The following is a 57671-nucleotide window of genomic DNA, read 5'->3' on the forward strand; positions in this document are numbered from 1 at the left end:
CCAGGTCCTCACCCAGGCCGCCGGCAGCGCCACCCCCGGCACGCCGGGCACGCCGGGCACGCCCGGCACGGCTGGGACACCGGAGGCGGCCGGCGCCCGTAGCATGGTGCCGGCTGGCGCTGCCTCCCGCGCCGATGACACGCCGATCCACCACAACGCCACCGCCAACGCCAACGCCAGCGGCCGTGACAGTGACAGTGACATGTCTGTCGCCAGCGATGACGTGTTCAGCAACCTCGACACCAGCGACACAATGTCGATCAGTGACGTGTCCTCGCCGGACGAGTCGCTTGGTGGGGTGCCGGGTAAGCACGGTCTCAGCGACGCGGATTCGTCGCGGGATGAACCGGTCAGTGGCGGCCCCGGCAGACACGGCGAGCCTGCTGTCGCGGCAACCGGGCAGGCCGTTGCGGCAACTGGGCAGGCCGTTGCGGCAACTGGGCAGGCCGTCGGGATGTTCGAGTCCGGGCAGCGGGTCGCTAACTGGGCCGCTGCGGAGCAGGCGCGTGCCGGCAGCGGTGACCTGTGGTGGTGCGTGGCGGCCACTCTCGATGTGTTCCACACCGTGTACAAGCGGTTGGGTAACCGGGCGGTGTTCGACGACCGGATCATCGGACCGGACGGCCGGCTCGCGCCCACCATGGGCTGGCCGCAACTGATGGAGATCCTCGACACGGTGCCCGAGCGTGTCGCCCACCCGGACGGGGTCGCGGGAGGGGACGTGCTGGCCGCGTTGCGGGCGGTGCCGGGGTCGATGGTGGTGGTCAGGGCCGCGCCACCGAACGAACCGCAGCACGTGTTCGCCCTCCACAGCCAGCCACAAAGATCCGGGCCGCCGAGGATCCGGGTGCGGGACCCTCTGCTGCCCGACGCCGCCGACCGGCCCGAGCCGGACGACCCGATACGTGATCCGTGGCTGCGACACCTGTTCGCATCCAGCACCCGGGTGGCCGCGTTCGACGGGAACGGTCGGCCCGCCACCATCACCGACCTGCTCGGCCAGATCACCGGCCATCCGCAACCGACAACCACGACCGGCACCGGCACCGGCACCGACACCAGCGCGTTCCTGCTGGCCTCCACCAGCCCGCCGCGCGGCCCGTCCCACGCGATGTTCACCACCTCCACCGACCCGGCCGACTCTTCAAGCGGCGGACTGCCATCCGGTCCAGCGGGCAACGGCGATCCGCCTGGTCCTGGCCTGGCGTCTGGTGATCAGGAATTCCTGAACGTGTGGGACCCGGATCTGGATGGGATGGATCTGGACACACCAAAGCTCGTCGAGTGGGGGCCGCTGCAGGACACCGAGCAGGTCCAGTCCCCGCTGTCCGGAATGCCAGGGGTGGATGTCGCGTGGGTGCCGTTGGGGGTGGGGGACAACGCGACCGTGGCGGTCCCGCAACAGCGGGATGCGGGAGACCACGACCCGTTTCATCTTGACCCGAGACTTCTTGACCCGGCATTCGTGGAGGATCTGTGGATGCCGTACCTGGACCTGGACCTGGACCTGGGTGTGGGTCTAGGTCCGGGAGGGGTGGAACTGTCGGCGCTGCCGCCCGGCTGGGGGTGGACGCCACCGGACGGCACCGAACAGGTCGATTCTTTGTACCCGCCGTCTGGGGTTGTGCCGGAGGTGGATGTCGCGTGGGCGTCGTCGGTGGTGGGGGACGACGTGACCGCGCCGGACGATCGGGATACGGAAGATCACAACCTGTCTTCTCTTGACCCGGCGCTTCTTAACCCGGCATTCACCCAGGATCTATCGATGCCGGACCCGGATCTGGTTCTGGACCCGGATCTGGACCTGGACCTGGACCCGAATCTTGTTCTGGACCCGGATCTGGTTCTGGATCTAAATGGTGTGGATGGGGTTGGCCGGCCGGTGTTGGAGTTCGCGGTGCCGGCTGATGGGTATTGCGTGTTGTCGGCGTTCGTTGTCGCTGATCCGGTGTGGGTGCGGGACGTGTTGGCGCAGGCAGGGGTGCTGCCGGCGGATCTGTATGAGTGGCTGTCCGGTCCTGAGCGGGTGCGCGTCAGTGTGGGGCGGATGGCTGGTGCGGTGCCGGCCGGGTCTGAGCTGGCGCGGGTGAACGAGTTGTTGCAGGCCCATGTCGTGTCGTACCTGGACACCCGTTTCGGGGGGTTGCCGGCCGATGTGGTGGTGCAGCGGCGGCATCTGCCGCAGGGGGAGCCGTTGCGGCAGGTGCGGGAGCTCAGCGATGAGCAGGTGTTGGCGCGGCTGATGGAACGTGTCGGCGACCAGGGCGTTTCGGGGGGCGGTGTTGTCACCGAGGCGGCTTTCCTGGATGCGGCGCGGATCAGGCAGCGGTATGACGAGGCGCGTGCAGAGTTGATCGGGTTAAAGCAAAATCCAGGCGCGGTGACGGATGTGCCGCAGGAGCAGTTGGACTTCGTCAACGGGCGTGGCCGGGGTTTCCCGGTGGCGTTGTTGGCGCCGGAGCAGGCCCGTGACTATCTGGTCCACGTGTTGAGCACGTCTGACGGGCCGCTCGAGGCGGACGAGTTTGCCGAGGTCGTCGACACGGTGGCCGATTGGGGCGGCCGGTGGGCGGGGCCGGGTGGGGAGTTCCTGCTGCCGTTGCTGGCCCACGCCACCGGTAGCCGGATCACCGTTTGGCAGCGCACGGGGCGGGGGGTGAGCCCGGTGGCGGTGTTCGGGCCGCTGGTCGGCCGGGGGGTCGACCTGTACTACGTTGCGGCCGACCCGGCGAACCCCACCCACTACAACCACTACAACGCCGCTGTTCCCGCTGCTGTCCCGTTACCGTCCGCGCCGGCCGAGCTGCCGCGGTCAGACGAGTGGGACCAGTTGTTCACGCGATTCTCCAGCGTGATGGGGCTGCCAGGAGCTGAGGATGTGCGCCGTAGTCTGCAGGCGCAGTTCGACCTCATCATCGACAGAACCGACTTCGCTGAAGCGAACGGCCTGTCCCCGGAGGACGTTCACCGGCTGCGGCAGGCCCTGGACACGCGCGGGACGTCCGTTCCCCACCTCAAGGGGGCGCTGCTACGCCTGATGTCCGAGGTGTACGAGGTCAACATCACCCTGGCCTCGGCCGCGTCGGGGTTCCACGACAACTATGGTTTCGCACCCGGGTATCCCAGGATGGTCGCACTGGGCCACCCCGACACTCAGATCACGTCCGGCCCGGCATCTCCGCACACGCAATCCATACCGATCCGTACCGGCCAATCGGCAACCCCGCACCCCACACCACAGCCGCCCCCAGCGGCCTCCACCACCAAGGCGCCACTACCAGAACCGCCAGATCACGTGGTCACTTGGCGGCCCGGCAAGGACGGGCCTCAAACCTTCCGCGCATACCTGAAGAGGCTGGAAGAAAAGGGTGAACTCCCCGACGGGGTATCCCTGCCTGAAAAGAAAAAGTTGGGGCGGGGGATGGCCGCATGGGTGAAAGCCTGGGCACAGGGACTACAGGGTAAGACCGCCCCCGACGGCCACCGCTACACTCAGGATGAGGTAGCCGAACTATCCGGCAAACTGATCACCCAAGAATCGGTCAGGAGTTATTGGCGGGAGGCGGCGCCGTCGCTGCCCCCACCGCCAGATCACGTGGTCACTTGGCGGCCCGGCACGGATGGGCCCGCCACCCTCCGCGAATACCTGAAGAGGCTGGGAGAAAAGGGTGAACTCCCCGACGGGGTATCCCTGACCCCCGACAGACAGGGGAGGCTGGGGCCGGGGATGGGCGCATGGGTGAAAGCCTGGGCACAGGGCTGTAAGCCCGCCCCCGACGGCCACCGCTACACCCAGGATGAGGTAGCCACACTATCCGGCAAACTGATCGACAAGACATCGGTCGGGAATTATTGGCGGGAGGCGGCGCCGTCGCTGCCCCCACCGCCAGATCACGTGGTCACATGGGGGCCCGGCGAGGACGGGCCCGCCACCCTCCGCGCATACCTGAAGACGCTGGAAGAAAAGGGTGAACTCCCCGACGGGGTATCCCTGACCCCCGACAGACAGGGGAGGCTGGGGCCGGGGATGGCCGCATGGGTGAAAGCCTGGGCACAGGGACTACAGGGTAAGCCCGCCCCCGACGGCCACCCCTACACCGAGGATGAGGTAGCCGAACTATCCGGCAAACTGATCACCCAAAAATCGGTCAGGAGTTATTGGCGGGAGGCGGCGCCGTCGCTGCCCCCACCGCCAGATCACGTGGTCACATGGGAGCCCGGCAAGGACGGGCCCGCCACCCTCCGCGCATACCTGAAGACGCTGGAAGAAAAGGGTGAACTCCCCGACGGGGCATCCCTGCCCAAAAAGAAAAACTTGGGGCGGGGGATGGCCGCATGGGTGAAAGCCTGGGCACAGGGACTACAGGGTAAGACCGCCCCCGACGGCCACCCCTACACCCAGGATGAGGTAGCCGAACTATCCGGCAAACTGATCACCCAAAAATCGGTCGGGAAATATTGGCGGGAGGCGGCGCCGCCGCTGCCCCCACCACCAGATCACGTGGTCACATGGCGGCCCGGCAAGGACGGGCCCGCCACCCTCCGCGCATACCTGAAGACGCTGGAAGAAAAGGGTGAACTCCCCGACCGGGTATCCCTGACCCCCGACAGACAGGGGAGGCTGGGGCCGGGGATGGCCGCATGGGTGAAAGCCTGGGCACAGGGCTGTAAGCCCGCCCCCGACGGCCACCGCTACACCCAGGATGAGGTAGCCACACTATCCGGCAAACTGATCACCCGGCAATCGGTCGGGAGTTATTGGTGGGAGGCGGCGCCGTCGCTGCCCCCACCACCAGATCACGTGGTCACTTGGCGGCCCGGCAAGGACGGGCCCGCCACCCTCCGCGCATACCTGAAGACGCTGGAAGAAAAGGGTGAACTCCCCGACCGGGTATCCCTGACCCCCGACGAACAGGGGAGGCTGGGGCCGGGGATGGCCGCATGGGTGAAAGCCTGGGCACAGGGCTGTAAGCCCGCCCCCGACGGCCACCGCTACACCCAGAAGGAGGTAGCCACACTATCCGGCAAACTGATCGACCAGGAATCGGTCGGGAGATATTGGCGGGAGGCGGCGCCGCCGCTCCCTCCACCGCCACCCGGAACGGGTCAAGGTCTTGAGTTGCCATTTGATTTACACCTTCTGCTTTAGTTTTAGTTCTTGAGTTTCACGGGCCTTAGGGGTTTCCTAACGCTCATGTCGCCGGGGATCATTTACTGTAGTTGATCTTTAGGGCGCGGGGTTGAGTGTCTGGCCGGGCATGCGGCATTCGTCCCGGGTGTCTCTGTCGGCAGAGGACCATTTGGCGACAGGGTGCGGAACGGGGTCAATGGATCACTCCCGACCACGGGAATCCGACCCGCCGATCCAATGCGGGCCGATCCGAGTTGACGACAGCGTTTGATGACAGTTGGATCAGCGGTGTCGGCGACGATCGGATGGACAGGACAGGCAATGGCGGAGTTGGTCTACACGCGGGTGTCCACCGACGAGCAGAGCACCCAGCGGCAGAGCCACCTGCTTGACGAGGCCGGGCTCACCGCCGAGGCCGGGGCGCGGATGTTCAGCGACCCGGCCACCTCGTCCAAGATCCCGGCGCTGGAGCGTGCCGGGTTCCGGGAGCTGGCCCGCTTCGCCCGGCTCGGCGACCGGCTCACGGTCTCCGAGCTGTACCGGCTGTGCCGCGACCTGGCCGACATCCTCGCCGTGCGCGACTGGTGCCAGCGCCATCAGGTGAAGCTGCGTGTACTGTCCGGCGCGCTGTCGAGCATCACCGACCTGGCCGCCACCGACGCGACTACCACCATGCTCGTCAACATCGTCGTATCGGTCGGGCAGTTCCAGCGCGACCTACAGAACGAACTCACCCGTGACGGGCTGGCCGCAGCCCGGGCCGCCGGCAGCGTCTCCGGACGGCGCGCCCGGCACGTCGAGCTCGGCGTCACCGAGCAGAGCCGTCAGACATACCGCGACGGGTCGAGCATCGCCGCCCTCGCCCGCGACCACCGCGTCAGCCGCGGCGCGATCCGCACCGCTTTAGTAGTGCTTTGTTAGGTTCACGGCGTGTCGCGTAGCTGCCGATTGTGGTTGGTGTTTGGCTTGGTGGTGTGACTCCGGAGCAGGTCGAGAAGGTGCGTCCGCGGCTGGTCGAGTTCACCGCGGCGATGTTGGATGGTGCGGTTCGGCGTTCGGATCAGCGGGTCAAGGGCGAGTTGTACATGCGTGGCCTGCTCACCGATGGGGCGCGGAAGTCGATGCAGCCGATGGCGGAACGCCTCGGCGTCGATCATCAGCAGTTGCAGCAGTTCATCACGTCCTCGACGTGGGACTACACGGCGGTGCGGGCGAACGTGGCACGGTGGGCGGTCGACGCGATCGACCCGGCCGCGTACGTGATCGACGACTCGGGCTTCCCGAAGGACGGCACCGCCTCGCCGTGTGTGGCCCGCCAGTACTCGGGCACCCTGGGCAAGACCGGCAACTGTCAGATCGGGGTAAGCGTCCAGGCGGTCACCGACACCGCGTCGGTGGCCGCGAACTGGCGGTTGTTCTGTCCGCGATCGTGGGACGACACCATGGTCGCCGATCCCGACCGGGCCGCGGCGGTGCGGGCTCGGCGGGGCCGGGCCCGCCTGCCCGACGATGTGCGGCACCGGGAGAAATGGCGCCTCGCGCTGGACATGCTCGACCAGATGATCGACCAGTGGGGGCTACCGAGACTGCCGGTGGCCGCGGACTCCGGCTACGGCGACTGCACCCTGTTCCGGCTCGGCCTGGCCGAACGTGGCCTGCGCTACGTGGTCCAGGTCGACCCGACCGCCACCGCCCACCCCGCCGACGCGGTCCCGGTCACCGCGGCCTACTCCGGACGGGGCCGCCCACCCCGCCCGGCCTACCCCGACCCGCCGGTCACCCTCAAGGACCTGGTCCTGGCCGCGGGCCGCGGCACCGCACGGCAGGTCACCTGGCGGCGCGGCAGCCGGCGCAGCACAACGAACCCGACCGCGGCGATGCGTTCGCACTTCCTACGGCTACGCATCCGCCCCGCGAACCGGGACATCCCCCGCGGCGGCGACGGCAGCCTGCCCGAATGCTGGTTGATCGCCGAATGGCCACCCGGCGCCGACGAGCCAGTCAAGTACTGGCTGTCCAACATGCAGCCACGCACATCACTCAAGACACTGGTCCGACTCGGAAAGATCCGCTGGCGGGTCGAACACGACTACCGCGAACTCAAGACAGGCCTGGGCATCGACCACTTCGAAGGCCGCAGCTTCACCGGCTGGCATCGCCACGTCACCCTCACCGTGCTCGCCCAAGCCTTCTGCACCCTGCTACGCCTGGACCCAGAAGCGGATGCGCCGGCCTGACCCTCTACGCCGTAGTACGCGAGCTGCAACAACTGCTCGTCGTCATGGCCGGCGCTTGCCACACCTGCAACCGCCCATTCGACGACACAACCTAACAAAGCACTACTAGGCAGCTGGTGTTGAACGGCGGTTGAACGGGTCCCCGGTCGGCCGCCGTTATCTCATGTGGTGTCGGTTCGGTGTGAGCCGCTGGAGGACCTCGCCGGCGCCGTAGACGGCGGCGGTGTCGTCGTCTACGGCGGTGGTGGCGGTCGGGCCGGCGATCAGCCCGGCGACCGGTTCGGCTGGAGCTCCACCATCTCAGCACGCTGTCGACTGCCCTACGGAAGGGGCGCCCGTGTCTCCTCGGCGAAAAGTGCAGGTCGCATGGCTCACCTCGGTCGTCGCAGCGCTGTCGCTGGCCGCGGTCGGTGTCGCGGTAATCCCGGACGCGGTCCCCGTGCCGGCCCCGTGCCACCCCGACGTCGACGGGTGGCCGGCCTGCGCGGCCACGGAGAAGCAGCTCTCCGGGGCCGGCGGAAGTCCACCCCGAGGGTCCGCGCCAGCGGCAGACACCGAGCGCGACCTTGCGTTGAGCAACCTGGACATCCGCCTGATGCCGCTCGGCGACTCGATCACCTACGGCGTGAAGAGTTCCGACCGCAACGGCTACCGCGACGAGTTGTACGACTACCTCAAGGGCAACGCGCGGAACGTCGACTTCGTCGGATCGGCGAAGACCGGGTCGATGGGCGACAACGACCACGAGGGCCACCGCGGCGACCGGATCGACGAGATCACGGCAATCGCCGACTGCAGCGTGCCGCGCTATCAGCCGAACCTCATCACGCTGCACGCCGGCACCAACGACATCGGCCAGAACTTCGCGCTGTCGTCCGCGCCCACCCGGCTCAAGGATCTGATCAACCAGACGCTGGCCGATTCACCACGGGCCACGGTGCTGGTCGCCCAGCTCATCCCGGCCGGCAAGACCGGGTTGCAGTCGCGCATCGACGCGTACAACGCGGCGCTGCCCGCCGTGGTGCGGGACCTGCAGGACAAGGGCAAGCGCGTGCTCCTGGTGGACATGAGCAGGGTGCTGATCACCGATGGTCTGCAGAACGACGTCCACCCGAACGACGAGGGCTACGCCAAGATGGCCGCCGCCTGGTACGAAAGCGTGCTCGATGCGAACCATCGGGGCTGGATCCAGGCGCCGCTGCCGGAGAACGCCCCCACCGCCTGCTCCCCGGGAGACTCCGACGACACGGCACTCGGTACGGGGTGGCGCAAGCTGGGCGAGATCGCCTCCGGATACGGCGGCACCCCCGGCCGTCCGATCATCGCCGAGCTGAACGGCGACAAGCGGGCCGACTACCTGCAGGTCTATTCGGACGGCCGCTTCCGGGCCTCGGTGAACACGGTCGGCACGCCCGGGCAGCCCCACTGGGTCAACGTGGGCAGGTACGCCCCCGCAGGGCAGACGGCGGTCCACGGCGACGAGGTGCGGTTCGCCGACCTCAACGGGGACGGGCGCGACGACTACCTCGTGGTCAGTTCCAATAGCGAGGTGCGGGCGTACCTCAACGTCAAGGGTTCGGGTGACACGCTCGCGTTCGTCCCCTGGGGGATCGTCTTCCGCGTCGATTCATTCAACCGGAGCAACCTGCGCTTCGCGGACGTCACCGGAGACGGGCGTGACGACCTGCTGCGGGCCGACTACCTCCAGGTCAGCGTCGAGGCGGCGACGGCAGGGCCGACTACCTGGTGGTCTACCAGGGCGGCGCGGTCCGCGCCTGGCTGAACCGCGGCGGGAACTAGCTGTGTCCACTGCCGATCCGCCATCGGCACCACAATGATCCCCTGCGTACGGATTCCCGCAGGCTACGGGTCCGGGTCAGACGCCCGACGGGTACGTCTCCGGCTCGGCGAGGCTCGCGGGGCGCACGCGCAACGGCCGCACGGCCTGGGACTCGTCGATCCAGCAGAAGGCGTCGTACCGCTCGCCGAGCACGGTGGGCACGTAGTTGCCCCAGCTCTCCCGCTCCGGGTGGTAGACCACGCCGATCGCCCGGTGGTCGAGCTCGTCGGTGAGCAGGTCGGGCCGGCCGTCGCGGGGGAAGACGAACAGGGCCTGCGCCGGTGCGGCGCCGTGCAGCACCTCCTCCAGGGAGTGCCGCCGGCCCGGCGGCACCGGCATCACCTCCATCGGCGCGCCCCAGGCATCGCCGGCGACCACGGTGCCGTGGTGGGTGCCGAAGCCGACCAGCACGACCTGCTCCGCGCCGTACCGTTCCCGGGCGAGCTGGCCGATGTTGACCTCGCCCGCGTCGGCCATGTCGGTGGCCCGCGCGTCGCCGACGTGGGTGTTGTGCGCCCAGACGATCCCCTTCGCGCCGGGCCCGTAGTGCGCCAGGAGCCGGTCGAGGGTGTCGTCCATGTGCCGGTCGCGGACGTTCCAGGACTCCCGGCCGCCGCGCACCATCGTCCGGTAGTAGCGCTCGGCCCCGGCGACGACCTCCGCGTTCTGCCACGCGCCGAATGACCCCGCACCGTCGGTCGCCGCCCGCCCGCGCAGCGCCACGAGCAGGTCGACCACCTCGTTCTCGCAGTTCGTCGGCACCAGGCGGGTCGCCAGCGCGTACCCCTGCGCGTCCTCCTCGTAGGGCTGGAAGCAGCGGTAGGCGGCGAGCGCCGCCGGCACCTGCTCCGGGTCGTGCTCGCGCAGGTGGACGAGGATCTCCCGCAGCGACTCCCACAGCGAGTACACGTCCAGCCCGTGGAAGCCCGCGCGGGCGGGCTCGTCCACCCGGCTGTTGCGTACGCGCAGCCAGCGGGTGAGGTCGACGACCTCCTCGTTGGCCCACATCCACGTCGGCCACCGCTCGAACGTGGCCAGGGCCTCGCGCGGGTCCTCCGGCGCGCCGGGCAGGCAGCGTACGCTGCGGTCGACCCGGTCGCAGTCCGGCCAGTCGCCCTCGACGGCGACGAACGAGAACCCCTTCTCCTCGATCAGCCGCCGGCTGATCGCCGCCCGCCAGGTGTAGAACTCGTGCGTGCCGTGGCTCGCCTCGCCCAGCATGACCACGCGGGCGTCGCCCACCCGGTCCAGCAGCACGTCCAGGTCGCCCGGGTCGAGCAGCGGCGCCGCGAGCCCGGTCACCTCGTCGTCGTAGCGTCCCATCGCGCACCCCCGGTACGTCGGCTGCCGGTCCGTGTCGCCGCGGCCGGTCACTGAGGATGCCGACCGCGACCACCCCGAAGGTGGCCCGCGCGCACGTCCACGGTGGGCCCGGTCGGGCCGGCACGGGGCGTGGCTTACCCGGCAGCGCTGCCGGCATGCGAGGCGATGCGCCGCGAACGACCGGCCGTGCCGGCCGTTTGGATCGCTTTCGGCCGGGTAGCCGCGGCGTCCAGCGGGCGGATGGAAGGCGGCGCGGCATGAACACGAGCCGGATCGGCGACATGGTGGTGAGCGCGGCCGGCAACGTGGCCGGGACTGTGGTCGATCCGCGGCAGGGGCTCACGAAGCTGCGCTCGATGGTCACCGTGCGCGGCGTCGTCGCGGTCGCCGCGGGGGCGGTCATCGGCTTCCTGGCGCTGCGGGCGGCCCGTCGTGGCTGAGGGCCGGCGAGCCCTCCTGCGGCCCCCGGCGAGCCGCCGGAGCCGCGTCGCCACGATCGTGGGGGCAGCGGTCAGAAACCGGCGAGTCGGACTTTAGCCGCGAATAGGATCTGGCCTGTCGCCCTCCGGGCCGCGCCCGGCCGCGAGGCCGGCCGGGACCGGTCCGGGCCGAGGCGGGCGGAACCCGGGATCAGGAGGCTGACGTGCAGGAGATCGTGGGGGAGAGCCTGGCCCGGCGCCTGGTGGACTGGGGCGTCGACACCGTCTTCGGGCTGCCCGGGGACGGCATCAACGGCCTGATGGAGGGCTTCCGCCGGCAGCGGGAGAAGCTGACCTTCGTGCTGGTGCACCACGAGGAGGCGGCCGCCTTCATGGCCACCGGCTACGCCAAGGCCACCGGCCGGCTCGGCGTCTGCGCCGCGACGTCCGGCCCCGGCGCCATCCACCTGCTCAACGGCCTGTACGACGCCAAGCTCGACCACACGCCCGTGCTGGCGATCACCGGCATGCAGGAGACCTCGGTGCTCGGGTCGCACTACCAGCAGGAGGTGCACACCCCGCTGCTCTACCACGACGTCGCCGACTACAACCTGATGGTGACCAACCCGCAGCAGGTGCCCGGGGTGGTCGACATCGCCGTCCGCAACGCCCTGGCCAAGCGGACCGTGTCGCACCTCAGCTTCCCCAACGACGTCCAGGTCGCCGCTGCCGGCGCGGATCCGTACCGGCACGTCAGCCCGGGGGAGCCGCCGATGAGCAGCCCCGTGCTGTCGCAGCCCACCGTGCCGGCGGCCCAGGACGACCTGGCCCGCGCGGCCGAGGTGCTCAACGCCGGCAGGAAGGTGGCCATGCTGGTCGGCATCGGCGCGCGTGGCGCCCGCGACGAGGTGCTCGCCGTGGCCGAGAAGCTGGCCAGCCCCGTCGTCAAGACGCTGCCCGGCAAGATGGTCGTGCCCGACGACCACCCCCTCACCACCGGCGGCCTCGGCCTGCTCGGCACGCGGCCGAGCGAGGAGCTGATGGAGGAGTGCGACACCCTCCTGATGGTCGGCACCTCCTTCCCGTACGGGAAGTACCTGCCCTCTCCCGGCCAGGCGCGGGTGGTGCAGATCGACGTCGATGCCAGCCTGGTCGGCCTGCGGCTGCCCGTGGACGCGGCGGTGACCGCCGACGCCCGGCTGGCGTTGCGGCAGCTCCTGCCGATGCTCCAGGCCCATTCGGACCGGTCGTTCCTGGAGAAGTACCAGCGGGCGCGGGACACCTGGCGCGCGGAGATGGTCTCGTTGCAGGACCCGAGCCGGCACCCGGTCGCCCCGCAGTACCTGATGAGCTGCGTGGACGCGGCGGCCAGCTCCGATGCCATCCTGACCTGCGACTCCGGCACCATCGCCACCTGGGCGGCCCGGCACTGGACCATTCGCGGCGACCGCGAGTTCTACCTCTCCGGCAACCTGGCGACCATGGCCCCCGGCCTGCCGTACGCGATCGCCATGCAGCGGGCGTACCCCGGCCGGCAGGTCATCGCCTTCGTCGGCGACGGCGGGTTCGCCATGCTGATGGCCGAGTTCCTCACCGCCGTGCGGCACGAACTGCCGATCAAGGTGGTCATCAACAACAACAACTCGTACGGGCAGATCCTCTGGGAGCAGATCGTCCTCGGCTACCCGGAGTACGCCGTGCGGCACCGCCAGCCCGAGGCCGACTTCGCCGCGTGGGCGCGGGCGTGCGGCGGCTACGGCGTCAAGGTCACCGATCCGAAGGCGCTGCCGGGGGCGGTCCGCGAGGCGCTGGCGCACCCGGGCCCGGCGCTGGTGGACTGCGACGTCAACCCGGACGAGCCCCCCATGCCCGGCAAGGTCCGGTACGAGCAGGCGCAGCACTTCACCGAGGCGTTCCTGCGCGGCCAGCCGCACAAGGTCGCCACCCTGGCGTCCGTCGCCCGGGACAAGATCAACGAGCTGCGGTCATGAGCCGCCGCGACGGCGGCGCGGCGCGCGGGGCGGTCTCGACCGCGAGCCGGGTGTCGCTGCCCGATCCGGTCCTGCGGCCACCCGAGCCGGCGCGCGATGTCGACCTGGCGGCGCTGGCCGCCGACCTGCGCGCCGCCGTCGACGGGGAGGTCCGCTTCGACGCCGGCTCCCGGGCGGCGTACGCCAGCGGCGGCTCCAACTACCGCCAGGTGCCGCTCGGCCTGGTGGTGCCCCGGACGCCCGACGCGGGCGCGGCCGCCGTGGCCGTCTGCCGGCGGCACGGGGCGCCCGTGCTGTCCCGCGGCGGCGGCACCAGCCTCGGCGGGCAGGTCACCAACGTCGCGGTGGTGATCGACTGGTCGAAGTACTGCCACCGGCTGCTGGAGGTCGACCAGCGGGCGCGCACCTGCCTCGTCGAGCCGGGGATCGTGCTCGACACGCTCAACGAGCTGCTGGCCCCCCACGGGCTGGAGTTCGGCCCCCGCCCGTCCACCCACGAGAACTGCACGATCGGCGGGATGATCGGCAACAACTCGTGCGGGTCGACCGCGCAGCGCACCGGCAAGGTGGTCGACAACGTCGTGGAGCTGGAGGTGCTGCTCTACGACGGCACCCGCATGTGGGTCGGCGAGACCACCGACGAACGGTACGCGGAGATCCAGCGGCGCGGCGGCCGCGAGGCCGAGATCCACCGCCGGCTGCGGGCGCTGCGCGACGAGTACGCCGACCAGATCCGCGGCCGCTACCCCGACATCCCGCGCCGGGTCTCCGGCTACAACCTCGACAGCCTCCTGCCGGAGAAGAACTTCCACCTCGCGCAGGCGCTCGTCGGCTCCGAGGGCACGCTGGTCACCGTGCTGCGGGCGCGGCTGCGGCTGGTGCCCGTGGTGCCGGCCAGGTCGCTGGTGTTCCTGTCGTACCCGGACATCGCCGCGGCCGGCGACGACGTCTCCCGGATCCTGCCGCACGGTCCGATCGCCCTGGAGGGGCTCGACGACAAACTGATCAACTTCGAGAAGCGCAAGCAGCTGCACCCGGAGGCCCTGCACAAGCTGCCCCCCGGCGGCGGCTGGCTGATGGTGCAGTTCGGCGGCGACACCGCCGCCGAGGCGGACGCCGCCGCCGACCGGATGCTCGCCGCCCTGCGCGGCGACGGCGGGCCGATCGTGCACCGGTTCGACGGCGGGGTGGACGAGGAGCAGATGTGGGCGGTCCGCGAGTCCGGGCTCGGGGCCACCGCCCGGGTGCCCGGCGAGCCCGACACCTGGGAGGGCTGGGAGGACTCCGCGGTCGCCCCGGAGCGGCTCGGCGACTACCTGCGCGACCTCGACCGCCTCCTGCACGAGTACGGCTTCGAACAGGCGTCGCTGTACGGGCACTTCGGGCAGGGCTGCGTGCACACCCGCATCCCGTTCCGGCTGACGTCGGCCGACGGCGTACGCCAGTTCCGCTCGTTCGTCGAGCGCGCCGCGGACCTGGTGGTCTCCTACGGCGGCTCCTTCTCCGGCGAGCACGGCGACGGGCAGGCCCGCGGCGAACTGTTGGTGAAGATGTACGGCGACCCGCTGATCCGCGCGTTCGGGCAGTTCAAGGCGATCTTCGACCCCGACGACCGGATGAACCCGGGCAAGCTGGTCGCCCCGTATCCGCTGGACAGCCACCTGCGGCTCGGCGTCGACTACAACCACGGTGACGTGGACACGCACTTCCGCTACCCCGACGACTCCGGCAGCTTCGGCCGGGCCGTGCTGCGCTGCGTCGGCGTCGGCAGGTGCCGGCGGGAGCACGGCGGGGTGATGTGCCCGTCCTACATGGTCACCCGGGAAGAGGAGCACTCCACCCGCGGGCGTGCGCGGCTGCTGTTCGAGATGCTCGACGGCACCGCCCGGGGCGGCGTCATCGGCGACGGCTGGCGCTCCGCGGCCGTGCACGACGCCCTGGACCTCTGCCTGGCGTGCAAGGGCTGCAAGGCCGACTGCCCCGTCAACGTCGACATGGCCACCTACAAGGCGGAGTTCCTGTCCCACCACTACCGCGGCCGGCTGCGCCCCCGCGCGCACTACTCCATGGGCTGGCTGCCGGCGGCGGCCGCGGCCGCCGCGTACGCGCCGCGGGCGGTCAACGCCCTGGCGCACGCCCCCGGGCTCAGCCGGATCGCCAAGGCGGCCGGCGGGATCGACCGGCGCCGGGACATCCCCGTCTTCGCCAGCGAGTCATTCCAGCGCTGGTTCGCCCGTCGGGCGCCGGGCGGGACCGGGGCGCGCGGCGAGGTGCTGCTGTGGCCGGACACGTTCACCAACCACTTCCACCCCGGCGTCGCCCGGGCGACGGTCGAGGTACTGGAGGCCGCCGGCTGGCGGGTACGCGTCCCGGCGCAGCCGGTCTGCTGCGGGCTGACCTGGATCTCCACCGGACAGCTCGGCACAGCCAAGCGGGTGCTGCGGCGCACCCTGACGGTGCTGCGTCCCTTCCTGCGCGCCGGCACGCCGGTGGTGGGGCTGGAGCCGAGCTGCACGGCCGTCTTCCGCAGCGACGCCCACGAGCTGTTCCCCGACGACCGGGACGTCGACAAGCTGCGGGAGCAGACCGTCACCCTGGCCGAGATGCTGCGCGACCACACCCCTGACTGGCGGCCGCCCACCCTGCCGGCGCGCGCGCTGATCCAGACCCACTGCCACCAGCACGCGATCCTCGGCACCGCCGCCGACCAGGAGGTGCTGCGGGCCGCCGGGGCGCGCGCCGAGTTCCTCGACTCCGGCTGCTGCGGCCTGGCGGGAAACTTCGGCTTCGAGCAGGGGCACTACGAGGTCTCCGAGGCCTGTGCCGAACGCGTGCTGCTGCCGGCCGTACGCGACGCCGCCGACACCGACGTCATCCTCGCCGACGGGTTCAGCTGCCGGACCCAGGTCGAGCAGGGCGCCGCCGGTGGTCGTACCGCGATCCACCTCGCCGAACTGCTCCGCGCCGGCCTGCGCGGCGAGCCGGTGACCGCCCGACCCGAACGGCGGTGGGCCGAGCGCCCCGAGCCGCCGTCCCGGGCCGCCCGGCTGCTCGCCGCCGGCCTCGTCGGCGCGACCGCGCTCGCGCCCGTCGCCGCGCTGGCCGCCCGCCGCCTCGCCAGTCGGGGGCGTGCGGGGCCGAGCCGGTGACGCCGTGCGGCTGAGCGCCACCGCGTACCGGGTGCCGACCGACGCGCCCGAGGGCGACGGCACCCTCGCCTGGACCGACACCACCATGGTGCTGGTCCGCGCCGACGCCGACGGGCACACCGGCATCGGCTGGACCTACGGGCCGGCGGCGGTGGTCCCCGTGGTGGCGGACCTGCTCGCCCCCGTGGTGACCGACCTCGACCCGGACGACGTGCCCGCCGCCTGGTCCAGCATGCGGCGGCGGCTGCGCAACGCCGGCCGGCCGGGGATCGCCGGCCTCGCGCTGTCGGCCGCCGACTGCGCCGTCTGGGACCTCAAGGCACGCCGGCACGCGCTGCCGCTGGCCCGGCTGCTCGGCACGGCCCGCCGGCGGGTCCCGGTGTACGGCAGCGGCGGCTTCACCACGTACGACGCCGAGCGGCAGCACCGGCAGCTGTCCGCCTGGGTGCACGAGCAGGGCATCCCCCGCATCAAGATCAAAATTGGCGGGTCGTGCGGGACGGAGGTGCCGCGCGACCTGGCCCGGATGTCGGCGGCGCGGCGCACCATTGGCGGGGCCGCCGAGCTGTACGTCGACGCCAACGGCGCCTACCAGCGCAAACAGGCGATCCGGGTGGCCCGGGCCGCGGCGGACCTCGACGTGCGCTGGTACGAGGAGCCCGTCAGCTCCGACGACCTCGCCGGCCTCGGACTCGTCCGCGACCAGGTGCTGCCCGACGTGGCGGCCGGCGAGTACGGCTTCGACCTGGCGTACTTCCACCGGATGGCCCCGTACGTCGACTGCCTCCAGATCGACGTCACCCGCTGCGGCGGGATCACCGAGTTCCTCCGGGCGGCGGCGGTGGCCGCGGCGGCCGGGCTGGAGGTATCCGCGCACTGCGCCCCGCACCAGCACCTGGCCGTCGCCGCCGCGACGCCGAACCTGCGGCACCTGGAGTGGTTCCACGACCACGTCCGCATCGAGTCGATGCTGTTCGAGGGGGCGGGGCCGGCGACGGGGGCGCCGCGCCCGTGCCGCTGGACCGGCCGGGCAACGGGCTGGAGCTGCGCACGACCGAGGCCGAGGCGTACCGGGTGCGGTGAGCCGGGAGCCGGGTCGGCGACGCTCAGCCCGTCGGCCGGCACGGCGCGGCCTGCCCGACGGTCAACGCGGTCTCCAGCATCAGCGCGTGCACGAACGCCTGGGGCAGGTTGCCCCGCAGTTGCCGCTGCTGCACGTCGTACTCCTCGGTGAACAGCCCCGGCGGGCCGCAGGCGGCGCGGTTGCGCTCGAACCAGCGGGTCGCCGCGACGGCGTCGCCGGCCTGCCAGGCGGCCAGCGCCGCGGCGAACCCGCAGAGCAGGAAGGCGCCCTCCGCGTCGCCCAGCGGGCGCGGGTCCGGGCGGAACCGGTAGAGGTAGCCGTCGCACTCCAGGTCGGCCAGGACCGCCCGCCGGGTCGCCTCGGTACGCGGGTCGCCGTCCGGCAGCGCGCCCCGGACGCCCGGCAGCAGCAGCGCCGCGTCGACCCGGCCGTCGTCGTACGCCCGCTGCCAGCGCCCGGACGGGTGCTGGCCGTGCGCGGCCGCGTCGGCGAGGACGACGTCCGCGAGTGCGCTCCACCGCCCGGCGAGCGCGGCCGGCGCGACGCGGGCCGCCGCCCGCAGCCCGGCCACGCAGAGCAGCTTGGAGTGGGTCCACTGCCGAGGCGGCAGCTCCCAGACGCCCGAGTCGGGCTGGCGCCAGCGGTCACCGACGACCCGCACGGCCAGCTCCAGGGCCCGCCACGAGGCGTCGTCGAGCCGGTCGTGCCGGCCGGCGACGGCCAACAGCAGCAGGGCCTCGCCGAACGCGTCGAGCTGGAACTGGTCGCGCACCCAGTTGCCGACCCGCGCCGGCGCCCCCGGGTATCCCGGCAGCCACGGCAGCTCCTGCTGTCGTGGCACCGGCGCGCCGTCCACCGTGTAGGCGGGGGAGAGGTGGTCCCCGTCGGCCAGCAACCGGTCGGTGAGGAACGCCACCGCGTCGTCCAGCAGGTCGTACCGGCCGACCAGCGCGGCGGCCCGACCGGCGAAGGACTGGTCCCGGATCCAGGCGTACCGGTAGTCGTAGTTGCGCCCGGCGAGGGCCCGCTCCGGCAGCGCCGTGGTCGCCGCCGCCACCATCCCGCCGCCCGGCCGGGTCAGCCCGCGCAGCACGGCGTACGCGAAGACGACGTCGCGCTGCGCGCCCCCGCCGGCCAGCGCGGGCACCGACTCCCGCCAGGAGCGCTCGGTGGTCCGCCACAGCTCCCCGGGCTCGGGTGGCGCGCCGTCGGGCGGGTGGGTCGCGATCTCCAGCACCATGTCGTGCCGGCCCCCGGCCGGCACCCGCAGTTGGCCCCGCAGCGCGCCGTCGGCGGTCAGGTCCAGGCGCTCCCCGCCGCTGTGGCGCAGGTGCAGGCCGCCGCAGCGGGCCGTCCAGACCCGGCCGTCCCGGTGCGCCTCGCGCAGCGGCTCGCGGCCGAAGTCGGCGCGCGGGTCCAGCCGGACCCGGACCACCGCGTCCCGGTCCAGCGCGTGGATCTGGCGCAGCAGGACGATCCGGCGCGGCTCGCCGGGAAACACCAGCGCCTCCCGGCACTCGACGATGCCGTCGGTGGTCACCCACCGGCTCACCCAGACCAGCGACCCGGGCTCGTAGTGCCCGCCCCAGACGAACCGCGGGTTCGCCGGCGTCACCAGGTACTCGCCGCGACCGCCGAGCAGACTGCTGAAGACGGCGGGGTCGGCCCACCCGGGGGCGCACAGCCAGCCCACGTTCCCGTCCGGCCCGACCAGTGCGCCCCGGTGGCCGTCGGCGAGCAGCGCGTACTCGCGCAGCACGTGCGGCCCGTGGTCCTCGCCGGCCGTCGGCTGGCTCGGCTCCTCGTCTCGGCGCACCGGCCGCACCCCCGCCACCGTCCCACCGCCCTACCCGCCCCGGGCCCGCCTACACCTGCCGGTCGCCGGACCCGCCGCGGCACGGGCGCCCGTGGCGGGCCCCGGCCGTCTCCGGCGGCCGGGAATCAGTCCGCGAGGATCAGGTCGGCGGCCCGCCAGGCGAGCGCCATCACCGGGCCGTTCAGGTAGCCCGACACCAGGACCGGCAGCACGGAGGCGTCGACGATGCGCAGCCCGTCCACGCCCCGCACCCGCAGCCGCGGGTCGACGACCGACTCGTCGTCCGGGCCCATCGCGCAGGTGCCGACGGCGTGGTAGCCGCAGTAGCCGAGGGTCAGGGCCGCCTCGACGATCTGGTCGTCGTCCTGTACCGCCGGGCCGGGCAGGGTCTCCGCCGAGATCCGCTTCGCGATCGGCGCGGTGGCGAACAGCTCCCGCAACCGGCGGAGGGCGGCCGTCATGACCCGCCGGTCGTGTGCGGTGTCGAAGTAGTTGGCGACGATGCGCGGCGTCGCCTCCGGGTCGGCCGAGGTGATCGCGAGGCTCCCCGCGCTGTCCGGCCGGGTCACCGTGGCCAGGCCCATCAGCCCCGGCTCGGTCTCCAGCTCCAGCGCGCGCCCGGGACGTCGTGGCGCCGCCGAGAACGGCGCGATCAGCAGCGTCGTGTCGGGGCGGTCGGCCTGCGGATCGGACCGGACGTACGCCCCGAGGTCGTACACCGGCAGGGCGAGCGGCCCCCGGCGGGTCAGCAGGTAGCGCAGCGCGGCCCGGGCCTGGCCGAGCGGGCTGCCCAGCGCCCGGTTGTAGCCGCCCTCGGCGGCCAGCCGGAACTGCACCGGTACCGCCCGGTGCTCCCGCATCCCGGCGCCCACCCGGGGCCGGTCGAGCAGCACGTCCACCCCGGCGCTGCGCAGCGTGTCGGCCGGACCGATCCCGGAGACCTGCAACAGCTGGGGCGTGGCCAGCGCGCCGGCCGCGAGGACCACCTCGGCGGCGGCCCGGTAGTCGACCGTCCGCCCGTGCCGGCGGGCGCGCACCCCGACCGCCCGGCCGCCCTCGACGAGGACCCGCAGCACGAGCGTGCCGACCGAGACGATCAGGTTGGGCCGGTCCCGGACCGGGTGCAGGAAGGCGTCGGCGGCGCTGCTGCGGCGACCGTCGTGGACGGTGGCCATGACGTAGCCGATCCGCTCGTCGTCGCCGTCGTTCAGGTCGTCCGCGCGGCGCCAGCCCAACTGCTCCCCGGCGGCGATCGTCTCCTCGCACAGCTCGTCGGTGCCGGTCGCGGTGGACAGCCGCAACGGCCCGCCGGCGCCGCGGACGGCGGAGGCGCCGAGGGGGTTGTCCTCCAGCCGTTTGAAGATCGGCAGCATGGTGTCCCACCCCCAGCCGGGGTTGCCGAGGCGTTCCAGCTCGTCCCAGTCGGGCCGGTCGCCGCGGCCGTACACCATTCCGTTGATCGAGCTCGACCCGCCGACGAGGCGGCCCCGCTGCCAGAGCTCCTCGTGGCCCGGCCCCGCCTGGGCCGGGTAGTGCCAGGCGGTGCGCCGGTCGTCCATCAGCCGGCTGAAGCCCTTGGGGACGCGGACGAAGGGACTGCGGTCCCAGCCACCGGCCTCGATCAGCAGCACGCGGGTGCGGCCGTCCGCGGTCAACCGGTTGGCCAGCACGCATCCGGCCGAGCCCGCACCGACCACGATGTAGTCGAACTCCTCCACAGGGCACTCCCGTCCGCCACACCAAATGTCGCACCCACCGTAGTTCGTTGATCACCGATCGGAAAGGCCGGTCGGCCCCGTACGGCGCCCCGTACGGCGCCGTCCCGCCGCGCGGGCGGCGCGACGGGGTGGGCGACAATCGGGGCCATGCGGTTCGGCATCCTCGGCGCGACGGAAGTGCACCGGGCCGACGGTGACCGGCTCACCGTCGGCGGGGCCCGGCTGCGGCGCCCTGCTGGTGCTGCTGCTCGACGCCGGCCGGGTGGTCCCGGCGGGCCGCCTGATTGACGGCCTGTACGGCGACCACCCGCCCGCCGGGGCGGCGAACGCGCTCCAGTCCCAGGTGTCGCGGCTGCGCCAGGTGCTGGCGGGGCCGGCCGGGTCCGCGGCGGCGGTGGAGTTCCACCCGGCCGGGTACCGGCTCGCCGTCGACCCGCAGGACGTCGACGCGCACCGGTTCACCACGCTGGCCGGAGCCGGCCACGCCGCGCTGGCCGCCGGCGACCGGCACCGCGCCGCCGGGCTGCTGCGCGAGGCGCTCGGGCTGTGGCGGGGCTCCCGCGCTGCCCGGGCCGCTGACCAGCTTCGTCGGGCGGGAGGAGGAGCTGCACCGGGTCGGCCAGCTGCTCGGCGCGGCCCGCCTGGTAACGCTGCACGGGCCCCGGGCGTCGGCGGCGAGTCGTGGGCGGCCCAGCACCCGCTGCCGCTGGCCGGCTACTTGACCTTGCGGGTCGACCTGGCGACGATGTCGTCGTACTCGGGGTGCCGGGTCAGCCAGTCGGCGAGGAACGGGCAGAGCGGGACGACGGTCCGGCGCCGGGCGCGGGCGTCGTCCAGCACCGCGCGGGCCAGGGCCGAGCCGACCCCCCTGCCCTCGTACGCCGGGTCGACCTCGGTGTGGGTGTAGGCGATGATGGCGCCGGTCAGCTGGTAGGGGACCACGCCGGCCACGGCGCCGCTCTCGTCGCGCGCCTCGAACCGGTCTCGCTCCGGCGCGTCTGTCACGGTCAACTGCACGTCGCCATCCAACCACGCCGGAAACCGTCCCACGCTCCGGGTGCGGTCCTGCCCGTGACCGCCCCGCGGATGCCGGCCGGGCGGACGGCTCGCTCCTCGCGACTCACCGCCGGGTCGTCCGTCTTCTCACTGTCCGGGTGGCTGGTCGCTATTCCCCGACGGTGAGGATCCGTCGGGCGATGCGTACGAATCCCTCTGCGGTTGATCGTTTCGGAGTAGTCATCGATCCGAAACCTTTGCCCCTGGCGGCCGATGGAGACTGCGGTGGGGATCGATGGAACTGGCCAGCATACGGGAATCTGATCGAGAATCATATATCTCTACAATCGACCGACGTCGGCCTAGGATCGCCTCACCGTTGCAGCACTCATCGATTGATGCGCCATGCGCGCAGAACCAGGTAACAGAGGGAGACAGGCTACATCAACAGCTGGACCCTCAACCTCTGATCCGCCGACCGCGGACAGTTCAGCCGGGGCCCCGACCACCCGTCGGGGCCCGGCCCCTGCCCGGCGCGCCCGGGGCCCCGGACCCCGGTCGGGCGCCGGCGGGAGCGCCGGTGCGGCCCACCGGTCGCACGGGCCGCGCCCGGGAAGGCCGGAACGGGCCCGCGGCCGGCGGCGGTGCGCGATGGTGGAGCAGGTCGGCCCGGGCGCGGGTCGGCTCGAAAGCGACGGCGCGGGCCGGAGGCGACAGGGTGCCGACCAGGGAATTCGTCGAGCGCGTCGGCGCCCTGCTGGACCTCGCCGGCGTACTGGTCATCGCCGTCGGGGTCACCGTCGCCTCCGCCGTCTTCCTGTACCGCTGCTGGCGCACCCGCCGGGTCGTCGACCTCTACCGTCCGTACCGGCAGGGGGTGGGCCGGGCCATCCTGCTCGGCCTGGAGTTGCTGGTCGGCGGCGACATCATCCGGACCGTGGCGGTCGCACCGTCCTTCCGCAGCGTGGGGGTGCTGGCGTTGATCGTCCTGGTGCGGACCTTCTTGAGCTTCTCGCTGGAGGTCGAGCTCCAGGGGCGCTGGCCGTGGCAGCCGCGGAGGGCGCCGGCGGACACCGGGGCGGCGCGCCGCCCTGACGGGTCCGCCCCGCGCCGATTGTGACGCGCCGGGTCCCGCGGTCGGGCAGAGTCGGGACAGGGCGTCGACCGGCGTCCGGAGACGGCGGATCTTGCGACGATGGCCAGGTCGGGCGGGGCGGGCCAGGACGGCGACCCCGGTGGTGGGTCGGGCTGGACGCTGACCGCCCGGCTGCCGGGCGGGCCGGAGTTGCGCCGCGTCGTGCTGCTGCTCGGCGCGGTGCTCGCCCTCAACGGCGCCGACGTCGGTACGGTCGGCGCGGCGGCCGTGCAGCTGGAGGCCGACCTGGGCATCAGCCACGCCCAGCTCGGCCTGCTGGCCACGGCCTCGTCGGGGGTGGGCGTGCTGGCGTGCGTGCCGCTGGGCGTGCTCGCCGACCGGACCAACCGGGTACGCCTGCTCGTGATCACGATCGCGCTGTGGGCGGCCGCGATGGTCGCCGGCGGCCTGGCGCCCGACTACCGGTGGCTGCTGGCGTCCAGGCTGCTCCTCGGTGCCGCAGTGGCCGCGGCCGGGCCGGTGGTGGTCTCCCTGACGGGGGACTTCATCCCGCCCGCCGAGCGCGCGACGGTCCTCGGCTGGATTCTCACCGGCGAGATCGTCGGCGCCGGCCTCGGCCTGGTGGCCGGTGGTGAGCTCGCCGCGCTGCTCTCCTGGCGGGCCGCGTTCTTCCTGCTCGCGGTCGTCAGCGCGGGGCTGGCGGTGGCGCTGTGGCGGCTGCTGCCCGAGCCCGCCCGGCGCGGCGCGGGCTGGCCGTCCCCGCCGGGGGACGGGTCCGGGCGGGCCCGGCCGGACGCCGGACGCCGGTCGGCCGACCGGGCGCAGGCGGCGGTGTCCGCCCGGGGCATCGGCCCGGCCCGGACCGGGTGCTGCGGGACGATCCGAACCAGTGGTCCTTCGCCCGGGCCGCGGTCTATCTGCTGTCGATCCCCTCCAACCGGAGACTGATCGTGGCGTCGGCGACGGGGTACTTCTTCCTCGCGGGGCTGCGCACCTTCGTCGTCGTCTTCGTCGTGTGGCACTTCGGCATCTCGCAGACGGCGTTCGCCGGGCCGCTGCTGCTGATCGGGGCGGCGGCGCTCGCCGGTGTGGTACTCGCCGGCCGTCTCTCCGACCGGGCGCTGGCCCGGGGGCGCGTCGACGTGCGGATCGTGGTGCCGGCGGTCGGCTACACCGCCGCCGCGGTCCTGTTCATCCCCGGGCTGTGGCTCGCCTCGCTGGCCGCGGCGCTGCCGCTGATCGCGCTCGGCACCGCCGCGCTGGCGGCCGCCAACCCGCCGCTGGACGCGGCCCGGCTGGACATCGTTCCCGGCCAGCTGTGGGGGCGGGCGGAGAGCCTGCGGACGGTCCTGCGGCTCGTCGCGGAGGCCGCCGCCCCCGCCACCTTCGGGTGGCTGGCGGACCAGCTCGGCGGCCCGGCGGGACGGTCCGGCGGGGTCGGCCTGCGCAACACCTTCCTGATCATGTTGGTCACGTTGCTGGCCAACGGCGTCCTCCTGTTCACCGCCCGGCGCGCGTACCCGGTCGACGTGGCCACGGCGTCCGCGTCGCGGCGGCGGGGGACCACGTGAGCCGAGCCGCGCGGGGAACGCCCGCTGCCCCGGGGATTTGCCGAGAATCTCGGAATTACAGCGGATCGGGATGGTTAAGGTGAATTCGCGCTGGTTCTGGGGGGATCGCGTCTCCCCGGCGCCGCCTGCGGCACGCACCGCCGCGAGCGGTCCTGCACCGACGCCCCCGCCCGGCACCGGGCGGGACAGCTGACGACGCCTGCCAGCCGGCGTCCGCACCCCGGCCGACCGCGCTGCCCGGACGAGCAGACACCGTCGGCCCCGTGCCCGGCCAGGAAGGAGACGCTGATGAGCCAACGCGCGGCCGTCGCCCCGGTACGCCGGATCGAGCAGGCCCGGTCGCGGGAGAACTTCCCCGTCGCGTTGCGGGTCCTGCCCGGCCGGTACCGCCGCCACCTGCTCGCGCTCTACGCCTACGCCCGCCAGGTCGACGACCTCGGGGACGAGGCCCTGCCCGACCCGGCCGACCGGGTCGCCGCCCTCGACGACATCGAGACCGAGCTGCGGTGCCTCTATGCCGGCCACCGGGTTACCCACCCGGTGGTCCGCGCCCTCGCCCCCACCGTGGCCGCGTGCCGGCTCCCCCTCGACCCGCTCGTCCGGCTGGTCGAGGCGAACCGGGTCGACCAGCGGGTGACCCGCTACGCCACCTTCGACCAGCTCGTCGCGTACTGCACCCTGTCGGCCAACCCGGTCGGCGAACTGGTCCTGCACGTGTTCGGGCAGGCCGCGCCGGCGAGGATCGCCCTGTCCGACCGGGTCTGCACGGCGCTGCAGATCGTCGAGCACCTGCAGGACGTGGCCGAGGACCACCGCCGCGGCCGGGTCTACCTGCCGGCGGAGGACCTGGCCCGGTTCGACGTCACCGAGGCCGACCTCGCCCGCCCCACCGCCGGCCGGCAGCTGCGGGAACTGGTCGAGTTCTCCGCGGAGCGGGCCCGGGCGTGGCTCGACGCCGGCGCCCCGCTCGTCTCGTCCCTGCACGGCTGGGGCCGACTCGCGGTCGGCGGCTACCTGGCCGGCGGCCGGGCGACCCTCGACGCGCTGGCCGTGGCCGACCACGACCCGCTGCGGACCGCCGTCCGCCCCCGGGGCCGGCGCGTCCTGCACCGCTGGCTGGCCGCCACCGTGAGGAGCGCCGGATGACCACGACCAGCGACGTCGACACCGCCTATCGGCGCTGCGAGCAGATCACCCGCAGCCGGGCGGCCAACTTCGCGTACGGCATCCGGCTGCTGCCGCAGGCGAAACGCCGGGCCCTGTCGGCCATCTACGCCACCGCCCGCCGCATCGACGACATCGGCGACGGCACACTGCCGCCGGACGAGAAGCTGGACCGCCTGGAGCGGACCCGTACGGCGCTGCACCTGCTGCCCGGCGACGGCCGCGACCCGGTGTTCACCGCGCTCGCCGACGCCGCCGCCCGGATGCCGATCCCCCTGGCGGCCTTCGACGAACTCGTCGACGGGTGCGCCGCCGACGTGGCCGGGCGCGCGTACGGCACCTTCGACGAGCTGCACTGGTACTGCCGCTGCGTGGCCGGTTCGATCGGCCGGCTGTCCCTCGGTGTGTTCGGCGCGGCCGACCCCGGCCGGGCCGGACCCCTCGCCGACGCGCTGGGCGTGGCGCTGCAACTGACCAACATCCTGCGCGACCTGGTCGAGGACCGGGCCGACGGGCGGATCTACCTGCCCGCCGAGGATCTGGACCGGTTCGGCTGCACCCTGCGGATCGACGGCACCCGATTCGCCGACCCCCCCGACCGGCTGATCGCGCTCGTGCGCTTCCAGGCGGACCGCGCCGCCCGGTGGTACGACACCGGGCTGCGACTGCTGCCCCTGCTGGACCGGCGCAGCGCGGCCTGCACCGCCGCGATGGCCGGCATCTACCGCCGACTGCTCGACCGGATCGCCGCGGACCCGCTCGCCGTCACCCGCAGCCGCGTGTCACTGCCGGTACGGGAGAAGGCCTGGGTGGCCGCGCGCGCCCTCGTGGGACGCCCCGCATGACCGCCCCGACGGGTCCGCCGGGCGAAGCCGGCAACGTCTGCGTCATCGGCGGCGGACTGGCCGGCATCGCCGCGGCGATCCGCCTCGCCGACCTGCACCTGCGGGTGACGCTGCTGGAGAGCCGGCCGGAACTCGGCGGAGCCACCTACTCCTTCCGCCGCGACGGGCTCACCGTCGACACCGGCCAGCACGTCTTCCTGCGCTGCTACGAGGCGTACCGGGGGCTGCTGGACCGGCTCGGCAGCACCGCCGGCACCCAGGTGCAGCCGCGGTTCGCGGTGCCGGTGCTGCTGCCGGGGCGGCCCCCGCACCTGCTGGCCCGCCGCCGGTTGCCGGCGCCGGCGCACCTGCTGCCCGCGCTGGCCGGCTACCGGCTGCTGGCCCCGGCGCAGCGGCTCGCCGCCGTGCGGGCCGCCGCCGCGCTGCGCCACGTCGACCCCGACCTGCCCGAGACCGACGCGCGCAGCTTCGGCGACTGGCTCGCCGACCACGGTCAGGACGCCCGCGCCGTGCGCCGGCTCTGGGACCTGGTCACCGTGGCCGCGCTGAACCTGCCCAGCGCCCAGGCGTCGCTGGCGCTGGCCGCCCGGGTGTTCCGCACCGGGCTGCTGGAGGCCGCGGACGCCGGCGACATCGGCCGCCCGCTGGTCCCGCTGGTCGACCTGCACGCCGTCCCGGCCCGGCGGCTGCTGGACCGGCTCGGCGTCCGGGTGCGCACCCGCGCCCGCGTCCGGTGGATCCGCCCGGAACCCGCCGGCTTCCGCGTCGGCACCGACGACGGCGAGGTCGACGCCGACGCCGTCGTGCTGGCCGTGCCGCACCAGGCCGCGGCCGCGCTGGTCCCGCCGGCCGCCGCGCCCGCCGCCGGCGACTGGCGGCGCCTCGGCGCGGCGCCGATCGTCAACGTGCACCTGCGGTACGCCCGCCGGATCACCGGGCTGACCATGGCCGCCGCCGTGGCCTCCCCGGCACAGTGGATCTTCACCCGGCCGGAACCGGACGGCCAGTACGTGGTGGTGTCCCTGTCGGCCGCCGACGCCGAGCTCGAGCGGCCAACCGCCGAGCTGGTGGCGACCCAGCGCGCGGCGCTCGCCGCGCTGTTCCCCGCCGCGCGGCACGCCGCGGTCCGCGACGCGTTCGTCACCCGGGAGCCGCGGGCCACCTTCCGGCAGACACCGGGCACCCGGGCGTACCGGCCGGCCACGGCCACCGGCCTGCCCGGGCTGGTGCTCGCCGGCGCATGGACCGACACGGGCTGGCCGGACACGATGGAGGGCGCGGTGCGCAGCGGCCAGCAGGCCGCCGACGTGGTCGCCCGCCAGCTTGCGTCCCGGCCCCGACACCACACGGAGGCCGCGAGATGACCATCGCCCGCAGCGACAGCACCACCCGGGTCCAGACCCACGTGGAACCGGCGATCCGGGCGCTCCTGGACCGGCTGGACCCGGCCAACCGGCTCGTCGGCGGCTACCAGTTCGGCTACTGGAACGCCGACGGCACGCCCGCCGCCTGCCAGGGCAAGGGGCTGCGTCCGGCGCTGGCGCTGCTGTCGGCCCAGGCGGTCGGGGTCGAGCCCGAGGCCGGGGTGCCGGCCGCCGCCGCGGTCGAGCTGGCGCACAACTTCTCGCTGCTGCACGACGACGTGATGGACGGCGACACCGAGCGCCGCCACCGCCCCACCGCCTGGACGGTGTTCGGGGTCGGCCCGGCCGTGCTCGCCGGGGACGCCCTGATCGGGCTCGCCTTCGAGGCGCTCGCCGAGGCGCCCGGCGGCGGCCCGGCGGTGCGCCGGCTCGCCGTCGACGTACGGGACCTCATCCGCGGGCAGGCCGCCGACCTGGAATTCGAACGCCGCGACGACGTCACGCTCGACGAGTGTCTGACCATGGCCGGCAACAAGACCGCCGCGCTGCTGGCCGGCTCGTGCGCGCTCGGGGCGCTGCTGTGCGGTGGGCCCCCGGGGCTGGTCGACGGGCTGTCCCGCTTCGGCCTCCACCTCGGGCTGGCGTTCCAGCTCGTCGACGACCTGCTCGGCATCTGGGGTGACCCGCGGCGCACCGGCAAACCCGTCGGCTCCGACCTGCGGGCCCGCAAGCGCAGCGTACCGGTGGTGCGGGCGCTGACCGACGGCGGCAGCGCCGGCCGGTCCCTGGCGGAGCTGTACCGGTCGCCGGCGCCGCTGGGCGACGACGACGTGGCCCGGGCGACCGGGCTGATCGAGGCGACCGGGGCCCGGGACTGGACGCGGCGCCGGGCGGCGCGGGAGACCGAGCGGGCCCAGGCGGAGCTGGCCGAGCTCGACCTGCCCGACCACGTACGCCGGGAACTCGCTGACATCGCCACCTTCATCACCGGACGGGATCACTGATGACCGAACTGCTCTCGCCGAAGCCGACCGGGTCCGTCGTCGAGGCCCCGGCGGCTGCCCCATCCGACGCGGCCCGGGCGGCGCTGCGCCGCGCCCGCGACCACCTGCTCGGCCTGCAGGACGAAGCCGGCTGGTGGAAGGGCGACCTGGCCAGCAACGTCACCATGGACGCCGAGGACCTGCTGCTGCGGCAGTTCCTGGGCATCCGCACCGCCGAGCAGACGGCCGAGTCCGCCCGCTGGATCCGCTCCCAGCAGCGACCCGACGGCTCGTGGGCCACCTTCCACGGCGGCCCGGGCGACCTGTCCACCACCGTCGAGGCGTACCTGGCGCTGCGGCTGGCCGGCGACGCGCCCGAGGCGCCGCACCTGGCGTCGGCCGCCGCGTTCGTCCGCGCCCACGGCGGACTGGCCGCCAGCCGCGTGTTCACCCGCTTCTGGCTGGCGCTGTTCGGCCACTGGCCCTGGCACCAGCTGCCCGCCGTGCCGCCCGAGCTGGTGCTGCTGCCGTCCTGGCTGCCGTTCAACATCTACGACTTCGCCTGCTGGGCCCGGCAGACCATCGTCCCGCTGTCGATCGTCCGCGCGCTGCGCCCGGTGCGCGAGCTCGGCTTCACCGTCGACGAGCTGCGCACCGCCGCCGCGCCGCCGCGACCGCCCCGGCTGCGCTCCCGGCCGGGCGTGCTGCACCGCCTGGACCGGGTCGCCGCCGGTTACGAGCGGATCGCCCGCGGCCCCCTGCGCCGCAACGCGCTGCGCCGGGCGGCGGAGTGGATCGTGGCCCGCCAGGAGGCCGACGGGTCCTGGGGCGGGATCCAGCCGCCCTGGGTGTACTCGCTGATGGCCCTGCACCTGCTCGGATACCAGCTGGACCACCCGGTACTGCGGGCCGGCCTGGCCGGGCTGGAGGGGTTCACGGTGCGCCAGCAGACCCCGGACGGCCCGGTGCGCTGGCTGGAGGCGTGCCAGTCCCCGGTCTGGGACACCGCGCTGGCCGTCACCGCGCTGTCCGACGCCGGGCTGCCGGCGGGGCACCCCGCCCTGGTCCGCGCCGGAACGTGGCTGCTCGACGAGGAGATCCGGGTCCGCGGCGACTGGGCGGTGCGCCGGCCGCACACCCCCGTCGGGGGCTGGGCCTTCGAGTTCGACAACGACGGGTACGCCGACACCGACGACACCGCCGAGGTGATCATGGCGCTGCGGCGTACCGCCGTGCCGGCCGACGCCGCCGTGCTGCGCGCCACCCGCTGGCTGCTCGGCATGCAGTGCCGCGACGGCGGGTGGGCCGCGTTCGACGCCGACAACACCCGGGCGCTGCTCGGCGAGCTGCCGTTCTGCGACTTCGGCGAGGTCGTCGACCCGCCGAGCGCCGACGTGACCGCGCACATCGTCGAGGCGCTGGCGGCGGAGAACTTCGCCGACACCGTGCCGGTACGCCGCGGCGTGGCCTGGCTGCTGCGGGCGCAGGAGCCGGACGGCTCCTGGTTCGGCCGCTGGGGGGCCAACCACGTCTACGGCACCGGTGCGGTGGTGCCGGCCCTGGTGGCGGCCGGCCTGCGGCCGGGTCACCCGGCGATCCGCCGGGCCGTCGACTGGCTGCTCGCCCACCAGAACCCCGACGGCGGGTGGGGCGAGGACCTGCGCTCCTACCGGGACCCGGCCTGGGTCGGCCGTGGCGAGTCCACCGCCTCGCAGACCGCCTGGGCCCTGCTCGCCCTGCACGCCGCCGGCCACGGGACGGGGGAGGCGGCCGGTCGCGGGGTGGCCTGGCTGGTCGCCACGCAGCGCCCCGACGGCGGCTGGGACGAGCCGCAGTACACCGGCACCGGCTTCCCCGGCGACTTCTACATCAACTACGGCCTGTACCGGTTGGTCTTCCCGGTCAGCGCGCTCGGCCGGATCCTGGACGCGCGCGCCACCGGCCCGGACGCCGAGGTGCTGCCGTGAGCGCGCCGGGGGACCATCCCCCCTGGACGCTGTACGCGCCGATGCGGTGGGAGGCGTCGGCGCTGCGGCGCGGGCTGGCCGGCCGCGACGGGCGCGGACGACCGGCGCTGCGACGTACCGGCGTCGGGCCGCGGCGCGCCCGCTCGGCCGCCGCCCGCCGGCCGGCCGGTGCCGCCCCGGTCGCCGTCGCCGGCATCGGCGGCGGCCTGGCCCCCGGCCTGGCCTGCGGCGACATCGTGGTGGCCAGCGAGGTACGCGCCGATCCACTGGCCCCCGGCGCCCCGCCGGGCGCGGTCCGGATGCCGGACGCCGCCGTGCTCGCCGCCGCCCTGCGCCGCCGCGGGCTGCGGGTGCACGTCGGCCCCGTGGTCAGCGCCGACCGGCTGGTCGACGGGGCGGCGCGGACCCGACTGGCCGCGACCGGCGCGCTGGTCGCCGACTGCGAGTCGGCGTGGCTGCTGGCCGGGTGCGCCGATCGGCCGACGGCCTGCGTACGGGTGGTCGCCGACACCGCCACCGGGCCGCTGTACCGGCCGGCCACGCTGCGCCGGATCCGCGCCGCGCTGGCGGTGCTGCCGGTCGTCGCGGCGGCGCTGACCGAGTGGGCGGACGCGGGCAGCGGCCTGCGGCGGGTCCTGCTGGCCTCGCCCCGGTCCTTCTGCGCCGGCGTGGAGCGGGCGATCGCGGTGGTGGAGCAGGCCCTGCGCCACCACGGGCCGCCGGTGTACGTCCGCAAGCAGATCGTCCACAACGCCCGGGTCGTGGCCGACCTGCGGGCCCGCGGCGCGGTCTTCGTCGACGACCTCGACGAGGTGCCGGACGGGGCCCTCACGGTCTTCTCCGCGCACGGCGTGGCGCCCGCGGTACGCCGGCAGGCCGCCGACCGCGGGCTGCCGGTCATCGACGCCACCTGCCCGCTGGTGACGAAGGTCCACGCCGAGGCGCGCCGGTTCGCCGGCCGGGGCGACACCGTGCTGCTGATCGGGCACCCCGGCCACGAGGAGACCGACGGCACGCTCGGCGAGGCACCGGGCCGGATCCGCCTGGTGTCCGACCCGGCCGCGGCCGAGACGGTGCGGGTGGACGACCCCGCCCGGGTGTCGTACCTGGTGCAGACGACCCTCGCCACTGACGAGGCGGCGGGGGTCGTCGAGGCGCTGCGCCGCCGGTTCCCGGGCCTGGCCGGGCCCGGCTCCGACGACATCTGCTACGCCACCACCAACCGGCAGCGCGCCGTCACCGAGGTCGCGGGCCGCTCCGACGTCGTCCTGGTGCTCGGCTCCGACAACTCCTCGAACTCCCGCCGCCTGGTGGAGGTCGCCGAGCGCGCGGGCGCGCGGGCGTACCTGGTCGACGACGTGAGCCGGGTGGACCTGCGCTGGCTGGCCGGCGCCGCCACGGTCGGCGTCTCCGCCGGCGCCTCGGCGCCGCCGGCGCTGGTCGACGAGGTCGTCGCCGCGCTCACCGCGCTCGGGGCGAGGGAGGTGAGCGAGCACACCACGACCGTCGAGGACGTGTCCTTCACCCTTCCCAAGGAGGTACGGCAGCCATGAGCATGCCGCTGCGCCAGAGCCTACGGATCGCGAGCTACCTGGTGGCACAGAAGATGCGCGGCCGGCGGAGGTTTCCCCTGCTGCTGGAGTTGGAGCCGCTGTTCGCCTGCAACCTCAAGTGCGCGGGCTGTGGCAAGATCCAACAGCCGGCGCACCTGCTCAAGCGCCGGATGCCGGTGGCGCAGGCGCTGGCCGCCGTGGAGGAGTGCGGGGCGCCGATGATCTCCATCGCCGGCGGCGAGCCGCTCATGCACCCGGAGATCCACACCATCGTCGCCGAGCTGGTGCGGCGCAGGAAGTTCGTCTTCCTCTGCACCAACGCGGTCCTGCTGCCGAAGCACATCGACAGGTTCCGCCCGTCGCCGTACTTCGCGTTCACCGTGCACATCGACGGCCTGCGGGAGCGGCACGACGCGGCGGTGTGCAAGGACGGCGTCTTCGACGCCGCGGTGGCCGCCGTGCGGGAGGCCAAGCGGCGCGGCTTCCGGGTCACCACCAACACCACCTTCTTCAACACCGACACCCCGCAGACCGTGATCGAGGTGCTCGACTACCTCAACGACGACCTGCGGGTGGACGAGATGATGCTCTCCCCGGCGTACGCCTACGAGCGGGCACCGGACCAGGAGCACTTCCTCGGCGTCACGGAGACTCGGGAGCTGTTCCGCAAGGCGTTCTCCGGGGGACGGCGCCGCCGCTGGCGGCTCAACCACTCGCCGCTGTTCCTGGACTTCCTCGAGGGGAAGGTCGACTTCCCCTGCACCGCCTGGGCGATCCCGTCGTACTCCCTGCTGGGGTGGCAGCGGCCCTGCTACCTGATGGCCGACGGGTACGCGGCGAGCTACCGGGAGCTGCTGGAGTCGACCGACTGGGACAGCTACGGCCGAGGCCGGGACGCGCGCTGCGCGAACTGCATGGCGCACTGCGGGTACGAGCCGACGGCCGTGCTGGCGACCATGTCCTCGCTGCGGCAGTCGCTGCGGGCCGTGCGCAGCGCCTGACACCCGGCGCCCGACCACCCCGGCGCCCGGGCTGCCCGGGCGCACCGGCCGCCGGTCAGCCGAACCGCCCGGCGAGGTGCCGGTACATCGCCGGCAGCACGGCCCGTACCGCCACCGGCAGGCGCAGCCAGCCCGGCACGTACACCTCGGCCCGGTCCCGGGCGATCGCGGCGGCCAGCGCGTCGGCCACCCGCTCCGGCGGCAGCGGCCGGGGCCGGCTCCGCCGGTACGGCTGTCCCCGGCGCAGGAAGAACGGCGTGTCGACCACCCCGGGAACGACCACGCTGACGGCGACCCGGCGGCGGGCCAGCTCCATCCGTAGGCTCTGTGCGAAGGTGTCGAGCCCGGCCTTGCTGGCCGCGTAGACGGCCTCCCCGCCCACCCCGAGCCGGCCGGCGATCGAGCCCACGAACACGAGGTGACCGCCGCGGTGGCACATGCCCGGCAGCACCGCCCGGGTCAGCTCGATCGGCGCCCGCAGGTTCACGGCGAGCAGTTCGTCGGCGACGGCGTCGGACATTCCGCCGAACGGGCCCGCCCAGCCGACGCCCGCGTTGTTGACCAGGACGTCCACCCGGGCGTGCCGGGCCAGGACCCGCTCGGCCAGGTCCCGCCCCGCGCCGGGCCGGGCCAGGTCGGTCAGCATCGTGGCGGCGCCGGTGTCGGCGGACAGCCGGGCGAGCCGCTCCGGGTCGCGGCCGGCCGCCACCACCTGGCTGCCCGCGTGGGCGAGTCGCCGCACCACCGCCGCCCCGATGCCCGACGACGCCCCGGTGACCAGGACCACCGCGCCGGTCAGGCGCACCGCGACACCCCCGGCGGCACCGGCCCCTCCCGCCGCCGCCCGGCCGGTGCGCCGTCCGGCGGCCGCTCGGCCCCCTGGTGCCGGCCCCGCTCTCGATGCCGCCGGTCGCGCCCGCGTCGGCCCCGTCGAGCAGTTCGGCAAGGCCGGCGCGTACCGCGTCGACGAACGCGCCACCGGCGTCGGCCAGCGACTCGTCCAGCAGCACCCCGAGGCCGAAGGTGTTCCCGCAGCGCAGCACCCCGACGCCCAGGGGTACGCCCCGGGCGAGGGCGACCACCGGGGTGGCCGCCAGCAGCGGAGCGCCGGCGAGCAGCCGCGAGTGCCACGGGGTCGACACGTAGGAGACGACGACGTTGAGATGCCGGTCGGTGTAGACGCGCCGGGCCAGCGCCCCGTGCAGCGGTGCGGGCAGGACGCCCATCGCCCGCATCACGGCGCCGGCCGCCTCCGCCTCCCCGCTGCGCAGCGCGGCCCGCAGCGACTGCTGGACAGCGGCGACCCGGGCCCGCGCCGGGAACCGCCCCAGCGGAAGGTCGAGGGTGACCGCTCCGGTCCAGTTCCCCTGCGTCGACGCCCGCTGCCGTGGGTCCTCGGAGACGGCGAACATCGCCCGCAGCCGCGGCGGCGCCCCGCCGGGGTCGAGGACTCCCATGGCACGGGCGGTGAGCGCGAGCATCAGTTCGCTGGCGTGCGCCCCGCAGGCCCGCGCCGCGCGGAGCACCTCGGCGGCCGGCAGGGTCGCGGCGACCAGCCGGCGGCGCGGCGAGCGCAGCGGGCGGTTGAACCCGGTGGCCGGCGCCGGTCCCTGGGTGGCGAGCCTGACCAGGCCGCGCGCGACGAGGCCGAGCCGGCGGGGCCGCCCGCCGCGCGTCGGGGCGGCGACCGGGGATGCCGTGGGCCCGGCCGGCGCCGCCCGCCCGGTTTCGGCCGGCCGGTCGAGCAGGCGGGTGAGCACGCCGATCACGGACAGCCCGTCGCCGAGACAGTGGTGCAGCTTGACCGCAACCCGGGTTCGCCCGCCCGGAAGGCCGCCGACCAACAGTATCCGCCAGAGCGGACGGTCGAGCGCCAGCGGCTCGGACCAGAACCGGTCCAGCGCGGCGGCGCCGTCGTCACCCGGCGCGACGTGGATTTCCTCGACGTGCTCGCGGGGATCGACGTACCGGTCGATCACCCAGCCGGGCCGGTGCCACCGACCCCGGTCGACCAGGCGGCGGCGCAGGGTGGTGATCATCGGCAGCCGCGCGGCCAGCAGCGCGGTGAGGTCCGCCGCGCCGACCGGGCGGCCGTCCTGGCGGGGGCCGAGCTCCATGACCGTGCCGATCTGCTGCGCCACCGTGTCCGACTGCACGTGCAGGAAGAACGCGTCCTGTGTGCGCAGCGGCCAGCTGGCCGGCCGGGCGCTCGCCCCGCGCCGGTCCGGTCCGGCGCCGCCCGCCGCGCGGGCACCCTGCGCGGGCGGCGCGTCGGCCAGCGCGGGCAGCCCGAGGTCCGGCAGGTGTGGGTGGGGGCGGGCGCGGCCGGGGGCTGCCGGCCGAACAGCCGGCTGCGGACGTAGGCGACGAGGGCCTGCGGGCTGCGGGCCGTCTCGGCCAGGCCGGCGGCGCTCATCAGCGCCGCGTTGGCCACGCCGTGCGCGGCGATCGGCCGGTACATCACGATGGGTGTGCCGGTGGCCCACGCCTCCAGCGCCGTGGCCCCGCCGGCGTTGGTCACGACCAGGTGGGCGCCCCGCAGCAGGGTGGGCATGTCGTCGACCCACCGCCGGACCAGCAGCCGGCCGGGCGGCACGCCCAGCGCCGCCAGTCGGGCCACCAGCCGGTCGTTGCGCCCGCACACGGCGACCACCTGGACGGCGTCCCCGATGCCGACCAGCGCGTGGATCGCCTCCTCGACGTGGCCGAAGCCGTACGAGCCGCAGGCGACCACGACGGCCGGCCGGGTCGGGTCGAGGCCGCAGCGCCGGGCGGCCTCGGCCCGGTCGCCGGGACGGAACCGGTCGAGCACCGGCGGGGCGGACACCGCCAGCGGCGCGCCCGGCGCCGCGACCGCCGCCACCGGCAGTGCCGCCGGATGCACCAGCACGTCCAGGTCCAGCTCGGCGTAGACCCACGACGGGTGCGGCGCGAAGTCGCAGACCCACGCCCCGAGCGGCACGCCGAGGCCACGACGCCGACGCAGCCAGGCCAGCCCGGCGCTGCCCAGCGGATACGTGGAGACGATCAGATCCGGGTCGAACGCCTCGACGACCCGTGCCAGGCCCCGGCCGGCCCAGGCGCCGGTGAACCACTTGGAGGCGACGGCGAACCAGGGGTGCCGCCAGATCGCCGCCCAGAAGAACTCGTACAGCCACGGCGTCGCGTCGACGTTGGTGACGTAGGTGCGCCGGAACAACCCGCCGACCCCCGGGCCCATGACGTCGAGGGTGTCGACCCAGCCCACCCGGCTGCCCGGCCACAGCGCGTGGACGCGTTCGGCCAGCGCCCGCCCGGTGGCGTCGTGCCCGCCGCCGATGTCGGCCGAGACGACCAGCACCCGCCGGGCGACCGGCCCGCCGCCGTCCGGCGTCGCCGGCCCGGCGTCCGTCTTCGGCCCTCGGCGGGCACCGGACGCGTGCCGTCCCCGTGGCCCCGGCGGGCCCCGGCCGGGCGGCCGGGGTTGGCGTGGGGGTCGCTGACATCTCGGGCGCTCCCAGACGGTGGGTGGGGGGAGGGGTGCCGCGGAGTCACCCCGCCAAGGTGTCCACCAGCTTAACCACTCTTTTTCGCATAGATGGGATATCTTCGGACATCAGGCGCCCGTCGGGCGGCATTGCCGGGAGGCGTCATGGCAGGGGGACGGCCAGGGGCGCGGCGGGCGCGACGCGGGCTCCGCCCGCTCGGCGTACCCGTGCTGGCGCCGGTCCCGGCCGGATGGTGGTTCGACGCCCTGCTGGTCGCCGCGTTCGCCGCGCTCACCGCGGCGTTGGTCTGGTGGCCGCCGCTGCTGCGCCTGGACATCGCCGTACGGGACTGGTGCGACGGGCACCGCCCGCCGCCGGTGTCCGCGCTGATGCGCGTCCTCGACGGCCTCGGCCAGGGCGGACCGCTGACCACCCTCACCGTGCTCGTGTCCGGCTGGCTGGCCTGGCGCCACCGGACGGTGCGCCCGGTCGTCCTGGCCGGGCTGGCCCCGATCGTGAGCACGCTGCTGATCGTCGGCCTGAAGCGCTGGACCTCACGGGGCGCCCCGCACCACGGCTCGGTGCGCCTGTTCAGCGAGGGCTGGGAGGAGTACTACCCGTCCGGCCACGTGAGCAACGGCATCGTCTACTACACGGTGCTGGCGGCGCTGCTGGCGCCGTACGTGACCGCGGCGCTGCGCCGCCTGCTGCAGTGGCTGCCCGGCCCGCTGGTCTTCACCGGCACCACGTACCTGGGCTACCACTGGCTCACCGACAGCGCCGGTGGATACCTGCTCGGACTGATGATCGCGCGGCTGCTCCTGCGGGTGCCCTGGCGTACCCTCCCGCTGCCGCGCCGGCTGGACCGACGACCGCCCGGAGCGGCCGGCGCTGGCGGGTCCGGACCGTGAACGGCCGGCCCCGGCCGGCGTTTACCCGCCGCCGCGCGGGGAAGGCGTCCGGCCCGCACGCCGCACCGAGGGGAGGCCGGATGACCGGGCCGGCGAGCGTACGGTGAACCAGGCGGGACATCTGGCGGTTGGCGCGCCGCTCGCCCTCGCCGCCGCCGCCGCGTTCGGCACGTCCTCGGTGCTGCAGTTCCGCGCCGTCCGGCAGGTGCCCGAGGAGCGGGCCGGGCGGCCGCGGCTGCTGGCGCGCCTGTTCCGCCTCCCGAGCTGGCGCTGGTCGGTCGTGCTCGCGGCCGCGGCGTTCGCCCTGCAGGTCGCGGCCCTGAGTCTGGTGCCGCTGATCCTGGTGCAGCCGCTGCTGGTGACCGGGCTGATCTGGTACGTCCTGGTGTTCGCCGCGGCCGAACGCCACCGGCCCGACCCGCCGCTGCTGCTGGAGTCGATGCTGTGCCTGCTGGGGCTCGCCGCCTTCCTGGCGGTCGCGCAGCCCGGCCGCGGCCAGGGCCGGGGACTGGAGTCGCTCGGCTCCGCCGTGCTGCTCGGCGTCGCGGTCGTGATCTCGGTGGGGCTGTGCCTGCTGGCGGCGCTGCGGCTCGACCGCCGGTGGCGCCCGCTGCCGCTGGCCCTCGCCGCCGGCGTCTGCTATGGCGTGACGGCCGGGCTGATCAGCAGCCTCGGGTTCCACCTCGAGCAGAGCCCGCTGACGGTGTTCGGTCAGTGGCAGCTGTACGCCATCGCCGTGCTCGGCCCGTTCGGTGTGCTGCTGAGCCAGAACGCCTACCAGGCCGGCCCGGTCGGCGCGCCCGCCCTGGCCACCATCACCGTCACCGACCCGCTGGTGTCCATCGCCGTCGGGCTGCTCTGGCTGGACGAGCGGATCATGACCGGTGTCGGGTACCTGCTGGGCCAGGTGTTCGGGCTGGTGGTCGTGGTCGTCGCGGTCTTCCTGCTCGCCCGGCGGGCGCCGCACGCAGCCGGCGGGTAGCGGCCATCCGGGCGGGAGGACTCGAAAGAAGCCCCTGGCGTACGTTTCGGCGGGGACGGACGCCAGCGGGAGCGGGCCCTGGCGCCGCCGCGGCTGGTTTCCCCAGCCGCCCGGTTGGGTAGTGTCGCCCCGCGTCGTTGACGTCGTCGCGGACGTGCCGCCGTCACCACCCGCCCGGAGAACAGGACCCTGTCGGCCATGAGCGAGCTGACCGCCCACCTCGACCTGCCCCTCGGCATACACGCGCCTGACGCGGCCCGCCGGGCGTTGACCGCCCTGCTGCAGGGCTGGGGCTTCCGGGACGAGGATTGGCTCGACGACGCGGGCGTGGTGATCAGCGAGCTCGTCACCAACGCGGTACGGCACGGGGGCGGCTGCGTGGAGTTCGCCGCCGAGGCCCACGAGGGGCGGGTCGTGCTGTCGGTCGCGGACGGCTCGTCGGTCGTGCCCCGTCGCCGTGACCCCGACGGTGTCGGCGGGCGTGGCATCGCCGTGATCGAGGCCATGTCGGCCAGCTGGGGGGTGCACGATCACGAGGGCGGCAAGCGGGTCTGGGTCGAGTTGCGCCCGTGTCCCGGCGGGCCCGTGTGGCAGCCGGGCAGCGCGAGGGGCGGTCAGCGGTGAAGGTGGCCCGCCACGCCGGCGACGACGGGGTCGTGCGCCTGGCCCTCGCCGGTGAGCTCGAGATGGCCACCGTCGAGACGCTGTACGACACGGTCGCGGAGGCGATCGCCGCGGGCCGGCCCGGGCGGTTGGTCATCGATCTCGCCGGGGTCACCTTCTGTGACTCCACGGGCATCGGCGCGCTGCTGGACGCCCGCGCGGCCGCCAACAGCAGCGGCGTCGCGTTCCAGGCGACCAACCCGCGCGGCGTCACGCGCCGGACGATGCAGATCACCGGCGTGTTCGAGGTGCTGACCGGCGCCACTGCCGCCTGAGTCCGCGCCCGCCGGCCGGCCGGGTGCGTTTCCTGCCGAGGCCGCCGACCCGATCAGTGTCCCAGCTCTTGTGGCCGGCGGCGGGGCACTGGGGGAGCGCCCCGCCACCGGTGGCTGGCCGGGTGCGTCCTGCGCCTGCTGGGGAGGCGGTGCAGGCACCGGCCCGGCGGTCGTCGGCCGACCGCCGCTGTCGCCCCTGCTGACCCGGACGGCGTGCGAACCGCCCGGGCCGGGCGACCTGGTTCCTGTCATGGACATCGCCGCCGGCGCCCCGAGCGCAACAACCAGTTGTGGCCCTGGTGTTCGACACGAGCCCCACTTCCCGTGCAGCCACGTCCCCACACTCCGAGGCCGTCGGGCCGTCCGGCCTCGCCGGGTAGACCAGTGGGGCGGGATCCGTCCCTCGGGTCGGACCCCGCCTCACATGCCGCCCGTGCGGCCCGGCCGGCGGCCGTCGCCGCGGGGTTCCTCCGGTCAGCGGTAGTTGCCCCGGTTGACCGGCGGGATGACCATCGTGGCCTCGTCGCTGGCCGCCACCCGGTCGCCGGGGTCGGCTGGGCCGGCACCGGGCCGCCGGGGCCGGCTGGGCCGGCGGCGCCGCCTTCATCGCGGCGTCGGCGTCGCGGCGGCCGGCGGCGTAGGCGCGGGCATGGCTGGCGATGGCCTGCGACTCCTCCTCGGCGCGGGCGAGCCAGTTCTCCCAGCGGCTCTGCATCGGCCGCACCAGGCCGCCGCCGACGCCGACGACGAGGATGCCGCCGATGGTGGCGAGCACGGCGATGAGCACCGGGGTGGTGACGGTGGTGGCCACGCCGATCTGGTTCAGGGCGGCGACGACGCCCAGGCCGAGGATGAACACCGAGGCGACGGTGGCCAGGATCCGGCCGTAGGACAGCCCGCCGAGGGCGCTGGAGATGATGTCCCTGACCGCCCGGGCGATCGCGGCGGCGACCACGACGATGACGATCGCGACGAACGCCCTGGGCAGCCAGGCGACGACGCCACGGATCAGGTCGGAGACCGGGTTCGGGCCCCAGATCCCGAAGGCGAGCTGCAGGGTGACCAGCAGGACCGCGTAGTAGGCCAGCCTGGCGACGATGTCGCTGGCGTCGTAGCGGGAGCGGGCGAGGGCCGTCTTGATGCCGCCGCGCTCGACCGCCCGATCGAAGTGCAGCCGCTCCAGCACCTTGTCGACGAGTTTGAGCACGGCCTTGGCGATCAGCCAGCCGACCAGGAGGATCGCGACGAACGCGACCGCCTTGGGCAGAAACAGCAGTACCGAGCGGACGACGTCGCCCACCGCGTTCGTGAAGTTGTCCTTCATCGGAGCAGCCTCCATGGCTATCGAAGCGTTTCCCCGACCCGACCTACCCGTGGCGTTGTGGTCCGAAACGATTCTCGGACCGTAGCGCGACCCCACGCGGTTGGGCGTAAGACCGCGGCATGGTATAGGTAAATTTAAAGCTAGCCATGGCCAGGGGTCACATCGACCACGAAGGGAGCCCTGCCCATGCCTGCCAAGAAGATCGCCATGACAGTCGCGTTGTCGGCGCTGGCAACCACGCTCATCGGTGCCCCGGCCGCCCCCGCCGCGGCGGGGGCCGCCCCCGCCGTCGCCGTGCCAGCTGCTTCCGCCGCCGCTCACGACGCGGGCGTCCAGACCCTGCACTACGTCTGCGCGAACACCCTCTGGCTGCGCACGCAGCCCGGAGGCAACGTCTACATCGGGCAGCTGGTCTACGGTGACTACGTCGACTACCAGTACTCCATCACCGGCTGGTCCTACGTGTACGCCTACAGGTTCCAGCGCTACGGCTGGATCCAGAGCGGCTGGCTCGATCCCTGCTGACCGTGGTCGACCCGGGGCCCGCACCGCTCGGCGCGGGCCCGCGAGGTCCCTGTCCGGATCGACCGGAGTTCCCCTGCGCGGCGCGGGACCTTCCCGCCCGGGCGGCTCTCCGAGGCCCGTCGTCGACGGGCCGTGTCCGTCGGCAGGTCGACAGCGTCACACCCCGCCGATACCGTCCGTGCCATGGTGACGGTTGCCGACGTACGGGCCCTGGCGCGAACGCTGCCGCGCAGCAGCGAGCACCTGATCCGCGACCGCGTGAAGTTCCGGGTCGGCGCCATCGTGTACGTCGCGTTCTCCCGGGACGAGACGACGATGGGCTTCGGGTATCCGAAGGAGGAACGGGACGCGCTGATCGCCGGCGAGCCGGGCCTGTTCTTCCTGCCTCCCACGTCCGACCTGCGCTTCAACTGGGTCTGCTGTCACCTCGACCCGCTCGACCACGACCACATGACGGAACTGGTGACCGAGGCGTGGCGGATGGTCGTGCCCAAGTTCGTGGCACGGCAGCGGCTGGGCACCTGACCGCCGCCACGTCGGCCCCGCGGGCGTGGGCGTAGCCTGCCTGGCAGAGGACGAGGGAGAGTAAATGATCTTCATCACCGCCAAGTTCCGGGTGCTGCCCGAGCACGCCGAACGATGGCCCGCCATCGCCGACGAGTTCACCCGGGCGACCCGCAGCGAGCCCGGCTGCCTGTGGTTCGACTGGGCCCGCAGCGTCGACGACCCGACCGAGTACGTCCTGGTGGAGGCGTTCCGCGACGCGGACGCCGGGGCGGCGCACGTGCGGTCCGAGCACTTCAGGAAGGCGCAGCGGACGCTGCCGTCCCACCTCGCCGAGACGCCCCGGATCGTCAGCGTCACGATTCCGCAGGACGGCTGGGCGCTGCTGGGGGAGATGGCGGTCCCCGGGGACCGATAAAGAGCCGCAGCCGTCCGGGATCCCGGGCGGTGGCGTCCGGCCCCGGCACGGGCATGATGGCGGCCGGCGCGCCGGGGCGGTTACCCGCCGCCGGTGCGGAGGGCTGCCGCCAGCTCCTCGTCGTACGTGGCCAGCGGCCGCCCGCCGGCGCCGTACGCGACCATCCGACCGTGTCATCGTCGCCGAGCGGAACGAGAGCGTCCAGGCATCGGTAGCCGGCGGCGCGGTCGAGCGGCGGACATGAACCGGTGGTCGCTCCGCACAATCAGCCGACCAGACAGTTCAGTACGATGGACTCGACGCAGAACAGGAGCGTGCGCCGCAGGGCGCATTTCTGCTGCAGTTTCTTCACTGCATCGGGCGCCTCCATCGGTCGGCGCCACGTCCACTTCGCGACTCGAATTTTTGTCTGGGAGCGGTTCGACGGCTGCTGACCCGTCCGGCTGGTGCGGCCTCCACCAGAATTGACCGGGTTCGCTCTTGCCGATTATGCGGTTGTGGTGCCAGAAACACGGTGAAAGCCCCAATTTGTCAGGCGCCACAAATCCATGATCGACGCGCGACAGACACTTGACGGACGATGCGTCGGAATTTACGATCCATCCCTGGATGAACAGCGATCGTGCCTCCTGCGTCACCTATGAACCCCGTCCCCAGCGCCATTTCTGGGTTACCCGTCGACTCTCGGTTGGAGCTGCGATGGTCACCGAAACATATAATCCTCTGACCGATGACACGTACGTACAGGCGCGAGCTGGTCTCGCCGCCAACCGAGCCACCGGTTGCCCAGTGTCCGAGATGGCTCCCGGACTGATGCTGGTCACCACCCATGAGGCGACCCGGCAGGCGCTGCTCGACCATGCGTCTCTGAGCAGCGCGGGGAACTTCATCCTGCACACCGGCAGCGAGGCCCTTCCATCCCTCATCTCGCAGAGCGACCCGCCTGAGCACACGTTCCTGCGTGGCGTCCTGCGTCCGGCGTTCCAGCGGAAGGCGATGGTGAACGCCCTGCCCTGGATCGGCGAACTTGCGGATGGGCTCATCGACCGGCTTCCGGCCGGTGGACCGGCGGACATAGTCACCGACCTTGCCATGCCGCTCACGTCCTCAGTCATCGGTCGCCTCGTCGGCATACCCGAGGCTGACTGGTCATATGTGTCCCGCCTGTGCCTGGACTTGTCGGCGCAAGTCCCGGGCGACATCTTCGCCATTCCCACGTGGACCGAGCTCGAGGGATATCTGACCCGGCTGACCATTGCTCGCCGCACCCAGCCGGCCAAAGCAGACGACATCCTGACCCGGCTCGTCACGGCCGAGGACAACGGCCGCGGGCTCACCGACCGCGAGGTCGCGTTCCACATCTTCCAGGTCGTTGTGGCTGGCCTGGAAAGTACCGCGTACACCATCGGGTGGACCGTCTACCACCTGCTCGTCCAGCGGGCTCGGTGGGAAGAACTCCTGGCCGATGGCTCGCTCATCGCGTCGGCCCGGAACGAGGGCCTGCGCCATTGCACCGCGATTCAGTGGGTCATGCGCAAAGCGGTCGCCGACACCACCATCGACGGGGTCGCCGTGCCGGCCGGCAGCCGCGTTGTCATCAGCCTCGAATCGGCGAACCTTGACGAGGCGGAATTCGGATCCGACGCGGCTGAATTCGACTTGCACAGGGGGAATTCCCGCAAGCATTTCGCGTTCGGGCATGGCATTCACCTGTGCCTGGGCAGCGAGCTGTCCCAGATCGAGATCACCTCGATCTTGGAGCGGCTGCTCGATCGGATGCCGGGCCTGCGCCTCGCCGACGGCTTCACCCCACAGGACGCCGGCGGTGCTCTCTTTCGCGGCCTTCGCCACCTGCCCGTCGTCTGGTAACCGTTCCTGCGCACCCGGCCGCCGTCGCCGAGTTGGGCGCGGTGATGGCCCGCGCCGCGGACCCGGACCGGTAGGCCATGGAAGGGCCGTCGGTGGGTGGGCCGCCCCGGGTCACGCGTCCGTCTCGGTTCGCGACTGCGGGGCTCGCAAACCCCGGCTCACTCCTCGCGCTCACGCACCTGTCGCCGGCTTGTACGCCGTGACCAGCTCCCACCCGCCCGGCAGCACCTCGATCCGCTCGAAGCCCACCTCCTTGAGCAGGCCGGTGTACCACTCCGCCTCCCGCAGCCGACTGAAGGCGCTGTCGACGCCGACGAGGAAGTAGCTCCAGAAGAACTGGATCGCCAGCCGGTCGGGGGTGCGGAACTCCTCGCAGATCAGCAGCAGCCCGCCCGGCTCCAGCGCGGCGTACGCCTTCTCGACCAGCCGCCGGGCGACGTCGTTGGGCCAGTCGTGCAGCACCCGGACGAACGCCATCGCGTCGTACCCGGTCGGCAGCGGCCCGGCGAAGAAGTCCCCGCCGACGAACCCCAGCCGGTCCGGGTGCCCGCACCCGGCCCGGGTCTGCTCCACCAGCGGCCCCACTGCCGGCAGGTTGAACACGTCGGCGCGCAGGTCCGGGGCGTCGTCGAGGACCCGTACGGCGAGCGTGCCGTCGCCGCCGCCGACGTCGAGAAACCGCCGCCTCCCGGACCACAGTTCGTCGGCGTGCCGGTGGATCGTCTCGACGGCCGGCCCGACGCCCGCGGACATGCTCCGCTCGAACGCGGCGGTCTGCTCGTCGGTCTTGGGCGGCCACACGAAGTCGTCCTCGGTCATGCCGACCTCGCCGCGCAGGCTCTCGGCGAGCCGGCCGTGCAGGCGCCGCCACGGGTATCTGTCCCGGTCCCGCTCGATCGCGTCCGGCCCGACGACGGACAGCACCGCGTCCTTCAGCCCGGGTACGGCCCGGTACACCGCCTGCGCGATGTCGTCGCCGGGCTCGTCGCGCTCGACGACGCCGAGGCTCTCCAGGCAGTCGAGGAACTTGTACAGCCGCAGCGGCCGCGCCCCGAGGCGCTCTGCCAGGTCGCCGAGGCGGCCCGGCCCGGCCTCCAGGGCGTCGAGCAGCCCGACGGCGAGCGCGGTCTCCAGCACGTCCACGGCCTTGGGTCCGTTGACGAGCAGGCTCATCAGCGCCCGGGGGGACAGGGTGACGCTCATCGGTCGTCGCCCCCTCGCCGCTCGCTCTCCAGCGCGTCCATGAACTCGTCGATCTCCTCGAGGGTGTTGTAGACGTGCGGGCCGACCCGCAGGTAGCCGCGCCAGGAGCAGACCAGGTTCCGCTCGGCGAGTCGCCGCTTGACCGCCTCCCCGTCGGGGACGTCCAGGCACACCACGCCGCCGCGCCGGTGCGGCTCGGTGGGGCTGACCACCGGGATGCCGGCCGCCTCGGCGCGGTCGATGATCCGCTGGGTGCAGGCCAGCGAGTGCGCCCGGATCGCCGGCATGCCGACGCCGGCCAGCAGGTCCAGGCCGACCTGGGAGGCCAGCGAGGTCAGCGGGTACGGCGTGCCGCCGGCGAACCGCTGGGCCCCGGCCGCCCAGCCGGTCGACGGCTGGAACGTCATCGCCCGGTCGCCGGCCTGCCAGCCCGTCGCCGCCGGTTCCAGGTCGCCCACCAGGTCGGGCCGCACGTAGAGGAAGGCGGTGCCGACGCCGCACAGCCACTTGTGCGACCCGCCGAGGACGACGTCGACCCCGAGCGCGGCCACGTCCAGCGGCACGACGCCGACCGTCTGGAAGGCGTCCACGACCACCAGGGCGCCGACGTCGTGGGCGCGCCGGACCAGGCGCGCCAGGTCCAGGGTGGCCCCGGAGCTGAAGCTGGCGTGCGGCACACACACCAGCAGCGTCCGCTCGTCGATGTGTCGTTCGAGGGCGTCCTCGTCGAACCGCGGCCCGCCGGTGCCGACCACGTCGAGGCGGGCGCCGTAGCGGCGGAACGCGTTCCAGACGAACGGCACGGTCGGGAACTCCAGGTCGGTGGTGACGACCCGGTCGCGGGGCGGGCGGTAGTCGAAGCAGGAGGCGACCCGCGCCAGCAGGGTGCTCAGGTTCGCGTCGGTGACCACGCTGCCCGGCGGCGCGCCGATCAGCGTGGCCACAGAGTCGGCGTACCGGCCCAGGCCCTCCAGCCAGCCCTGCCACACGTCGTCCCGCCAGGTGCGTAGCGTCTCCCAGTAGCGGGCCAGCACGTGCTCCACGTCCCGGGGCACCGCGCCGGTGGAGTTGCTGTTGAGGTAGACGCAGCTTTCCAGCAGGGGGAACTTGGCGCGCAACGCGGCGTGCGGGCCGGCGTCGAGCGGCCGGGCCACGTCGGCGGCGGATTCCAGGTCGGATGTGCTCACTCGGGGCAGCCTCCAGTAGCGTCGGGCGGGGTCTTCGGGCGGTAGCCGTCACGGGCGGTGACCACCGGGGCGGGTGCGCGGCTGGAACACCGCGGCGGCGTACGCGGCCATGTCGACGAAATGTTTGCCGGCGCGGTGGCCCGCCCGAGCGCCCCCCGGGGTGGGGAAACTGCGGAATCGGTGGTGCCCGACAGCCGTGTCGGCAGTTCGCACACGAACCGTGGCTCGATATGAAGATGCCATCGAACACGAACGGCGATGTGCCCGAAGATTTGCGGAACGGATTTTCCGGTTTCAGATTTCCCCGGCGGGGTTTTCGGCTGGTTCGGGTGCGCGACCGAGCCCGACGCGTACCTGCCACAGCTCCGGAAAGAACCGGTACCCCATCAATTTGGCGAGCATGTTCGCCTTGCTGCCCGGCGTGCCCGCGTTGGCGTGTCCGCCGATGCGGATGGCGACCTTGTAGTGCCGCTCCCGCCACAGGTTGACCCGCTCGTCCCAGTCCGTCATCGCCTCCGCCAGGCGGTACAGCGGGTCCGCCGGTTCGCCGAGGTAGAGCTTGCCCAGGTCCACCTGCCGGGCGGCGAGCAGTTCGGTGAACGCGCGGCCGAGCTGTCGGCTCGCGGCCTGGGCCTGCTTCCAACCGGGCGATTCGGCGCCGGAGCCGTTACCGAAAGCGGGTTGCATCGCCTGGAAGTCGACCGGGTTCAGGTACCGGAACATCTCCAGCTGGTCGGTGAGGAACCGGATCCCGAGCGCCGCCCTCGTCACCATCAGCTCGGCCGCGGCGGGCTCGTCGGCCTCGACGCGGGCGGCCGCCTCGGTCAGGTCGGCGGCTGCCAACTTGAGCCACAACTCAGCCGATTGGTGGACCACCTGAAAGAGCAGCTCGTCACGGTGGATCACGTCTGCTGGGCGCCGTTGCAGGTCGAGCAACTCGTCCGTACGCATGTATCGCGCGTAGTCGGTGTCGCCGTCGCCCGGCAGCACAGGTGAGTAGTCCCGCTTCACGGAATTGTCCCTTTCGATGAGTGTCGGTGGAGCCGTGTCCGACTTGCGATGACCGGCGTGGATCATCGCGGCGGCCATTATCTACCGACGAAAGGCAATTAGTCACGCCCTCGTTACCCAAACTCCGGCGCGGAGGAAAAGGGACTTTCCCAGTGCTTTACGTGCATTAAGGGACTGGGCATTATCACATTCACAAAGTTCAGTCAATGGTGTCGTGAATGGTGCCACTGTTCGGTTACCGCATGAGCAGAGGGTGTTGCTGCGAGCGCAGTGGGTGAGATGGCTGGGGTGGCTCAACCGCCCAGGGTCAGGTCGAGCACCGACCCCAGCCCGTTGGCCCGGCCCGGCTCCGCCTCCGGCAGCACCAGCACGGCGCAGCCGGCCCGGACCGCGCCGGCGTCGGCGGCGGTATCCCCGACCATCAGCGCCCGCTCCGGATCCACCCCGAGCATCCCGCACGCCCGCAGGAAGATCCCCGGGTCCGGCTTGCACCGCCCCACCTCGTACGACAGGGCGTAGGCGTCGATCAGCCCGTCGAGCCCCCAGGCGGCGAACAGCGGCCGGATGTCGAATCCGATGTTGCTCACCACCGCCACCTTCACCCCGCCCCGCCGCAGCGCCGCCAGGGTCGCGGCGGTGTCCGGGTACGGCACCCACCCCTCCGGGACCAGCACCCGCTCGTACAGCGCGTCGGCGAAGCCGTCGATGCCGGCGTCCACCGTCCCGGCCAGCCCCGTGTACGCGCCCCGGTGCGCGTGCGGGTACAGGTCCCGGTCGGCCCACAACTCGGCCAGCGCCGGCGGCACCCGGGCCGGCAGCGGCCCGCCGGCCCGGCCGGCGGTGAGCAGCCGGTCGGCCAGCGCCGTGGCGCGGACGCGTTCCAGGGTCACCCCGCAGGCCCGCGCCGCGGCGAGCACCCACTCGTGCGGCTCCTCCACCTGGGCGAGGGTGCCGTGGAAGTCGAACAGCACGGCCTCGACGGGCCGGCGCGACGCCCGGGCCACGCCCTCGTCGGCGCCGCGGGAAGTCAGATGGGACGGTTCGGCATGCTCCGGCACGCCGTGCACCCTACCGATCGCCCCCGGGGCCCCTGTCGCATGGCCTTGGCCGGTGGCGCCGCGACGCACGCATTAATCTTGAAGACATGTCGAGTCCCGCCGAGCGGTACGCCGCGGCGCGCCGCCGGGCCGCGCAGGCCGCACAGTTTCCGGCGTTGGACGAGTTCGCCCTCGACCTGGGGTTCGATCTCGACGACTTCCAGCGGGAGGCGTGCCAGGCCCTCGAACGGGGCAGCGGCGTGCTGGTCTGCGCCCCGACCGGCGCAGGCAAGACCGTGGTCGGCGAGTTCGCCGTGCACCTGGCGCTGCGCGGCGCGCCCGGCCGGCCGGCCGGGGACGGCGGCGCGGCCACCGCCCGGCGCAAGTGCTTCTACACCACGCCGATCAAGGCGCTGTCCAACCAGAAGTACCACGACCTGGTGGACCGCCACGGGGCCGACCAGGTCGGGCTGCTCACCGGCGACAACGCGATCAACGGCGACGCGCCCGTGGTGGTGATGACCACCGAGGTGCTGCGCAACATGCTCTACGCCGGCTCGGCCACCCTCGAGGGCCTGGCGTACGTGGTGATGGACGAGGTGCACTACCTCGCCGACCGGTTCCGCGGCGGCGTCTGGGAAGAGGTGATCATCCACCTGCCCGCCTCGGTCACCCTGGTCTCGCTGTCGGCCACCGTCTCCAACGCCGAGGAGTTCGCCGACTGGCTGGTCACCGTCCGCGGCGAGACCGCCGTGGTGGTCAGCGAGCACCGGCCGGTGCCGCTGTGGCAGCACATGCTGGTCGGTCGGCGGATGTTCGACCTGTTCCACGACGCAGACGCCGCCCGCAAGCACGACGTGCACCCGGAGCTGCTGCGCTACACCCGCGACACCATGCGCCGCCTGGAGTTGGGGGAGGGGCGCAGCGCCTTCCCGGGCGGCGGCCGGCGCGGCCCGCGCTGGCGCGGCCCGCTGCGCCCCGACATCGTCGACCGCCTCGACCGGGAGGGGCTGCTCCCGGCGATCCTGTTCATCTTCAGCCGCGCCGGCTGCGACGCCGCCGTCCAGCAGTGCCTCGCCGCCGGCCTGCGCCTGACCTCCCCCGAGGAGCGGGCGGAGATCCGCCGCGTCGTCGAGTCGCGGATCACCGCCATCCCGGGCGAGGACCTGTCGGTGCTCGGCTACTGGGAGTGGCTCGACGGCCTCGAGCGCGGCCTCGCCGCCCACCACGCCGGCATGCTCCCGGCGTTCAAGGAGGTCGTCGAGGAGCTGTTCGTCCGGGGCCTGGTCAAGGCGGTCTTCGCCACCGAGACCCTCGCTCTGGGCATCAACATGCCGGCCCGCTGCGTCGTGCTGGAACGCCTCGTGAAGTTCAACGGCGAGGCCCACGTCGACCTCACCCCCGGCGAGTACACGCAGCTCACGGGCCGCGCCGGGCGCCGGGGCATCGATGTCGAGGGCACGCCGTCGTCGTGTGGTCGCCCGAGACGGACCCCCGGCACGTGGCCGGGCTGGCCTCCACCCGCACCTACCCGCTGCGCTCCAGCTTCCGGCCGTCGTACAACATGGCCGTCAACCTCGTCGGCAGCGTCGGGGCCGAGCCGGCCCGTGCCCTGCTGGAGTCCTCGTTCGCCCAGTTCCAGGCGGACCGGTCGGTGGTCGGCCTGGCCCGGCAGGTGCAACGCAACACCGAGACCATCGATGCGTACGGCGCGGAGGCGGCCTGCCACCACGGCGACTTCGACGAGTACTTCGCGTTGCGGGTGGCCATCGCCGACCGGGAGCGGGCGCTGGCCCGGCAGGGCCAGCACCAGCGCAAGGCGGCGGCGGTGGCGTCGCTGGAGCGGCTGCGTGTCGGCGACGTGATCCGGGTGCCCTCGGGGCGCCGGGCCGGCCTCGCGGTCGTCCTGGACCCGGCCACCGGCGGGTTCGGCGAGCCCCGCCCGCTGGTGCTCACCCAGGACCGCTGGGCCGGGCGGGTCAGCGCCGGCGACTTCACCACCCCCGCCGAGGTCCTCGCCCGCATCCGTGTGCCCAAGCACTTCAACCACCGCTCCCCGGCGGCCCGGCGGGACCTGGCCGCCGCCGTCACCGGCACCGGGCTCGACCGGCACGGCGGCCGGCGTGGCGGCCGGTCCCGGGCTGCCGGCGGCGAGGACCACGCGCTCACCCAGTTGCGCGGCGAGCTGCGCGGGCACCCCTGCCACGCCTGCCCGGACCGGGAGGAACACGCCCGCTGGGCGGAGCGGCGCCGCCGGCTCGAGCGCGACACCGAGGAGCTGCGCCAGCGGGTCGCCGGCCGCACCGGCTCCCTCGCCCGCACGTTCGACCGGATCGTCGCCCTGCTCACCGCGCGCGGCTACCTGTCCGCCGACGGGGCGGTCACCGACGCCGGGCGGATGCTCGGCCGGATCTGGACCGAGGCCGACCTGCTGGTCGCCGAGTGCCTGCGCCGGGGGTGTGGGACGGGCTGTCCCCGGCCGAGCTGGCCGCCGCCGTGTCCGTGGTGGTCTTCGAGGCCCGCCGCGACCTCGACGAGCGGGCGTCGCTGCCGCGCGGGCCGGTGGCGGAGGCCGTGGAGGAGACCCTCAAGCTGTGGGGCGAGATCGAGGCCGACGAGGCCGGCCGGGGGCTGGCCGTCACCCGGGAGCCAGATCTCGGGTTCGCCTGGCCCGTCTACCGCTGGGCGCGGGGCGAGGTCCTGGCCAAGGTGCTGGCCAGCGGCCACCAGCTCGACGGCGAGATGCCCGCCGGGGACTTCGTCCGGTGGGCGCGGCAGGTCGTCGACCTGCTCGGCCAGCTCGCCGACTCCGGCGGCGCGTCGGCTGACCTGCGGTCCACCGCCCGGCAGGCCATCGCCGCGATCAACCGCGGCGTGCTCGCCTACCACGTCGCCACCTGACCGGCACCGCTGCGCCGGTGCGTCCCGCGCCGGCGCGCACGGCGATCTTGCACTTTGGGCCCACGGAATGGAGTCTTTGCCCGGTTTTGTCCGGGCAGTAAGTGCAAGATCGCGGAGGTGCTCGGCCCGGTCAGGCGGGAGTGGCGAGGGCGTCGACCAGGCGCCGGCAGGAGCCCGCCAGGTTCCATCGCTGGGCCAGCTCGAGCAGCCGGTCCGGGTCGGCCGGGGACTGCGGCAGCGCGGTGGGCAGCGCGGGCAGGGGCACGTCCAGCGCGACCCGCACCACCTTCGGCGCGACGGCCAGGTAGTCGCGGGCGGCGGCGAGCTTGGCCCGCAGGCCGGGGGCGAACCCGGAGGCCGGGTCGTCGAGCGCGGCGAGGATCGCGTCGATGCCGCCGTACCGGTCGACGAGTCGGGCCGCGGTCTTCTCCCCGACCCCCGGCACCCCGGGCAGCCCGTCGCTGGGGTCGCCGCGCAGGGCGGCGAAGTCGGCGTACCGGTCGGCGGGGACCCCGTAGCGGCCGCGCACCGCGGCGTCGTCGCAGTCCTCCAGCTTGGCCACGCCCCGCCCGACGTACAGCAGCCGCACGCCGCGGGTGTCGTCGACGAGCTGGAACAGGTCCCGGTCGCCGGAGACCACCTCCACCGGGCCCGGCTGGGTCGCCGAGAGGGTGCCCAGCACGTCGTCCGCCTCGTAGCCGGCCGCGCCGACGGCGGTGATGCCGATCGCCGCCAGCACGTCCAGGATCACCGGCACCTGCGGGGACAGCGTGTCCGGCACCACCTCGCCGCCCTCGGGCGCCACCCGGTGCGCCTTGTACGACGGCAGCAGCGCCACCCGCCAGTCCGGCCGCCAGTCGTGGTCCAGCGCGCAGACCATCCGGTCCGGCCGGCGGGTGCGTACCAGCGTGGCGAGCATGTCGAGGAAGCCGCGCACGGCGTTGACCGGCGAGCCGTCCTCGGCCCGCGCCGCCGACTCGGGAATGCCGAAGTAGGCGCGGAAGTAGAGGCTGGGTGCGTCGATCAGCATGATGGGGGGTCGGTGAGCCACGCCCGACAGCCTGACACAGCGCACCGACGATGCCGGGGACGGGCGGCCGGCCGCGTGCTCGATCGGGACGGCCGCGACGGCCGCGTGCGGCGGCGTACCCGCGGCGGCGGTCCGGATGCCCGCGAAAAGCGTGGAGGCGGGACCGCGCGGAGGGCAGACTGCCTGGCATGGCGTTCGTACCCGGCCTGACGCTCTGCCGGCGCTTCCACCACGAGGTGCTCGCCCCGCTGCTGGCCGACCGCTGCCCGGGGCTGCGGTACGCGGCGGCGCTGCTCGACGGCGGCTCCGAGCTGCTGGGCCTGGACACCGCACGCTCCACCGACCACGACTGGGGTCCCCGCGGCCAACTGTTCGTGGCGGCCCGCGACACCGACCGGGTTCCCGAGGTACGGGCCGTCCTCGACGCCGGGCTGCCCGCGGAGTTCCTCGGCTGGCCGACCCGGTACGCCGGACACGGCGACGCGCGCCTCGGGGTCGTCGACGCCAGCGGCAGCCGGCACGGCGTGACGGTCGACGAGGTGGGCGGCTGGCTGCGGGACCGGCTGGGTTTCGACCCGACCCGGGGCATCGCCGTCGAGGACTGGCTGGCGACGCCGACGCAGCGGCTGGCCGAGGTCACCGGCGGGGCCGTGTTCCACGACGGCCTGGACGGCGCGCTGACCGCCGCCCGCGCGGCGCTGGCCTGGTACCCGGACGACGTGTGGCGGCACGTGCTGGCGGCCGCCTGGGCACGCGTCGCCCAGTCCGAGCACCTGCCGGGCCGTTGCGCGGAGGTGGGCGACGAGCTGGGCAGCCGGGTGGTGACCGCCGGCCTGGCCCACGACCTGATGCGGCTCGGTCTGCTGCTGCACCGCCGCTGGCCCCCGTACGACAAGTGGCTCGGCACCCTCTTCGCCCGGCTGCCACCGGCGGCGCCCGTGGTCGTCGCGCTGACCGACGCCCTGTCCTCCGGCGCCTGGTCCGGCCGGCAGGCGGGCCTGGTCCGGGCGCTGGAGACCCTGGCGGCCTGGACCAACGACACCGGGCTGGCCGCCCCGGTCGACCCGACCGTGCGACCCTTCCACCGGCGGCCGTTCCTGGTGCTGCACGCGGGCCGGTTCGCCGCCGCGCTGCGCGCCGCGATCACCGATCCGGCCCTGCGGGCCCGCCCGCCGCTCGGCGCCGTCGACCAGTACGTGCACAGCGTCGACGTGCTCACCCACGCGGACCGGGCCCGCCGGGTCTGCACGGCGGTCCTGCCGTCCTGACCGGAGCCCGGTCACCGTCCGTGGTGCACGAACGGCGCCCACCGGCTGGGCTCGTACGGGTTCTGCTGCCGCAGCCTCCCGACCACCCTGTGCAGCGCGCCCGCCGCCCGCGCCGGGTCCACCGCGCCGTCGGGCCCGGCGAGACCGTCGTACAGGCCCTCGGCGACGGCGACCGCGGTGTCGTCGGCGATCGCCCACAGGGTCGACACGACCTGCCGGAACCCGGCGACCTGCAGGGCGGCGGCCAGGTGGCCGGCCTCGTCCGGCAGGTCGGCCGTGCCCATCGCCGTGTGGCAGGCGGACAGCACCGCCAGGTGCGCGCCGTCGAGGTCGAGCTGCGCGATGTCGGCCATGGTCAGCGGCGCGTCGGCGAGGAACAGTGCCGCCCGGCCGCCCGCCCCGGGCTCGCCGTGGCAGGCGAAGTGCGCGCAGCTGTGGCCGGTCAGCGCCGCCATCACCCCCGCCCGGCTGGCCGCCGCCGCGGTCAGCGTGGTGGCGTCGGGGAACCGCGACCGCAGCAGCCGGGCCTCCCGGGCGGCGGAGGGCAGGTCGGGCAGCCCGGTCACGTAGTGCGGCCGCTCGTCGTACGCCGCCACCAGCAGGCGGTGTGCCCGGGCCGCCGAGGGCCGGCGGGCGTGCCGCAAAGCCCGCAGCGTCGGGGTCGTCGACGACACGACGTGGTCGAGCACGCTGCGCCCGGCGGGCGCGTCGTCCGGGTCGTGATAGCCGGCCGCGTGCAGCGGCGCCAGCGCGAGCGGCCCGGTCGGGCACCACCACATGCGCGCGCCGGCCGGGGCCGGGACCGCGGCGAGCACGGGCGCGGCCACCACGTCCCACAGCCATTCCAGGTACGCCAGGAGCACCTGCTCGCGCGGCCCGGACGAGGCACCACCCGTGCCGACCCGGGCCACCACGTCGAGATAACGGTGGGTACGTTCGCCGGCCTCCTCGGCGGTCAGGTCGGGCAGTGGGACGACCCGCACGCCCCCACCGGTCAGGACGAGTGCGTCACACCGGTGGCGGCTGACGTTCACCAGCACCACGGGGCCGTCCGCCGCCGCGGCCGCCAGCTCGGCGAACGGCGTGGGCAGCAGGAAGCGCGCGAACCCGGGCCGGGCGCGGACGGCCGCGACGGCGTGGTCCCAGTCCAGCGCCAGCCGCCGTCTGCGTCCGGCGGCGCCCGGCTCGTCCGACCCCGCCAGCCGGTCGGACTCGGCGCGCAGCTCGGTCAGCCGCTCCGCCAGGTCCGGGTGCGCCTGCCGCAGCGCGGACAGGTCGCTGCGAGTGTCCAGCAGCTGCCCCCACCACAGGGAACGGCCGTGGTCGAGCAGCTCGACGGCCTGCTGCGGCAGACCCGCGGCCACGGCCGCCGCGGCGGCGTCGCACGCCACGGTGGGCCAGCGCGTGACCAGCCGGTCCCGGTCGGTGGCGCCGAGACCCCGCCACACGGTGAGGTGCAACTGCTGCACCGCGTCGGCGTAGGCCCGGGCCGCGTCCCGCCAGTCGCCGCGGCCCTCGGCGGCGAGCTCGGCGCGCAGCCCCGCGAGCGTCGTCAGCGCGTCCATCCGCTCGAAGGAGCGGCCCGCTCCGCTCTCGGCCACCCCGTCGAGCACCGCGACGGCCTCCCCGATGCGGCCGAGGTCCCCGAGCGCCTGGGCGAGGCCCAGCAGGGCGGTCAGGTGGATCGGTGACCGCCGCGGCGCCATGTCGAGGACGGCCCGGAACTGTTCGACCGCGTCGTGCAGGTCGTCCTCGCCGCCCGGCCCCGCCCCGAGGTTGCGCAGCGACAGGGCGAGGTTGAGCCGGACCGGAGGATCGTCCTCGGCGGCCAGGGCGGCCCGCAGGTGGGCCACGGCCGCCTGGATGTCTGCCGGGTCGCGGCCGGCGAGGAACCGCTGACGCAGGCGGTTGCCGAGGTTCGCCCGGGCGACGGTGGCGTCGCCCGGGGTGCGGGCCGCGGTCAGCGCCCGCTGCCCCACCGCGATCGCCTCGTCCAGGTCGAACCGCCGTCCCGAGTGCTCGTAGCGGTAGACCAGCGCGGTGCCCAGGGTGAGCAGGTAGCGTGCGTGCGTCCGCTCGGTGGGTTCGGTCAGCTCGACCGCGCGGCGGCAGTGCGCGATCGCCTCGTCGAGGTCGGCGCCGGTGCGGTCGCGCAGGAACCGGTTGATCAGCGCGGCGGCTAGGTTCGTCAGATCGTCCGTCCCGTCGGCCGGGCTGAACAGCGGGCGCGCGAGCACCTCCCGCAGCAGTTCGACCGCCTCGTCCAGGTCGGCGGCCTCGCCGAGCGTCTCGAACCGGCGCATCAGTGCGGGACCGAGCGGCGCGCCGACCAGCCAGCGGCCGGGGTGGCCCGGGCGCAGCCGCGCCAGCAGCTGACGGCCGTCGTCGGCGATGCGCTCCAGCAGCGCGGCGTCCCCAATTCGCTCGTACTCGCCCAGCAGGTCCGACAGCGCGGCGCCGTGTCGCGCCAGCTCGTCGAGGTCGTCGCCGACCTCGGCCGGTGGGCGGCGCGGTGTCGTGCCGGGCCCGGCGACGAAGGTCAGACCGGGTGGGACGCGGACCTCGGGCAACGGACCGTGCAGGCCGACCACCTCGGCCAGGACGTCCTCGACCGCGGCCCGCTCAGCCGGGTCCGCGGTGCGGTCGGCGGCCAGCCGCAGGTAGTGCGCGGCGGCGTCGAGGTCGGCCACCTCCCCGGTCAGGCCGTAGCGGTCGCGGTGCAGCAGGCCCAGGTTGCGCAGCATGGCCGTCGACACGGCGTGGCCGGCCGGATAGAGGTCGAGCACCTCGCGGGAGACGGCCAGCATCGCGTCGAGCGCCTCGCGCGTGCCGTCGCGCTCGTAGCGGAGCTGGCGTACGTCGCTGAGCAGCGCCAGGAAGGGCGGGCGGTTGGGGTCGCCGGCAGGGCAGCGGCGTACCGCCCCCTCCACCTCCTCGGTCGCCTCGTCCAGCCGCGACGGGTCGCCCGTGCGCCGCGTCCACCGGATCAGGGCGGCCCCGCGCACGGCGCTCAGCGCGGCCCGGTCGGGATGGTCGGGCGGCAGCACGAACAGCACGTGCCGCAGCATCTCGGCGGCGGCGGAGTGCAGCTCGGCGTGCCCGGTCGACAACGCCAGCTGGTCCATCTCCCGGCTGGCGAGCGCGGCCTCCTCCACGGGCCGCTGGGCGCCCGTGAGCAGGCCGAGCCGCAGCGACAGGCCGGCGAAGGCGCGCAGCACGAACCCCGTGGTGTCGGGCTGCTCGGTCGGCGCCAGCCGGCGGAGCTCCCGGTAGGTCTCCACGGCGTCCGCGAGATCCTGGTGCGAGTCGGCGGCCTCGGAGCGCAGCGCCCGCGCCTGGCCGAGCAGGAGCAGGACCGCGAACCGCTCGGGCGCGTCGGGGGCGCACAGGGACAGCGCGTGGTCACCGGCGGCGATCGCCGCGTCGAGGTCGGCGACCCGGCCCGAGCCCTCGAAATCCGCCAGCCACTCCCGGGCCTCCCGCAGCGCGGCGCCGATCTCGTCATCCGTCTGCCGGTTGCGTCGTCCGAACACCGCGGCACCTCCCCGTGCTGGCCCCGGAACCCAGCGTAGAGCAAGGTCGATAGACTCGGGGATCGTCCACCGAGGATCGAAAGGCGGTGCGGGTGCAGTCAGAAGCCGACTTCCTGGCCAGGTGGTGCGAGCTGCTGCCGACCCTGCGGGAGCAGGCCCGCAGCAACGGGGTGCTGGACCGGCTCGACCGCGACGCCGAACGGGTCCGGGAGGGCGCGTCCGCGCAGCGGGCGCTGCGCAAGTGGGGGCCCCGCGAGTCCGTCGGCAGCCAGCGCGGCTGGTCCGACCGCGCGACGGTGGGGCTGGCCGTGCTCC

The 57671-nt window shown here is 73.9% G+C and carries 39 protein-coding genes and 6 pseudogenes (2 of these 45 cut by a window edge); 31 read left to right on the forward strand and 14 right to left on the reverse strand.

What is annotated here, in order from left to right; all coding sequences use genetic code 11:
• The 4 genes from JD77_RS25530 to JD77_RS25550 all read left to right on the forward strand — a co-directional run.
• On the forward strand, positions 1 to 5149 hold the 3' portion of the coding sequence (locus tag JD77_RS25530) for a hypothetical protein (protein ID WP_145776502.1). The gene continues 2120 nt to the left of window position 1, outside the view; only the last 5149 of its 7269 coding nucleotides appear in the window; its start codon lies off the left edge, out of view; the stop codon is at positions 5147 to 5149.
• 303 nt (positions 5150 to 5452) lie between these two features.
• On the forward strand, positions 5453 to 6052 hold the full coding sequence (locus tag JD77_RS25535; protein ID WP_145776503.1) for a recombinase family protein: 600 nt from the start codon (positions 5453 to 5455) through the stop codon (positions 6050 to 6052).
• Between the two features lie 53 nt (positions 6053 to 6105).
• Positions 6106 to 7368, forward strand: a complete 1263-nt coding sequence (locus JD77_RS25540) for an IS701 family transposase (RefSeq protein ID WP_246140941.1) — start codon at positions 6106 to 6108, stop codon at positions 7366 to 7368.
• Between the two features lie 355 nt (positions 7369 to 7723).
• Entirely contained in the window at positions 7724 to 9151 is a 1428-nt protein-coding gene (locus JD77_RS25550) for a GDSL-type esterase/lipase family protein (RefSeq protein ID WP_145776504.1), read from the forward strand.
• Positions 9152 to 9244: 93 nt separating this feature from the next.
• Here JD77_RS25550 and JD77_RS25555 read toward each other — a convergent pair whose 3' ends face one another.
• Positions 9245 to 10531, reverse strand: coding sequence for an erythromycin esterase family protein (locus JD77_RS25555; protein WP_145776505.1), 1287 nt, complete (start codon positions 10529 to 10531; stop codon positions 9245 to 9247).
• Between the two features lie 257 nt (positions 10532 to 10788).
• Here JD77_RS25555 and JD77_RS25560 point away from each other — a divergent pair, with 257 nt between their 5' ends.
• From JD77_RS25560 to JD77_RS34115, 4 genes and pseudogenes are all read left to right on the forward strand, one after another.
• Positions 10789 to 10971, forward strand: a complete 183-nt coding sequence (locus tag JD77_RS25560) for a hypothetical protein (RefSeq protein ID WP_145776506.1) — start codon at positions 10789 to 10791, stop codon at positions 10969 to 10971.
• A 203-nt stretch (positions 10972 to 11174) separates the two neighbouring features.
• A complete protein-coding gene (locus JD77_RS25565; protein ID WP_145776507.1) occupies positions 11175 to 12941 on the forward strand; it encodes a thiamine pyrophosphate-dependent enzyme in 1767 nt (588 codons plus the stop codon).
• Positions 12938 to 16090, forward strand: coding sequence for an FAD-binding and (Fe-S)-binding domain-containing protein (locus tag JD77_RS25570; protein WP_145776508.1), 3153 nt, complete (start codon positions 12938 to 12940; stop codon positions 16088 to 16090). The genes JD77_RS25565 and JD77_RS25570 overlap by 4 nt, the downstream gene beginning before the upstream one ends.
• 85 nt (positions 16091 to 16175) lie before the next feature.
• Positions 16176 to 17012: pseudogene (locus JD77_RS34115) on the forward strand (enolase C-terminal domain-like protein); the annotation flags it as partial.
• A gap of 184 nt (positions 17013 to 17196) precedes the next feature.
• Here the strand turns inward: JD77_RS34115 and JD77_RS25580 are convergent.
• On the reverse strand, positions 17197 to 18990 hold the full coding sequence (locus JD77_RS25580; RefSeq protein ID WP_246140943.1) for a glycoside hydrolase family 15 protein: 1794 nt from the start codon (positions 18988 to 18990) through the stop codon (positions 17197 to 17199).
• A 125-nt stretch (positions 18991 to 19115) separates the two neighbouring features.
• On the reverse strand, positions 19116 to 20708 hold the full coding sequence (locus JD77_RS25585; RefSeq protein WP_145776509.1) for a GMC family oxidoreductase: 1593 nt from the start codon (positions 20706 to 20708) through the stop codon (positions 19116 to 19118).
• Positions 20709 to 20970: 262 nt separating this feature from the next.
• Here JD77_RS25585 and JD77_RS34120 point away from each other — a divergent pair.
• Positions 20971 to 21228: pseudogene (locus tag JD77_RS34120) on the forward strand (AfsR/SARP family transcriptional regulator); the annotation flags it as partial.
• 194 nt (positions 21229 to 21422) lie between these two features.
• Here JD77_RS34120 and JD77_RS25595 read toward each other — a convergent pair.
• The gene (locus JD77_RS25595) at positions 21423 to 21725 is read right to left on the reverse strand and encodes a GNAT family N-acetyltransferase (protein WP_145777779.1); all 303 of its coding nucleotides are present in this window, start codon (positions 21723 to 21725) and stop codon (positions 21423 to 21425) included.
• A gap of 697 nt (positions 21726 to 22422) precedes the next feature.
• Here JD77_RS25595 and JD77_RS25600 point away from each other — a divergent pair.
• The 11 genes and pseudogenes from JD77_RS25600 (at position 22423) to hpnH (ending at position 33248) form a co-directional block, all read left to right on the forward strand.
• The gene (locus JD77_RS25600; protein ID WP_145776510.1) at positions 22423 to 22824 is read left to right on the forward strand and encodes a DUF1622 domain-containing protein; all 402 of its coding nucleotides are present in this window, start codon (positions 22423 to 22425) and stop codon (positions 22822 to 22824) included.
• Between the two features lie 75 nt (positions 22825 to 22899).
• Positions 22900 to 23748, forward strand: a complete 849-nt coding sequence (locus tag JD77_RS25605; RefSeq protein ID WP_145776511.1) for an MFS transporter — start codon at positions 22900 to 22902, stop codon at positions 23746 to 23748.
• Between the two features lie 2 nt (positions 23749 to 23750).
• Positions 23751 to 24371 (forward strand): hypothetical protein, encoded by a 621-nt coding sequence (locus tag JD77_RS25610; RefSeq protein WP_145776512.1) that lies wholly within the window; start codon positions 23751 to 23753, stop codon positions 24369 to 24371.
• Positions 24372 to 24659: 288 nt separating this feature from the next.
• Positions 24660 to 25517 (forward strand): squalene synthase HpnC, encoded by an 858-nt coding sequence (gene hpnC / locus JD77_RS25615; RefSeq protein ID WP_145776513.1) that lies wholly within the window; start codon positions 24660 to 24662, stop codon positions 25515 to 25517.
• Positions 25514 to 26380, forward strand: a complete 867-nt coding sequence (gene hpnD, locus JD77_RS25620) for a presqualene diphosphate synthase HpnD (protein ID WP_145776514.1) — start codon at positions 25514 to 25516, stop codon at positions 26378 to 26380. The genes hpnC and hpnD overlap by 4 nt, the downstream gene beginning before the upstream one ends.
• Complete coding sequence (hpnE, locus tag JD77_RS25625) at positions 26377 to 27744, forward strand: hydroxysqualene dehydroxylase HpnE (RefSeq protein WP_145776515.1); 1368 nt, start codon at positions 26377 to 26379, stop codon at positions 27742 to 27744. Before hpnD ends, hpnE begins: the two co-directional genes overlap by 4 nt.
• Positions 27741 to 28748, forward strand: coding sequence for a polyprenyl synthetase family protein (locus JD77_RS25630; protein WP_145776516.1), 1008 nt, complete (start codon positions 27741 to 27743; stop codon positions 28746 to 28748). Before hpnE ends, JD77_RS25630 begins: the two co-directional genes overlap by 4 nt.
• The gene (gene shc / locus JD77_RS25635) at positions 28748 to 30694 is read left to right on the forward strand and encodes a squalene--hopene cyclase (RefSeq protein WP_145776517.1); all 1947 of its coding nucleotides are present in this window, start codon (positions 28748 to 28750) and stop codon (positions 30692 to 30694) included. Before JD77_RS25630 ends, shc begins: the two co-directional genes overlap by 1 nt.
• A 41-nt stretch (positions 30695 to 30735) precedes the next feature.
• Positions 30736 to 31227, forward strand: a pseudogene (locus JD77_RS34125) (phosphorylase family protein); the annotation flags it as partial.
• Between the two features lie 60 nt (positions 31228 to 31287).
• Positions 31288 to 32247: a 4-hydroxy-3-methylbut-2-enyl diphosphate reductase gene (gene ispH / locus JD77_RS34130; protein ID WP_246141345.1), complete on the forward strand. Its 960-nt coding sequence runs from the start codon at positions 31288 to 31290 to the stop codon at positions 32245 to 32247.
• Positions 32244 to 33248 carry an adenosyl-hopene transferase HpnH gene (gene hpnH / locus JD77_RS25645; protein WP_145776518.1) on the forward strand — a complete coding sequence of 335 codons (1005 nt, stop codon included), beginning with the start codon at positions 32244 to 32246 and terminating at the stop codon, positions 33246 to 33248. Before ispH ends, hpnH begins: the two co-directional genes overlap by 4 nt.
• 55 nt (positions 33249 to 33303) lie before the next feature.
• Here the strand turns inward: hpnH and JD77_RS25650 are convergent, their stop codons facing one another.
• From JD77_RS25650 to JD77_RS25665, 3 genes and pseudogenes are all read right to left on the reverse strand, one after another.
• Positions 33304 to 34053, reverse strand: coding sequence for an SDR family NAD(P)-dependent oxidoreductase (locus tag JD77_RS25650; protein WP_211372674.1), 750 nt, complete (start codon positions 34051 to 34053; stop codon positions 33304 to 33306).
• Between the two features lie 142 nt (positions 34054 to 34195).
• A pseudogene (locus JD77_RS35635) lies at positions 34196 to 35389 on the reverse strand (wax ester/triacylglycerol synthase domain-containing protein); the annotation flags it as partial.
• Positions 35284 to 36588, reverse strand: coding sequence for an MGDG synthase family glycosyltransferase (locus tag JD77_RS25665; RefSeq protein WP_145776520.1), 1305 nt, complete (start codon positions 36586 to 36588; stop codon positions 35284 to 35286). The pseudogene JD77_RS35635 and the gene JD77_RS25665, both read right to left, overlap by 106 nt.
• Before the next feature lie 291 nt (positions 36589 to 36879).
• Between JD77_RS25665 and JD77_RS25670 the strand changes: the two genes are divergently transcribed.
• From JD77_RS25670 to JD77_RS25685, 4 genes are all read left to right on the forward strand, one after another.
• Positions 36880 to 37626, forward strand: coding sequence for a phosphatase PAP2 family protein (locus JD77_RS25670; protein WP_145776521.1), 747 nt, complete (start codon positions 36880 to 36882; stop codon positions 37624 to 37626).
• 103 nt (positions 37627 to 37729) lie between these two features.
• Complete coding sequence (locus JD77_RS25675) at positions 37730 to 38608, forward strand: DMT family transporter (RefSeq protein WP_145776522.1); 879 nt, start codon at positions 37730 to 37732, stop codon at positions 38606 to 38608.
• Positions 38609 to 38806: 198 nt separating this feature from the next.
• Positions 38807 to 39232, forward strand: coding sequence for an ATP-binding protein (locus JD77_RS25680; RefSeq protein ID WP_145776523.1), 426 nt, complete (start codon positions 38807 to 38809; stop codon positions 39230 to 39232).
• 32 nt (positions 39233 to 39264) lie between these two features.
• Positions 39265 to 39546, forward strand: coding sequence for an STAS domain-containing protein (locus JD77_RS25685; protein WP_145776524.1), 282 nt, complete (start codon positions 39265 to 39267; stop codon positions 39544 to 39546).
• Positions 39547 to 40164: 618 nt separating this feature from the next.
• On the opposite strand, the pseudogene JD77_RS25690 reads toward JD77_RS25685, so the two are convergent.
• Positions 40165 to 40885, reverse strand: a pseudogene (locus tag JD77_RS25690) (membrane protein); the annotation flags it as partial.
• Positions 40886 to 41056: 171 nt separating this feature from the next.
• On the opposite strand from JD77_RS25690, the gene JD77_RS25695 reads away from it, so the two are divergent.
• From JD77_RS25695 to JD77_RS25710, 4 genes are all read left to right on the forward strand, one after another.
• Entirely contained in the window at positions 41057 to 41395 is a 339-nt protein-coding gene (locus tag JD77_RS25695; protein ID WP_145776525.1) for a hypothetical protein, read from the forward strand.
• A 183-nt stretch (positions 41396 to 41578) separates the two neighbouring features.
• Positions 41579 to 41920 (forward strand): MmcQ/YjbR family DNA-binding protein, encoded by a 342-nt coding sequence (locus tag JD77_RS25700; protein WP_145776526.1) that lies wholly within the window; start codon positions 41579 to 41581, stop codon positions 41918 to 41920.
• Between the two features lie 64 nt (positions 41921 to 41984).
• A complete protein-coding gene (locus tag JD77_RS25705) occupies positions 41985 to 42317 on the forward strand; it encodes a putative quinol monooxygenase (protein ID WP_145776527.1) in 333 nt (110 codons plus the stop codon).
• An 813-nt stretch (positions 42318 to 43130) separates the two neighbouring features.
• Entirely contained in the window at positions 43131 to 44186 is a 1056-nt protein-coding gene (locus JD77_RS25710) for a cytochrome P450 (protein ID WP_170286546.1), read from the forward strand.
• A gap of 171 nt (positions 44187 to 44357) precedes the next feature.
• On the opposite strand, the gene JD77_RS25715 is transcribed toward JD77_RS25710, so the two are convergent.
• The 4 genes from JD77_RS25715 to JD77_RS25730 form a co-directional block, all read right to left on the reverse strand.
• A complete protein-coding gene (locus JD77_RS25715) occupies positions 44358 to 45389 on the reverse strand; it encodes a methyltransferase (protein ID WP_145776529.1) in 1032 nt (343 codons plus the stop codon).
• Positions 45386 to 46576 (reverse strand): aminotransferase class V-fold PLP-dependent enzyme, encoded by a 1191-nt coding sequence (locus JD77_RS25720; protein ID WP_246140945.1) that lies wholly within the window; start codon positions 46574 to 46576, stop codon positions 45386 to 45388. The genes JD77_RS25715 and JD77_RS25720 overlap by 4 nt, the downstream gene beginning before the upstream one ends.
• Before the next feature lie 294 nt (positions 46577 to 46870).
• The gene (locus JD77_RS25725; protein ID WP_145776530.1) at positions 46871 to 47587 is read right to left on the reverse strand and encodes a tryptophan 2,3-dioxygenase family protein; all 717 of its coding nucleotides are present in this window, start codon (positions 47585 to 47587) and stop codon (positions 46871 to 46873) included.
• A 293-nt stretch (positions 47588 to 47880) separates the two neighbouring features.
• The gene (locus JD77_RS25730; RefSeq protein WP_246141346.1) at positions 47881 to 48618 is read right to left on the reverse strand and encodes an HAD family hydrolase; all 738 of its coding nucleotides are present in this window, start codon (positions 48616 to 48618) and stop codon (positions 47881 to 47883) included.
• A gap of 113 nt (positions 48619 to 48731) precedes the next feature.
• Between JD77_RS25730 and JD77_RS25735 the strand changes: the two are divergent.
• A pseudogene (locus JD77_RS25735) lies at positions 48732 to 51525 on the forward strand (DEAD/DEAH box helicase).
• 130 nt (positions 51526 to 51655) lie between these two features.
• Here the strand turns inward: JD77_RS25735 and JD77_RS25740 are convergent.
• Positions 51656 to 52555 carry a 5'-3' exonuclease gene (locus tag JD77_RS25740; RefSeq protein WP_170286653.1) on the reverse strand — a complete coding sequence of 300 codons (900 nt, stop codon included), beginning with the start codon at positions 52553 to 52555 and terminating at the stop codon, positions 51656 to 51658.
• A gap of 188 nt (positions 52556 to 52743) precedes the next feature.
• On the opposite strand from JD77_RS25740, the gene JD77_RS25745 reads away from it, so the two are divergent.
• Entirely contained in the window at positions 52744 to 53823 is a 1080-nt protein-coding gene (locus tag JD77_RS25745; protein ID WP_145776533.1) for a DUF4037 domain-containing protein, read from the forward strand.
• An 11-nt stretch (positions 53824 to 53834) separates the two neighbouring features.
• Here JD77_RS25745 and JD77_RS25750 read toward each other — a convergent pair whose 3' ends face one another.
• Entirely contained in the window at positions 53835 to 57356 is a 3522-nt protein-coding gene (locus tag JD77_RS25750) for a CHAT domain-containing protein (protein WP_145776534.1), read from the reverse strand.
• Positions 57357 to 57448: 92 nt separating this feature from the next.
• Here JD77_RS25750 and JD77_RS25755 point away from each other — a divergent pair, with 92 nt between their 5' ends.
• On the forward strand, positions 57449 to 57671 hold the 5' portion of the coding sequence (locus tag JD77_RS25755; protein ID WP_145777782.1) for a hypothetical protein. The gene runs 140 nt beyond the window's last position; 223 of the gene's 363 nt are visible here — the first part of the coding sequence; it begins with the start codon at positions 57449 to 57451; its stop codon lies off the right edge, out of view.

The organism is Micromonospora olivasterospora, from assembly GCF_007830265.1.
Taxonomy (GTDB): Bacteria; Actinomycetota; Actinomycetes; order Mycobacteriales; family Micromonosporaceae; genus Micromonospora; species Micromonospora olivasterospora.

What these genes read in the sequence shown, in the direction of transcription:
- hpnE (WP_145776515.1), top strand. Translation starts at nt 26,377, where the DNA reads ATGACCGCCCCGACGGGTCCGCCGGGCGAAGCCGGCAACGTCTGCGTC.
- JD77_RS25560 (WP_145776506.1), top strand. Translation starts at nt 10,789, where the DNA reads ATGAACACGAGCCGGATCGGCGACATGGTGGTGAGCGCGGCCGGCAAC.
- JD77_RS25605 (WP_145776511.1), top strand. Translation starts at nt 22,900, where the DNA reads ATGGCCAGGTCGGGCGGGGCGGGCCAGGACGGCGACCCCGGTGGTGGG.
- JD77_RS25745 (WP_145776533.1), top strand. Translation starts at nt 52,744, where the DNA reads ATGGCGTTCGTACCCGGCCTGACGCTCTGCCGGCGCTTCCACCACGAG.
- JD77_RS25700 (WP_145776526.1), top strand. Translation starts at nt 41,579, where the DNA reads ATGGTGACGGTTGCCGACGTACGGGCCCTGGCGCGAACGCTGCCGCGC.
- JD77_RS25670 (WP_145776521.1), top strand. Translation starts at nt 36,880, where the DNA reads ATGGCAGGGGGACGGCCAGGGGCGCGGCGGGCGCGACGCGGGCTCCGC.
- hpnH (WP_145776518.1), top strand. Translation starts at nt 32,244, where the DNA reads ATGAGCATGCCGCTGCGCCAGAGCCTACGGATCGCGAGCTACCTGGTG.
- JD77_RS25535 (WP_145776503.1), top strand. Translation starts at nt 5,453, where the DNA reads ATGGCGGAGTTGGTCTACACGCGGGTGTCCACCGACGAGCAGAGCACC.
- JD77_RS25710 (WP_170286546.1), top strand. Translation starts at nt 43,131, where the DNA reads ATGCTGGTCACCACCCATGAGGCGACCCGGCAGGCGCTGCTCGACCAT.
- JD77_RS25570 (WP_145776508.1), top strand. Translation starts at nt 12,938, where the DNA reads ATGAGCCGCCGCGACGGCGGCGCGGCGCGCGGGGCGGTCTCGACCGCG.
- JD77_RS25630 (WP_145776516.1), top strand. Translation starts at nt 27,741, where the DNA reads ATGACCATCGCCCGCAGCGACAGCACCACCCGGGTCCAGACCCACGTG.
- hpnD (WP_145776514.1), top strand. Translation starts at nt 25,514, where the DNA reads ATGACCACGACCAGCGACGTCGACACCGCCTATCGGCGCTGCGAGCAG.
- JD77_RS25695 (WP_145776525.1), top strand. Translation starts at nt 41,057, where the DNA reads ATGCCTGCCAAGAAGATCGCCATGACAGTCGCGTTGTCGGCGCTGGCA.
- JD77_RS25740 (WP_170286653.1), bottom strand. Translation starts at nt 52,555, where the DNA reads ATGCTGATCGACGCACCCAGCCTCTACTTCCGCGCCTACTTCGGCATT.
- hpnC (WP_145776513.1), top strand. Translation starts at nt 24,660, where the DNA reads ATGAGCCAACGCGCGGCCGTCGCCCCGGTACGCCGGATCGAGCAGGCC.
- shc (WP_145776517.1), top strand. Translation starts at nt 28,748, where the DNA reads ATGACCGAACTGCTCTCGCCGAAGCCGACCGGGTCCGTCGTCGAGGCC.
- JD77_RS25715 (WP_145776529.1), bottom strand. Translation starts at nt 45,389, where the DNA reads ATGAGCGTCACCCTGTCCCCCCGGGCGCTGATGAGCCTGCTCGTCAAC.
- JD77_RS25555 (WP_145776505.1), bottom strand. Translation starts at nt 10,531, where the DNA reads ATGGGACGCTACGACGACGAGGTGACCGGGCTCGCGGCGCCGCTGCTC.
- JD77_RS25680 (WP_145776523.1), top strand. Translation starts at nt 38,807, where the DNA reads ATGAGCGAGCTGACCGCCCACCTCGACCTGCCCCTCGGCATACACGCG.
- JD77_RS25705 (WP_145776527.1), top strand. Translation starts at nt 41,985, where the DNA reads ATGATCTTCATCACCGCCAAGTTCCGGGTGCTGCCCGAGCACGCCGAA.